This window comes from Rathayibacter sp. VKM Ac-2762 (assembly GCF_009866585.1).
Classification (GTDB): Bacteria; Actinomycetota; Actinomycetes; order Actinomycetales; family Microbacteriaceae; genus Rathayibacter.
Genome location: NZ_CP047419.1, coordinates 843,403 through 899,952, shown reverse-complemented (window position 1 = coordinate 899,952; position 56,550 = coordinate 843,403). Strand labels below are relative to the sequence as shown.

Here is a 56,550-nt window from a genome sequence, read left to right as displayed (position 1 = left end):
TGCCGAGCACCGCCGAGATCCTCGCGGGGGTCGACCACCCGGTCGGCAGCTTCTGGGCCACGCAGCGCCCCTTCGACGTGCGGCACGTCGAGCAGCCGGTGTACCTCCGGGCCGACCCCGAGCGGGTCGCGCACCAGAGCGTGTGGATGCGCTCGCTCGGACCGCTGCCGGACGATCCGATGCTGCACCGCGCCGCCCTCGCCTACGCGAGCGACTACACGATCCTCGAGTCCACGCTCCGCCGGCACGGTGCAGCGTGGACGACGCCGGGCCTGCGGATCGCGAGCCTCGACCACGCGATGTGGTGGCACCGCCCCGCGCGCGTGGACCAGTGGCTCCTCTACGTGCAGGAGGCGCCGAGCGCGTCCGGCGGACGCGGGCTCTCGCTCGGGCGCATCTACACGCAGGAGGGCGTGCTCGTGGCGAGCGTCGCCCAGGAGGGCATGGTCCGCGTCCCCCTGGGCTGAGCTCAGCCCCGCTTCGAGAAGGTGATGGGCTCCTCGACGTAGGGGCCCCACGCCTCGCGGAGCTCCTCCGGGATGCGCTGGGGCCTGCCCGTCGCGGCGGTGACCAGCACCAGAGTGGTGGCCGCCTTCGTGAAGAGCACCCGCGGGACGACGCCGGCGGGCGAGTAGAGCTCGTAGCAGACCTCGAGGCTCGCCCCGCCGATCCGCCCGATCCACAGCTCCACGTCGATCGGCGCGCGCATGTACGGGATCGGCGCGAGGTACTCGATCTCCTGCCGGGCGATGAGGCTGATCGACTCGGCGCCCGGCCGTGCGTCGAGCACCGCCGTCGCCATCCCGCCGGGCTGCGGCGAGTCCGGCTTCCAGAACGCCTGGATGCGCGCCTCCTCGAGCAGGCGCAGCATCTCGGCGTTGTTCACGTGCGCGTAGGCGTCGAAGTCCGACCAGCGCAGCGGGATGGCGACGTGCAGGCGCATCAGTCGCGGGTGAGCTTGCGGTACGCGGAGCGGTGCGGCTTCGCCGCGTCCGGGCCGAGGCGCTCGATCTTGTTCTCCTCGTACGCCTCGAAGTTGCCCTCGAACCAGTACCAGTTGGCCGGATCCTCCTCGGTGCCCTCGTAGGCGAGGATGTGGGTCGCGATGCGGTCGAGGAACCACCGGTCGTGCGTGATCACCACGGCGCAGCCCGGGAACTCGAGGAGCGCGTTCTCGAGGCTGCCCAGGGTCTCGACGTCCAGGTCGTTGGTGGGCTCGTCGAGCAGGAGCAGGTTGCCGCCCTGCTTGAGCGTCAGCGCGAGGTTGAGGCGGTTCCGCTCGCCGCCGGAGAGGACGCCGGCCTTCTTCTGCTGGTCCGGGCCCTTGAAGCCGAACTGCGAGACGTAGGCGCGGGAGGGGATCTCGGTCTTCCCGACGGTGATGTAGTCGTGCCCGTCGGAGACGACCTCCCACAGGTTCTTCTGCGGGTCGATGCCGCCGCGGCTCTGGTCGACGTAGGAGATGTCGACCGTCTCGCCGATCTTCAGGTCGCCCGAGTCGAGCGGCTCGAAGCCGACGATCGTCTTGAAGAGCGTGGTCTTGCCGACGCCGTTCGGGCCGATGACGCCGACGATGCCGTTGCGGGGCAGCGTGAAGCTGAGGTCGTCGATGAGGACGCGCTCGCCGAACTGCTTGTGCAGCTTCTTCGCGTCGATGACCTGGGAGCCGAGACGTGGGCCCACCGGGATGACGATCTCCTCGAAGTCGAGCACGCGCGTCTTCTCGGCCTCGGCCGCCATCTCCTCGTAGCGCGCCAGGCGCGCCTTCGACTTGGCCTGACGGCCCTTGGCGTTGCTGCGCACCCAGTCGAGCTCGGTGGTGAGCCGCTTGGCGAGCTTGGCGTCCTTCTTGCCCTGGACCTCCAGGCGGGCGCTCTTCTTCTCGAGGTACGTCGAGTAGTTGCCCTCGTAGGGGTAGAGGTGGCCGCGGTCGACCTCGGCGATCCACTCCGCGACGTTGTCGAGGAAGTACCGGTCGTGGGTGACGGCGAGCACGGCGCCGGGGTACTTCGAGAGGAACTGCTCGAGCCAGAGCACGCTCTCGGCGTCGAGGTGGTTGGTGGGCTCGTCGAGCAGCAGCAGGTCGGGCTTCTGCAGGAGGAGCTTGGTGAGCGCCACGCGGCGCTTCTCGCCACCCGAGAGGTTGGTGACGAGGGAGTCCCCCGGCGGGGTGCGCAGCGCGTCCATCGCCTGCTCCAGCTGCGAGTCCAGGTCCCAGGCGTCGGCGGCGTCGATCGCCTCCTGCAGGGTCCCCATCTCGGCGAGGAGACTGTCGAAGTCGGCGTCCGGGTCGGCCATCGCGAGGGAGATCTCGTTGAAGCGGTCGATCTTGCCCTTGATCTCGCCCACGCCCTCCTGGACGTTCTCGAGCACCGTCTTGGTCTCGTCGAGCTCGGGCTCCTGCATCAGGATGCCGACGGTGTAGCCCGGGCTGAGCCGCGCCTCGCCGTTGCTCGGCGTGTCCAGCCCCGCCATGATCTTCAGGATCGTCGACTTGCCGGCGCCGTTGGGCCCGACCACGCCGATCTTCGCTCCCGGCAGGAACGACATGGTGACGTCGTCCAGGATCAGCTTGTCGCCGACCGCCTTCCGCGCGCGCACCATCGAGTAGATGTATTCAGCCATGCCCAGTCCTCAAGTCCGTCGGTCTGCGCGGAGTCGGGTCGCCCGCCGGTCCCCTGCTCCGCGCGGAGGCGCTGACGGAGGCTCGGACCGGGGCGGGACGCCGGGCCCCGGCCGACGCGGAGCGCAGGCCGCGGGACCGTCCGCACCAGTCGAGGATAACGGGAACTCGCCGGTCCGCGTCGGAGGGAGCGTCTGAACGCGGACCGCCCTCCGCTCCGGCCGGGCCGGTGGGGAGGGCGGATCGCGTCAGCGGACGACGGTGCGGATCAGCTGCAGGGCGTCAGGCGCTCCACCGCCTCGGACAGCGTGTCCGTGCTGCCGAGCAGGATCACCTGCGTCGCCTTGGACGCGGAGATGTCGGCGAGGACCGCCCGGGGCACGCAGGTGGGCTGGACCGCGAAGAGCGGGCTCCCGGTGTAGCCCGCCGCCGTGGCTCCGGCCAGGGCGTCGGGGAACTTCTCACCGGTCGCGAGGTAGACGGTCTTCGCCGAGGTGAAGGCCGCCTTGTTCAGCTTCTCCGAGGTGTCGTACCGGTCGGTCCCGCCGATGCGGGTGATCACCGGGCCCGTGATCGAGCGCTCGATGCCGGTGCTGACCGAGAGCGAGGAGCCCGCGATGGTCAGCGTCCTGATCTTGAGGCCGCTGATGATCTGCTGGGTGAGGGGGTCCACCGTGGAGCCGGTGCCGTTGGTCAGCACCACCGGAGCGTCCTTCGCGCCGGCCGCGGCGCTGGCGCTCAGAGCGTCGGGGAACTTCTCGCCCGTCGCCAGCCAAGCCCTCGAGGAGCCGGTGGGGAAGGCGTACTGCAGGATCTTCTTCGACGTGTCGTAGCGGTCGACTCCGCCGAGGCGCGTGATGTTCCTGTTCGTCGCGTACCCGGCCAGGTCGCTGTAGACCTGGCTGCCGACGCTGAGCTCGGAGCCGACGACGACGATCTTCGCGGGCTTGAGACGCGTCAGCTCGGTGCGGACGACCTGGCTCATCGAGTCGCGGTCGACCAGGAGCAGCGGCCCGCCCGCCTTGGCCGCGGCGGGTCCGGCGCTGAGCGCGTCCGGGAAGTTCTGCCCGGTGGCGACGTAGACGACGGGGACGTTCGCCGGGAAGGTGCGCTTGGACACCTCGACCGCGGTGCCCTGACGGTCGGTGCCCGAGATGCGCGAGACGACCGGCGAGCCGGCGGGCGGGGCCGTCGGAGTGGTGGTCGGCGCGGGCGTGACCGGAGGAGTGGTCGGGGTCGGCGTGACCGGCGGGGTGGTCGCGGTGGCCGTCGGGGACGGCGTGACCGGCGGGGTGGTGGCTCCGCTTCCCGTCACACGGACCGCGGCGTCCGACGTGATGGTCGCTCCGCGGGGCTGCTCCACCCTGCCGTTGCTGATGCCGGTGACCTGGAGCAGGCTGCTCACGCGGTCCTTGTAGGCGTCGTAGGCGCTGGACGGGATCGTCACGGTGACCTTGGACTGATCGTTGTCCGCGACGACCTGGGCGGGGATCCGCTCGGTCCTGCTGGGACCGACGTAGGCGGTGAGCCCCTGGAGGTCGTAGAAGCCGGGCTGGTTGGACTCGAGGACGACGGTGTCGCCGCCCTTCACGTCCGGCACCTCAGCGGCGTTGCTGTAGGCGAAGTAGGCGGCGCTGCGCTGGAGCGTCTGCGCCGTCCCGCTGAGGTCGACCCCGCCGACGCCGCCGCTGCCGGAGGCTCCGGCGACGGAGAGGGTGGCCGACGTGGTCAGCTCGTAGCCGCTGTCGACCGGCTGGCCGATCGGCTCCCGGGGGTTCTTGATCGGCTGCTTCTGCGCCGTGATCTGGAGGGCGACGGTTCCACTGCCGAACGAGGCGAGGGGCTGCTTCAGGTCGATGCGGAAGCCGCGGCTCCCGGACGCGAGCTTCGCCGACCCGGCGAGGTCGTAGTCACCGATCGCCCAGTTGTAGGTCGTGAACGCCGGATAGGAACCCGTCGGCCGAGCGGAGTCGGAGAGCGTGACGTCGAGCGCGGTGACGTCGCCCGCGACGGGACTGATCTGGGCGGCCGAGAACGTCTCGGTGGTCGACCAGTTGTAGGGACTCGTCAGCGCGACCATCCGGCTCTCCGCGGCGGCGGCCGCTCCGGCTCCTGTCGTCACTCCGAGGACGACGGCTGCCGTGCTCGCGACCGCGATGGCGGTGCGCCTCCACCTCGCTCGCGTCGTCGTCTGCGGTCGGGATGTGGTCATGGCGAGTTCCCCCTCGTCGTGGTCCTCGTGCCGAGCACTCCCGTCGGCACGTCCGTCGCGGTGCCCGCGCTGGGGCACACGTGTCGGTCCGGGCAGCCTAACCGTGCGGAGCGGCGTCCCGGGGAGGGGAGGGCGCCGCCGACCACCGGGATCGTCGACCGGTCCGCCCGCACGAGGCTGTGCTCACGCTCGGATCCGCACCGGTCGGAGTGGTCCTGCAGGAGCGACGGGCGAACTCCGGGCTCTCTCGGGCTCGACGGGCGAGGGGCCTCGTCGAGGATCCTTTCGCCCTTTCCGACCCCGACCGGGGCGCATGGCGGGGCGGTTCGCGGTCGGGTCCGGCGCGTCAGCCCTGGATCGGGGCGGTTCGGCCGACCAGGCAGGCGCCGGTTGCGATCGGTGCCGCGATCACCGCCCGCACCCCGCCGCTCTTCGGGCCGTACTGGCCGATGAGGCACGACTCCCCGAGCTTGACGGAGACCTGCACCGAGTCCGCGTCGAGTCCGACCGAGGTCTCGTCCGCTGTCAGCTGCATCGACTCGCGGGAGAACCCCGCCGCGACGAGCGCGTCGACCACGCTGGAGCCGCTCACCTCCGGATCGGGCTCGGCCGCCGCGCGAAGGGTCTGCTCGAACACGGGGAGGTTCTGCTCCGTCGTCCCGCCCGGCACGAAGGCGACGGGTGCGGCGGACTCCGCCGGTGCCGGCGCCTCGGCCGCGGAGGAGGACACCACGGGGTCCGGCGCCGACGGCGACGTGCAGCCGGAGAGGCAGACGGCGAGACCGCCGAGCACGAGCGCGATGCGGGCCGCTCGGTTCCGTGTCACGCCCGGCTCCTCCCGACCGGGACGGCTCTCGCTCCGGTCCCCCGGATCAGAACGGGGTCTCCCCGGATCCTACCGAGAGACCGGGAGCGCCTCCGCCGACGCCCGCCGCCACCGGCGGCTCGGGCGCGGCATCACCGCGGTCATGGCCCGACGCGCCCCAGTCCCCCGCCGCGGCGCCCTCGCGCGGCGCCTCCTCGCTCCACGCGGGCTCGGCGGCAGGGGCGGGAGCAGAGGCGCGCCCGACGGTCTTCGTGAAGCTGCTGGTCCCCCAGGCGAGGTCGTGCCCGATGCCCTCGGCCGTGAGGACCACATCCGTACCGGCCTTGCCTCCCGCCTCCCAGGCCCTCACCCCGAGCCGCCCGGTGACGAGGATCCGGTCGCCGCGCGACAGGGAGGACAGCGCGTTGCCGGCCAGGCCGTTGAACGCGGTGACGGTGTACCAGTTGGTCGAGACGTCGACCCAGCGCTGCTCCGAGCGGTCGTAGCGCCGCTGCGTCGAGGCGAGCCGGAAGCTGGTCATCGCGGTGCCGCTGGAGGTGTCGATGCTCCGGGGCTCGGTGCCGATGGTCCCGATGACGGTCAGCGTGTCGGTCATGGTCGTGTCCTCTCTACTCCTGCCCCGCCACGGCTGCGACGGGCACGGCGCCCGGGCGGAGGGGGCTGGTACCGCTCGGGCGCCGCAGGGCCAGTGTCGCGACGAAGGGCCCGCCTCCGAGGTGGAGGCGGGCCCTTCTGGGGAGAGGACGAGCGGATCGTCCCCTGTGGAGGAGCGTTACGACGCGGTGATGTACCTCGAGTAGGACTTGCGGATCTTGTTCACCTTGGGCAGTGCGACCGCCATGCAGTAGCCCTGGCCCGGGTTCTTCGCGAAGAAGTCCTGGTGGTAGTCCTCGGCGGGGTAGTAGACGCCCAGCGGCGAGATCTCGGTGACGATCGGGCCGTCCCACCACTCGGACGCACGGTCGCGCGCGGTCTCGAACAGCTCCTTCTCCTCGTCGGAGGAGTAGAACATCGCCGAGCGGTACTGCGTGCCGACGTCGTTGCCCTGGCGGTTCAGCTGTCGCGGGTCGTGCAGGGTGAAGAAGACGTCGAGGACGACCTGCTCGGGGATGACCTCGGGGTCGAAGGTGACGGCGACGGCCTCGGCGTGGCCGGTGCGCCCGGAGCAGACGTCCTCGTAGTCGGGCTCGGTCGTGCGGCCGCCGGTGTAGCCGGAGACGACGTCGGTCACGCCGTCGAGGACGCGGTAGACGGCGTCCAGACACCAGAAGCATCCTCCGGCGAGTACGAATGTGCGCATTGCGTGTGACTCACTTCCTGTCGCGTCGACGCGTCCGGGGTGCCGGAGGCGTCAGTCGGTCCAACACGCTCACCGCCCCCTGCATTCCGCGGATCCGCCCCCTGCAATAGAGTCGCGGCGTGAGCTACGACGCCGCCCCCGCCCGCTACGACCGCATGGACTACCGACGCACCGGACGGAGCGGCCTGCTGCTGCCCGCCCTGTCGCTGGGCCTCTGGCACAACTTCGGATCCGACCGCTCCCTCGACACGCAGCGCGCGATCCTCCGCCGCGCGTTCGACCTGGGCGTCACCCACTTCGACCTCGCGAACAACTACGGACCGCCCTACGGCGCCGCCGAGACGGCCTTCGGCCGCATCCTCGCGGAGGACCTCCGCCCGTACCGCGACGAGATCGTCATCTCGTCCAAGGCCGGATACGACATGTGGCCCGGCCCGTACGGGGACGGCGGCTCGCGCAAGTACCTGCTCTCCTCGCTCGACCAGAGCCTGCAGCGGATCGGCGTCGACTACGTGGACGTCTTCTACTCGCACCGGCCGGACCCGGAGACTCCGATCGAGGAGACCATGGGCGCTCTCGTCTCGGCGGTGGAGTCGGGCAAGGCGCTCTACGCCGGCATCTCGAACTACTCGCCCGAGCAGACCCGGGCCGCGCAGGCGGCACTGGCGGGCAGCGGAGTGCCGCTCCTCCTGCACCAGCCCCGCTACTCGCTCTTCGACCGCGGACCCGAGGACGGCCTCTTCCCCGTGCTCGACGAGCTCGGCACCGGCTGCATCGTCTTCTCGCCGCTGGCGCAGGGGCTCCTGACGGACCGCTACCTCGACGGCACCGTGCCGGAGGGGTCCCGTGCGGCGACGTCGCGCTTCCTCTCCTCCGACCGGATCGACGAGGCGTACCTGACGCGCGCCCGCGGCCTGAACGCGATCGCGCAGCAGCGCGGCCAGTCGCTGGCCCAGCTCGCCCTGAGCTGGGTGCTCCGGGTGCCCACCGTCACGAGCGCCATCATCGGCGCGTCGAGCGTCGCGCAGCTCGAGCAGAACGTCGCCGCGCTGGACGCCGGCCCCCTCTCGCAGGAGGAGATCGACGCGATCGAGGAGTTCGCGGTGCACGGCACGACCCTGCGCTGACGCCCCGGCGGGGATGTCGGTGGTCGGCCGTAGTCTGCGACAGCACTCGGCCGGTGGGTGCTCCGAGACTCGAGCAGGAGGAACCGATGTCCCTGTCCACGCTGCACGCCACCCGCACCCCGCCGACGCTCACCCGGGTCAACGCCCGGCTGTGGCGCGTGAGCACCGGCTCGGGCGCCGTGGTCGGTCACATCGAGCTGGTCGAGGATCCGCTCGGCGAGCGGTACCGCGCCCGGCTGCTGCGGGCGGGCATGCCCGCCGGCGCCGAGCTCGGCGAGTTCTGGAGCGTCGACGACGCGATCGAGGTCTTCCGCGTCGCCTGACGCGCCGATCCGCCCGGTCGGCGGCGTGCCGACCGGGCCGCGGCGACCGCCCCGGATAGCGTTCGCCCCATGCAGTGGTGGAACGAGTTCATGTCCTGGATCCGCACGAGCGACGGGCACCAGGCGGTCTTCACGGCCGCTGTGGTCCTGCTGGCCGTGGTGGTCGGAGCGATCGTGATCGCCTCCGTCTTCCGAGCGTCCATCGCGCGCCTCATCCGTCAGCAGGATCACGAGCGGAAGAACGCGGTCATCGCGACGCTCGTCGACGCCGCGGTCGACGCCTCGGCCTGGAACGTCCTCAGCAGCCCGGAGCGCGTCCTCAGCGACCGCGCGTCCGCGCAGGCCGAGACGCACCTGCGCCTCCTGCCCGTCAAGGGCTCCGGAGTCGCGGCCAACTGGGCCGCTCACGAGCTCGCCGAGCTGAAGCACACGTCGAGCACCGGCGGCTACCAGACGCAGGCGAGCGTGGGCGAGTTCCGCGACCGCCTCGTGCAGTGGCGGGACAAGCCCGGGCGCGCCCGGAAGGCCTTCCTCGCCGACCTCGAGCGCTGGCGCTTCTCGGAGACGGGTCGAGACCGCTCCGCCGAGTCCGCTCCGTCGTCCGACCGGGCCGCGAGCACCGCCGAGGCCGCTCCCCAGCGCACCGCTCCCCCGGCCGCCGCACCGACCGCCGTCGCACCGGTCGTCGTCGGCGCGGGCTCCGCCTCCGGCTCTGCAGCCCCGCAGACGCCCACGATCGTCCTCCCCGCGTCGGCCGGGGACGCCTCGCAGGAGGAGACCCGCCGCCTGCTCGCCGACGTCGACCGCCTGGAGGTGCCATCGCGCGAGCGTCCCGTGGAGGAGCTGCCGCCCGTCGACCCGCAGCGCTCGGCTCCTGCCGCCCAGCCGCAGCCGGACGCGGAGCACGACGCGACGCCGTCGGCTCCGGCCGACGGAGACCGCGACGGCGTGCCGGCCGACGACGAGGCGGTCGTCCGGGCGGACGAGGCCCGGTTCGAGCGGTCCGCCTCGGACGACGACCGAGGCCAGGAGCGCAGCTCGGTCTGAGTGCTCCCGACCACGAGAAGAAGGCCCCGATCGCGAGTGCGATCGGGGCCTTCTCCGTGGTGCGGGCGGTGCGTGTACTGACTAGCTGTGTGCATCACGTGCACGGGCGACTCGGCCGACCAGTACGGCGAGGGGCGCCGCGACGATCGTCCACGCGACGGCGATTCCACCGAGGATGGCGAGGAGCAGCATGGTCGTACCTCCGTTCGTTACGTCGTTGTAATTCCGGACACCCCAAGACTAGGTGCCTGAATGACACTCAAACGACTTCGGGTGGGAAACACGCCGGTGTTGCCTCCGATTTGCCGGTGTGTTACTGGTGGAGCGACCGCGAGTCCTCGTCCGAGGGTCACCGGAGCGGAGGAAAACCCCGTGGGTGCCGGGCGTCACTCCTCGGAGGAGCGCAGCGCCGCTCGAGAAGAGGCCGCGACGCGGTCGAAGGACGGGCGCGAGGCGTCGACGCTGATCCGCACGCCACCGGGACAAGACTAGGGACGGCGACCGGCGCGCTCCCGATCCGATGGTGCCCCCGGCAGGAATCGAACCTGCGACCAAGAGATTAGAAGGCTCCTGCTCTATCCGCTGAGCTACGGGGGCGGACTGCGACCACGATACCGAAGCGCAGGGGCCGCGCCCGCCGGGGCCTAGGCGCCCCGGACGAGTCCCAGCACTCCCACGACCAGGGAGACCACGGCGAGGGCGAGCGACACGCCGATGAGCACCGTGTGCACGCGGAGGAAGGTCGTCGCGCGGCCGTCCGCGTCGCGCGCCCGCGGGTCCTTGCGGACGCGGCGGAGGAAGGGCGGCCAGACGATCGCGTTCCACACGGCGTTGACGATCAGGAGGCAGCAGGCGAGCGTGATCACGAGGGTCCAGTGTAGGAGGAGCGGGACGGCCGGACCGGGTGTCGGCGGCCGCCGATAGACTGCCCCGCATGAGTAGCGCCCCCGACCGTCTTGTCTGGATCGACTGCGAGATGACGGGGCTCGACCTCTCCGTCGACGAGCTCGTCGAGATCGCCGTCGTCGTCACCGACTTCGAGCTGAACCCGCTCGACGAGGGGCTCTCCCTCGTCATCCGGCCCGACGCGACCGCGCTCGAGAACATGGGCGACTTCGTCCGGTCGATGCACGAGACCTCCGGGCTGCTGGTCGAGATCCCCTCCGGCGTCAGCGTCGCGGAGGCCGAGTACGAGGTGCTGGAGTACGTGCTGAAGCACGTCCCGGCGGAGCAGCAGGCCCCCCTCGCCGGCAACTCGATCGGCACCGACCGCGCCTTCCTCGCGAAGTTCATGCCGCGCCTCGACGGCCACCTGCACTACCGCAACGTCGACGTCAGCACGATCAAGGAGCTGGCACGGCGGTGGTTCCCGCGCATCTACTTCAACGCGCCCAAGAAGCACGGCGGACACCGCGCTCTCGCCGACATCCTCGAGAGCATCCGCGAGCTGCAGTACTACCGCCGTGCCGTGTTCGTGGAGCAGCCGGGGCCGAGCACCGCCGAGGTGCAGGCCGTGTCGGCCGCCGTCGTGGACGAGTTCGCCTCGCGGATGTAGTACTCTCGTACAGTTGCTTCGGCGGGTCACCCCGCCGGAACACGCTCCTGGTGGGTATAGCTCAGTTGGCAGAGCGCCTGGTTGTGGTCTAGGAGGTCGCGGGTTCGAGCCCCGTTACTCACCCCAGTGGCTGTGCATGCAGCGGAAGAGGCCCGGAGTTCCGACTCCGGGCCTCTTCGCACATCCGGCGACCGGCAGCGATCGCCGACGCAGAGAGGTCCCGGATGCTCGAGCTGGACGAGGACGCCTTCGAAGCCCTGGTGATCTCCGAGCTCGACGCGCTCCCGGACGACATGGTCGACGGGCTCGACAACGTCGTGTTCGTCGTGGAGGACCGGCCCGAGGACGGGACCCTGGATCTGCTCGGCTACTACGACGGCGTCGCCCTCACCGAGCGTGAGCGCTACGGCTTCGGCGAGATGCCCGACCGCATCGTGCTGTTCCGCGAGCCGCACCTCGCCGCGTGCGACGATCTGGACGCGCTGCGCGACGAGATCCACGTCACCCTCGTCCACGAGATCGCCCACTTCTACGGCATCGACGACGACCGGCTGCACGAGCTCGGCTGGGCCTGATCACCGCCGAGGGCGAGCCTCTCACCGGCATCCGCGCGTCGCCGCGCTCGGCGGGGACCCCTCAGCCGCGCACCGCTCCCCCGCCGCCCGTGTCCAGCACGAGGTCGGCGTTCTCCCGGGGCCGCTCCCGAGCGCGGTAGGAGCGGAAGTCGCGGTCCCAGGCGTCCCAGTGCGGAGCGAAGAGCTCGCCGTCGCGCTCGAGCGCACGCACGCGCCGCACCTCGTCGTCGGCCTCCAGCCAGACCACCAGATCGGCGTGGCGACGCGCGGCGGCGCCGGCCGACCCGCAGCCCTCCAGCACCAGAAGCGTCTCGCGGACGACGCGGCGCCCGGCCGTCGTCCCCGCGGCCCAGTTCCAGGGCCGCCAGTGCGCCGCGAGGCCGAGGCCGTGGGGGCGGACGAGCGTCCCGGCCGTCTCCCGCGACGCCCGGTCCAGGCCCGTCCAGCCGGGGTAGAGGTCGTCCATCCGCACGAGCGCGACCGACGGTGCCGCCGGCGCGAGACGGAGCTGCTCGACCAGCGCGCGCGCGAACGTCGACTTGCCGGAGCCGCTCGGTCCGTCCAGCAGCACCGTCCGACGACGCCGCGCGATCACGGAGCGGGCGAGGTCGCCCGCCGTGTGATCCGTCAGCGGCAGGATCCGCTCAGCCATGCAGGACGAAGCTCCAGGAGCCGGTGACGACGGCGGCGGTCACGGCGACGGCAGCGATCAGCACTCCGCCCGCGAGCAGCAGGAGGTCGCCGGCTCCGAGGCGCGACTGCCGCGCCCAGGTGCGCGGGACGCCGGAGCCGAAGCCCTTCGCCTCCATCGCCGTCGCGAGCCTGCTCCCCCGCCGGATGGCCAGCACGAGCAGCGAGAACGTGCGGGCCGCGAGGCTGCGGAGCGCCTCGACGGGCCCGCGGCCGTCGGCGACCCCACGGGCCCGGCGGGCCATCGACAGGGTGCGCCAGTCGTCGACGAGCAGACCGACGAGCCGCATGCCCGCGAGAGCGCCGAGCACGAAGCGCGAGGGCAGGCGCAGGATCTGCGCGAGGCCGTCCGCCAGGTCCGTCGGGTCGGTGGTGGCGATGAGGACCACGCTCGGCAGTCCGATCGCCAGGACGCGCAGCGCGATGGCCAGCCCGAGGGCGACGGATCCCTCTGTGACCGAGACGATGAGGAACTCCGCGTAGACGGCGCCGCTGTCACGCCCGTAGAGGACTGTCGAGAGGCCGGCGAGCGGAGCCGCGATCCAGACGGGAGCCGTCCGCCGCACGAGCTCACCCGCCCGGAGCCCCGCGAAGGGCAGAACCAGCAGCTCGAGCGCCAGCGCCGTCGCCGCGGAGACCGCATCGACCGTGAGGAGGAGCGCGAACGCGATGACCAGGCTGGCGAGGAGCTTGGCGACCGGGTTGGCCCGGGCGATCCGGCTGCGCGCGGGAACGGAGTCGAGGAGCGTCATCCCGACACCGCCTCGCGGGCGCCGAGGGTGACGACCGAGTCGGCGAGGGCGGCGACCAGCGCCTCGTCGTGGGTGACGGCGAGCACCGCCGTGCCCGCGTCGCGCTGCTCGGCGAGGAGGTCGACGAGCACCTCCCAGGTCAGGCGGTCCTGCCCGAACGTCGGCTCGTCGAGGACGAGCACGGACGGCGACCGGGTGAGGGCGGACGCGACGGCCAGGCGCCGCTTCTCGCCTCCGGAGAGGGTGAACGGATTGGCGTCGGCGAGGTGCGCGAGGCCGAGGCGCTCCAGGAGCTCCTCCGCCCGATGCCGCTCCGTCTCGTCGCGGGCGCCCAGCGCGAGCTCGGCGCGCACGCGAGCGGTGAGGAACTGGTGCTCCGGCTCCTGGAACACCATCGCGATCCGTCCGGCGAGCTGAGCCGAGGTCCAGCGGATCGGCTCGGGGCCCGCACCGGCGCGGAACGACTCGGAGGCGGTCACCCGCCCCGCGACCGGCGGCAGGAGACCGGCCAGCGTGAGCGCGAGGGTCGACTTCCCCGCGCCGTTGGGTCCCAGCACGGCCGTGGCCCGCGCGGAGTCGACGGCGAGCTCGAGCCCCGAGGCCACGATGGTCGAGCGGCGGCGCCCGAGGACGGGCCGGCCGATGGCGAGGTCGTGCGCGCTCAGGGCGGCGGGCGAGGGCAGCACGCTCGCCCCGCGCCGGGCGGGGGTGTCACCGGGCAGCCAGACGCCGGAGGCGCGGAGCACGTCGTGCGTTCGATCGAGGACCTCGACCGGAGCGCCGTCGGCGACGACCGCGCCGTCCCGCCCGAGCACCACGACCCGGTCGACGAGGCCGACCCACACGTCGACCCGGTGCTCGACGACGATCAGCGTCGCCCCCGTGCGGGCGGCCGTGCGCTCCACCGCCGCCCGCACCTCGCGTACACCGTCCGGATCGAGGTTGGCGGTGGGCTCGTCGAGGAGCAGGAGCCGCGGACGCATGGCGAGCACACCCGCCAGAGCGAGCCTCTGCTTCTGCCCGCCCGAGAGCGCCGAGGTGGAGTGGTCCAACGGCACGTCGAGCCCGACGTCGCCGAGTGCCTCCCGCACCCGCGCGGGGATCTCCTCGCGCGGCACGCCGAGGTTCTCGCAGGCGAACGCGACGTCGTCGCCGACCCGCGCCAGGACCGCCTGAGTGTCCGGATCCTGCAGCACGAGCCCCGCGACACCGCGCCGGGTGAGCGGCGCGGCTCCGTCGATCTCGAGCTCGCCCGCCGCGGAGCCGTCCTCCTCCCCGCCGAGGACGCCGGCCAGGGCGTGCAGCAGCGTGCTCTTTCCCGCGCCGGAGGGGCCGAGGAGCAGCACGCGCTCCCCCGGCTCCAGCGCGAGATCGAGGCCGGAGAGGGCGTCGCGGGAGCGTCCCGCGTGCCGCCAGCTCCAGCCCCGCGCCCGGACGGAGGCGCCGCTCATCGAGCGCCCGCGCCGGCTCCCTCGACCGTCCGGCCCTCGCGCCCGGAGGCGAAGCGGTCCAGCGCTCCCGAGGCCGCGAGCCCCCGCACCGCGAACCAGGACAGCAGCCCGGCCAGGAGCGCGCCCGAGACGATCGAGGAGGCGACGTAGACGGTCTTGAAGAGCACGTCGTTGACGGCGTAGTACGACAGCAGGTCGTTGATCGCGAGGGCCAGCCCGGCACCGGCACCGGCCAGCATCGCGACGAGCGGACGGCCGCTGCGGTAGAGGAAGAGCGCCAGGACGATCTCCGCGCCGAGTCCCTGCACGAGTCCGGAGATCAGCACGGTGAAGCCCCACTGGGTGCCGATCAGAGCCGACACGGCCGCGGCGACCAGCTCGGTGTAGAGCGCGGCTCCGGGCTTGCGGATGATCAGGCCGCCGAGGACGCCGGCGAAGAGCCAGCCGCCGCCGAGGAGCCCGCCGAGCCCGGGCAGGAACTCGAAGGCGAGGCCGAGGACGTTCGTCGCCAGGCCCCAGGCCCAGAAGACGATCCCGCTCGCGACGGCGACGACGCTCGCCACCACGATGTCGACGACCCGCCAGCGCAGATCGCGCCGGGCCGGGGCGGAGGAGGTGAGGTTCTGCGCGTTCGTGTTCTGCGCGTTCGTGTTCTGCGCGTTCGTGTTCTGCGCGTTCGTGTTCTGCACTGACGTGCCCTTTCGTGGAAGCGAATGGAGGGCACGGGTTGGTAAGAGGAGATCGAAACGTTCCTTCGCTGGCATGACCCAGATCAGGTTCGACGGTCGAAGGCTGCTGCCTTCCTCTCAGCCCGGTGCACCGGACTCCCGTGTTCGTCGGCAATCATAGACGTCATGTCGTGGTCGGTGGTCGTCGTCCTGGCCGTGCTGCTGATCGTCCTGCTGCAGGCCCTGCTCTGGCAGCGCCGTGCGCGGATCCGCCGCGAGCTGCTCAGCTACGGCACGCGGGTGCCGGCGCGCGTCGTCGGGCCGGATCCGGCACGCGGCGATCGCGATTCGGCACGGGATCTGGGCAGGCTCCTGGTCGTCTACCGGACCGCCGAGGGTGTGGAGAAGCGCGCGCAGAAGTACCCGCTGAAGCGGGGGGACGCGTGGATGGCCGGTGAGCCCGCCGCGGTGATCTACGACCCCCGCCGGCCGGACGACGCCGAGCGGCTGATCGTCGGCTTCGGCCGGACGAAGAAGAAGTGGTACCCCGCGCGCCAGCAGCGCGCCAGCTGACGCGGGGCCGCTCCGGCTACTTCTTGAGGGCGCGGATGATGCGCGCGAGGGCCTTGCCGGTCACCCACACGAAGGGGATGCCGACGGCGAGGACCGAGATAACGTTCGGCTGGAACCGCAGGCCGAGGTCGTCCTTGATGTACGCGCCGATCGGGATGACCGTGGCGCCGCCGCCTCCGCCGCCGCCCTCCTGGCCGTCCTCGGAGCCGCTGCCTCCGCCGAAGCCGAACCAGCGGAGGGCGACGGGGACGAGCGAGACGCCGTCGACGGTGACGGGCTCGCCGTAGATCGTCGCGGTACCCGCGGTGGTGACGGTGTCGGCCAGGGAGACTGCGATGTTGGGCATGGTGCGACGGTACTCCGCGGCTCTCCGCGGCGACAAGCGGCCCGCCGGGGCGCACAGGACTCGTCCATGGACCTCCGGGGACCTGCTGCCATGATCGACGGATGTCCGCCCGCACCCGCCGCCGCCGCCCCGTGCGCTCGGCCGCGGTGGCGGTCGCGAGCCTCGTGCTCGCCGCCTTCCTCGCCTTCCACCGCGCGCTGCCCGATCCGATCGGCTGGCTGTCGGTCCTCGAGGTCGGGATCCCGTGGACGGGGCTCCTCGTGTTGCTCCTCATCGCGGCCGCGGCGGCCCTCCGGTCGCGCCGGACGGCGGCCGCGGTCACCGTGCTGGCGATGGTCTACGGCGTGCTGGTGCTGCCGGTCGCGCTTCCGGCGCCGGCCGTGCGCTCCGGCTCGTTCACCGTCGTCAGCCAGAACATCGAGACGAGCGGCGACGCCGGTGGGCTGGCCGCCTCGCTCGCCGCCCGCGGCCCCGACGTGATCGCGCTGCAGGAGCTCGACGGAGACGCCGTGGACGCGGTCGACGCCGAGCTGGCCGACGAGTACCCGTACTCGTCCGTCTCGAGCACCGTCGGCGTCTGGAGCCGGACCGAGCTGACCGACGAGGAGCCGCTCGACCTCGGTCTCGGCTGGGAGCGCGCGCTCGCCGTCGACGTCGACACGCCGGTCGGCAGCGCGCGCCTGTTCGTGGTGCACCTGGCCTCGTTCCGGCCGGGCGACCACGAGGAGCGGGACACCATGCTCTCGAACCTCGCCACCGCTCTCCGAGACGACGAGTCGGAGCGGACGCTGGTCATCGGCGATTTCAACACGCCGACGGACGACCACCTGTTCGCTCCGGTGCTGGCGGAGGCGGGCCTCGTCCGCACGGGCGGTGTCGGCTTCCCGGCGACCTGGCCGTCCCTGCTGCCGCTCGTCTCGCTCGACCACGCGCTCGCCGACGGCGTCACCGCCGCGACCGTCGCGGTCCTGCCGCCGAACGGCTCCGACCACCGCCCGATCAGTCTGACGATCGGTTCCGCGTAGCGAGCGTGTCGCTGAGGTCGATCCCCTTGGCCGACTCGGGAGCCGACCGGGACAGGAGCGAGGCGGGACGCACGGCCCCGGAGCCGAAGCGGGCGGCCACGCCGTCGACCGCGAGCTCCGCGTCGCGCCAGTCGTCGGAGTCGCTCCACAGGGAGAACGCGACGTCGTCGCCCTCGACCAGCTGCTCGCCGCGCACGCCGATCAGCCGCACGGGCCGCCGCATCGGGTTGGCCGCCTCGAGGAGCGCGGAGGAGGCCTCGTAGAGGACCCGGGCCACGTCCGTCGCCTCGACGAGCGTGCGGGAGCGGGTGAGGGTGCTGAAGTCGCCGAAGCGCACCTTCACCGCGACGGTGCGGCAGCGCACTCCCGAGCGGCGCATCCGCACGGCGACCTTGTCGCAGAGCCGCAGCAGCTCACGACGGACGAGCTCGGGGTCGGCCACGTCGTCGGCGAACGTGATCTCGTGTCCGGCGCTCTTCTCGATCTGGCGGGTGTCGACCGGCCGCGGATCCACCCCGTTCGCCAGGGCGTGCAGGCGCCTCCCGGTCGCCTCGCCGAGGGCGGACACCAGCGACGGCAGCGGGGTGGTCGCGACGTCGGCGACGGTGCGCAGACCGCGGCGCAGAAGCGCCTCCTCCGTGCTCGCGCCGACTCCCCACAGCGCGCTCACGGGCAGCGGATCGAGGAACTCGCGGACGCCGTCGGCGGGGACGACCAGCAGACCGTCGGGCTTGGAGCGGCCGGAGGCGAGTTTGGCGACGAACTTGGTGCTGGCGATCCCGACCGAGCAGGTCAGTCCGAGCTCGGCGTGCACCCGGCGGCGGATCTCGGTGCCGATCGCGAACGGTGAGCCCGAGATGCGGCGGGCACCCGCGACGTCGAGGAACGCCTCGTCGATGCTCAGACGCTCGACCAGCGGCGTGAAGGAGTCGAAGATCGCCATGACGCGGCGAGAGGCCTCGCGGTAGCGCTCCATGTGCGGCTCGAGGACCACGGCCTGCGGGCAGCGGCGGAGGGCGACCGCCATGGGCATCGCCGAGTTGACGCCGTAGCGGCGCGCCTCGTACGTCGCCGCTGTGACGACGGAGCGCGCTCCGTGGTGGCCCACGATGACCGGCCTCCCGCGCAGATCCGGCCGGTCGAGCAGCTCGACGGAGGCGAAGAACGCGTCCATGTCGATGTGCATGATGCTCGCGCGCGGGTCGTCGAAGGGCTCGGTCGTGGCCTGCCGCCCCGTGCCGTCCTGCTTGCTCATGCGGTGCCGTCCTGCTCACTCACGCCGCGCCGTCCTGCCTGCTCACGCCGCTCCGTCCTTCTCGCCCACGCCTCGGGACATGCTCGCACGCACCACCGACATCGGCCGCTCGACCGCTGCGCCCGGGCCGGCCGGGAATGAGCGCCGACCACTCGCGGTTGACCCGAGCACCACGACGCTCCGGAGAGACCATGACGCACGAGCAGCCCGACTCCCCCACCGCCACCGAGACCGGCCCCGGCGCCGAGATGAGCCGCTGGCTCGATCTGCAGGACCGCGCCCACCGCGCCTTCGAGCTCCGGCTGAGCGCCGTCGAGGACTGGTCGGCCCCCACGCCCGACACCGAGTGGGACACGCGCGCTCTGGTGCTGCACGTCGTCCGCGAGCAGCAGCGCGCGCACACGCTCCTCTCGGGGGGCGACGAGTCGGCGCTGCGCCTCGAGTCCGTCGCCACCGATCTGAGGAGCGAGTGGCGTCGCGTGACCGACCGCCTGCGCGACGCTGTCCGCACCGTCGACCCGGCGGCGACCGTACAGCTGGGGCGCGACACCGTCAGCGCCGTCGAGCTGCTGCAGGAGCAGACGGCAGACGTGACCGTCCACGCCTGGGACCTCGCCCGCGCGACCGGCAGCGACGAGCGGCTGGACGAGGAGCTCGTCGCAGCGGTCTGGGAGCTCTTCGCACCCCAGGAGGAGACCCTGCGCGCGAGCGGCCTCTACGCCGCGCCCGTGCCGGTCGACGACGCCGCCTCCCTCCAGAGCCGCCTGCTCGCCATCACCGGACGCGACGACCGCCTCGCCGCCTGACGGCCCGGCGCCCGAACGCCGTCAAGGCCTGGGGGCGTCCAGGGACGCCGCGGCAGGATGGAGGGGACCACGAACACGGGGCGACCCGCCCCGACGAGGAGAGGAACGTCCATGACACGCATCGCCGTCATCGGAGCCCACGGCAAGGTGGGGCAGCAGATCCTGCACCTGCTCTACGACGCCGGCCACGAGTCGGTCGGAGTGATCCGCAACCCCGATCACGCCGAGGACATCGTCCGGCTGGGCGGCGAGCCGCTCGTGCACGACCTCGAGGACACGACGCCCGAGGCCTTCGCCGAGGCGCTGGGCCACGTCGACGGCATGGTCTTCACCGCCGGAGCCGGACCCGACTCGGGCCCGGAGCGCAAGCGCACCGTCGACCTGGGGGCGTCCGTCCTCAGCCAGAAGGCCGCCGCGATCGTCGGGGTCCAGCACTTCGTGCAGGTCAGCGCGATCGGTGTGGACGAGCCGCTCCCCGAGGACACGGAGGAGGGCTGGAAGGCCTACGTCGAGGCCAAGCGCGACGCCGACGCGGCACTGCGCGACTCCGGCCTCGACTACACGATCCTCCGCCCGGGCGGGCTGACGGACGACGAGGGCACCGGCACGATCACGCTGGGCACCTCCGTCGAGAAGGGGAGCATCCCCCGAGCGGACGTCGCCGCCACGGTGATCGCCGCCCTGGCGCAGCCGACCTCCATCGCGAAGACGTGGGAGATCGTCTCCGGTCCCACCCCGATCGAGGACGCGGTGGCTCAGGGAGCCTGAGCCCCGGCACCTCCTCCTAGAGTGGGGCGGGTGAGCACCCACCCGCCCCGCCCCTGGATCCGCAGCTACGCGCCCGGCGTGCCGACGGAGCTCGAGCTCCCGACCGGCTCGCTCGTCGACATCGTCACCGAGTCGGCCGAGCGGTATCCCCACCAGGTCGCGCTCGAGTTCTTCGGCCGTTCGACCAGCTACTCCCAGCTCGCCGACGAGGTGGAGCGGGCCGCAGAGGGCCTCCGCCGCCTGGGCGTCCGCGCGGGCGATCCTGTCGCCCTCGTCCTCCCGAACTGCCCGCAGCACGTCGTCGCCTTCTACGCCGTCCTCCGGCTCGGCGCCGTGGTGGTCGAGCACAACCCGCTCTACACCCCGCGCGAGCTGCGCCACCAGTTCGAGGACCACGGCGCTCGTGTCGCGATCGCCTGGAACCGCGTCGTGCCGACGGTGCAGGACCTCCCGGCCGACCTCGGCGTCGAGACCGTCGTCGCCGTCGACCTCACCCGCGCGATGCCCGCCTCGATGCGCGCAGCCCTCCGCCTGCCGCTGAAGAAGGCCCGGGAGTCGCGCGCCGCGCTGACCGGGCCGGTCCGCGGCGCGATCGAGTGGGAGACGCTGCTGCGCCGGCGGATCGACCCGGCGCACCCGCGCCCGGTCGCGGAGGACCTCGCGGTCATCCAGTACACGAGCGGCACGACCGGCACGCCCAAGGGCGCCGAGCTGACCCACGCGAACCTGACGGCGAACGCCGCCCAGTCGCGCGCCTGGGTGCCGACGGTCCGCCGCGGCGACTGCGTGGTCTACGCGGTGCTCCCCATGTTCCACGCCTACGGGCTGACGCTCTGCCTCACCTTCGCGATGAGCATGGGCGCGCGCCTGGTGCTGTTCCCGAAGTTCGACCCGGAGCTGGTGCTGAAGGTCGTCAAGAAGCACCCCGCCACCTTCCTCCCGGCCGTTCCGCCGATCGCGGAGCGCCTGGCGCGCAGCGCGCAGCAGCGGGGTGTCTCCCTCCGCGGCATCGAGATCGCCATCTCCGGCGCGATGCCGCTCGACCCGGCGCTGGTCGAGTCGTTCGAGGCGCTGACCGGAGGAACGCTCGTCGAGGGCTACGGCCTCTCGGAGACCTCTCCGGTCCTGATGGCCAACCCGGTCGGTCCGACGCGACGCGCCGGGACGGTCGGGCTTCCGCTGCCCGGCACCGACGTGCGGATCGTCGACCCCGAGGATCCCGACACGGAGGTGGCGACCGGCGAGCATGGCGAGCTGGTCGTGCGCGGTCCGCAGGTGTTCCGGGGCTACCACCGCAAGCCCGACGAGACGGCGGCGACCTTCACCGGCGACGGCTGGTTCCGCACCGGCGACATCGCGACGATCGACGAGGACGGCTTCGTGCGCATCGTCGACCGGATCAAGGAGCTCGTGATCACGGGCGGCTTCAACGTCTCGCCGTCCGAGGTGGAGGAGGTGCTGCTCCGCCTGCCCGAGATCAAGGAGGTGGCGGTGGTCGGCCTGCCCGATCCGCGCAGCGGCGAGTCCGTGGCGGCGGCGGTCGTCCTGGAGCCGGGCGCGCAGCTCGACGTCGCAGCCGCCCGCAAGGCCGTCCGGGAGGCGCTGACCCCCTACAAGGTGCCCAAGCGGATCACCGTCGTCGACGAGCTGCCGCGGAGCATGATCGGCAAGGTCCTCCGCCGCCAGGTGAAGGCGATGCTGACCGACGAGGACTAGCCCGGAACGAGCGAGGGCCCCCGACCACTGTCCGTGATCGGGGGCCCTCTGCAACGAGGCTAGAAGCCGAAGTCGCCGCCTCCGAAGTCGCCGCCCCCGCCGAAGTCGCCTCCGCCACCGAAGTCGCCGCCGCCGGAGTCGCCCCAGCCGCCGCCGTCTCCGGCGTCCGCACCGGAGGCGTCCGCACCTCCCGCATCCGCCCCGCCGTCGGCCGAGGCGTCTCCCCCGCCGTCACCGCCGGCGTAGTCGCCTCCCGCATCGGGAAGGAACGCGCCAGCGATGGCCGAGCCGATCGCGAACCCGGCGATCGTGCCGAGCATCGAGGAGGCGAGGACGCCGCCGAAGCCCATGCCTCCGCCGCCGGAGAAGCGCCGCTCCATGAATCCGGGCTGGCGCAGCTCGCTCCGCGTGGCGGACTGGGCGAGCGTGCGGGGGTCGTCGTCCTTCGGCGCGTCGCCGACAGGGGCCCCCTCGCTGAGCTCTCGGAAGACCTGCTGGCGCTGCTCCGGGGTCAGCTGCTCGAAGGCCTCGCGGTGCACCTGCTCGATCGCCTCGGGCGGCGCGGTGCGGAGGAGGTAGCGGTAGCGCTCGATGGCACGCTCATCGTCGGTGCGCGGAGACGTCGCCGGAGGGGAGCCGTACTCGGGCCTGCGGTCCGCGGCCTGCGGCGGCGCGTACGTCGAGCGGCGTGCGCTCTCGGGCTGCTCGTCGCGGCCCAGCAGTCGGTCCAGGAATCCCATGATCTCCTCCTCGGCGCCCGACGGACGCACACCGCCACCGTAGGCCTCTCACCGCTCCGGGTGCTGAGCGTTCTCTCAGAGGCTGCTCGGAGCGGGGGCAACGGTCACTTCTGCTTCGGGATGACCACCCACATCACGAGGTAGGCGATGATCTGCGGCCCCGGGAGGAGGCACGAGAGCACGAACAGGAGACGCACCACGAAGGGGCTCCAGCCGAATCGGCGGGCGAGACCGGCACAGACGCCGGCGATGATCCTGCCCCGACGGGGGCGCACGAGAGTAGCCATGACTCCACTCTGGCGCAGGGCGCCTGAGCGGGGCATCCGGGAAACCCCCTACTCCTGCGCGGGAGTCCCGTCGAGCTCCTCGGGCCGGAACGCTCCGACCGAGCGGGCGAAGGCGGCGGCGCGCTCGGCGTCGGCCTCCGGCCAGACCACGTGGAAGCGCTCGAAGACCACGTCGCCGATGCCGCCCGGTGAGACGCGGGCGAAGTAGCGGCGGTGGCCGTCGAGCCAGGAGGCGCGCGTGCGGTCCCCCTCGCCCTCGGCCCAGGCGAACGCGTCGTCGACGGAGTCGAGCGGACCGGTCCGAACCTCGTCCGTCACGAGGACGACACGCGCCGCTCCCGCGCCGTCGCAGACGATCCAGTGGTCGCCCGCGACGGGTGCCCCCTCCTCGGCGAGAGACGCCGTGGCCGTCTTCACTCCGCGCCGCACGAGGCCCAGCAGCTCGTCCGCCATCGCCGTGCTGTCGCCGAACGCCTCGACCGGCGGGAGCGCTTCGTCGACTCCCGGATGCGTGGAGCGGTACTCCGCCCAGAGGAGCGCCGCCGAGGCGGCGTCGGCGTCGGGGAGGGCCGTGCGCTCCGGCGCGGCGGGCACGAGCGCCACGATGTTCGCCCCGGCAAGGGAGGCGGGATCGTCGGGGTGGTTGTCGGGCGTGGTGACCGTGGCGAAGGGCCAATGCTGCTGGAGCCAGCGGCGCGCGTAGGCGTCGAGCTCCTCCTCGAGCCGCGAGCCCCGGACGGCGGGGACGACCCACCAGGAGGCCTCGGCGGAGTCGCCGCCGCCGGGCCGGACGCTCAGAGCGCCCAGCGCCTCGGTGCGGTCCGGGCCGACGAGCAGGAACGCGTGCGCTCTGCCCGCACGCGACTCCTCCTCGAGGCGCAGGAGACCGCGCACGTCGTCGCCGAGAGACGCCGACGGCAGGGCGGCCGGATCGTCCCCGCGGAGGAGAGCCGCGAGCCACGGTCTCTGCTCGCCGATCACCGCGTGCAGGAGGTCCGCGTCGCTGGAGACGAGAGGACGCAGGAGGGCGCCCGCCGGCAGCTCGAGCCGCGCGGGAAGGGGCGCGTCGCCGGTTCCACCGCTCATGACCGCACCTCCCCGCGCACCGGCTCAGCCGGCCGCGCGCTCCAGGACGAGCTCGCGGACGCGGGCGGCGTCGGCCTGCCCCTTCATGGCCTTCATCACGGCACCGATCACGGCACCGGCGGCCTGCACCTTGCCGTCGCGGATCTTCGCGAGCACGTCGGGCTGCGAGGCCAGTGCCGCGTCGATCGCCTCGATGAGCGCTCCGTCGTCCGAGACGACCGCGAGTCCACGGGCGTCGACGACCTCCTGCGGGGTGCCCTCTCCGGCGATGACGCCCTGGAGGACCTCGCGGGCGAGGCGGTCGGTCAGCGTGCCGCTCTCGATCAGACCGGCGAGCTCGGCGACCTGGGCCGGGGTGACCAGGGAGGCCGGGTCCTCGCCCGCCGCGTTCGCGAGGCGCGCGATCTCCCCGGTCCACCACTTGCGGGCCGCCTGCGGAGCGGCTCCCGCGGAGACGGTCTCGGTGATCTCGACCAGCAGGCCGCTGTTGGCGACGTCCTGGAACTCGAGGTCGGTGAAGCCCCACTCCTGCTTGAGGCGGCGACGGCGGTCGGCGGGCTTCTCGGGGAGCGCGGCGCGCAGCTCCTCGATCAACTCCGGGCTCGGCACGACCGGGAGCAGGTCGGGCTCCGGGAAGTAGCGGTAGTCGTCGGCGTCGCTCTTGGGCCGGCCCGCGGAGGTGCGGCCGGTGTCCTCGTGCCAGTGGCGCGTCTCCTGCGTGATCGTGCCGCCCGCGGCGAGGATCGCCGCCTGGCGCTGGATCTCGTAGCGGACGGCGCGCTCGACCGAGCGGAGCGAGTTGACGTTCTTGGTCTCGGTGCGGGTGCCGAGCTTCTCCTGGCCGATCGGGCGGAGCGAGACGTTCGCGTCGCAGCGCAGGTTGCCGCGCTCCATCTTGGCGTCCGAGATGCCGAGCGCCAGCACGATGTCGCGGATCGTCGCGACGTAGGCCTTCGCGTACTCGGGCGCGCTCTTCCCCGCGCCGTAGATCGGCTTCGTGACGATCTCGACGAGCGGGACCCCCGCGCGGTTGTAGTCCACGAGCGAGTACTCGGCGCCCTGGATGCGGCCGGTGGCGCCGCCGACGTGCGTGAGCTTGCCGGCGTCCTCCTCCATGTGCGCGCGCTCGATCGGGATCTGCACGAGCGAGCCGTCGGCCAGCTCGATCTCGACCGAGCCCTCGAAGGCGATCGGCTCGTCGAACTGCGAGATCTGGTAGTTCTTCGCCAGGTCCGGGTAGAAGTAGTTCTTGCGCGCGAAGCGGCTGGACGGGGCGATCGAGCAGCCCAGGGCGAGGCCGAGGCTGATCGAGTAGCGGACGGCCTGCTCGTTCACGACCGGCAGCGAGCCCGGGAGGCCGAGGTCGACCGGGGTCACGTTCGTGTTGGGCTCGGACCCGAACTCGTTCGGCGCGTCCGAGAACATCTTGGTCTTCGTGTTGAGCTCGACGTGCACCTCGAAGCCGAGCACCGGCTCGAAGGTCTCGAAGACCTCGTCGTAGTCCATCAGCTCGGGAGCGGACGTGTGCGCGGAGGCCATCAGACGGCACCTTCCTCGGTCGCGGAGAGCACGGAGTGGGTCAGGTCGGGGGCCTGCGCGAGGAGCGGGCGGCCCCACTTCTCCTCGAGCAGCGCCTCGAGCGCGGCGCCCACGGTGTAGAGGCGCACGTCCTCCCGGGCGGGAGCGAGGAACTGGATGCCGACGGGCAGCCCGTCCTCGTCGGCGAGGCCGGCGGGGACGGAGATGCCGGGGATGCCGGCCAGGTTCGCCGGGATGGTCGCGACGTCGCCGCGGTACATCGCCAGCGGGTCGTCGAGCTTCTCGCCGAGGCGGTAGGCGGTCGTCGGCGCCGTCGGCGAGGCGATCACGTCGACGTTGGCGAAGGCCGCGTCGAAGTCCCGCTGCACCAGGGTCCGGACCTTCTGCGCGCTGCCGTAGTAGGCGTCGTAGTAGCCGGCCGAGAGCGCGTAGGTGCCGAGGATGATCCGGCGCTTGACCTCGGGGCCGAAGCCCTGCTCGCGGGTCGCGGACATGACCTGCTCGACCGTGCCGCCGCCCTCCGGCGTGACGCGGAGGCCGAACCGGACCGAGTCGAACTTGGCGAGGTTGCTGGAGGCCTCCGCGGGGAGGATCAGGTAGTAGGCGGCGACCGCGTGCTCGACGCTCGGGAGGCTCACCTCGACGACCTCGGCTCCGGCGCCCTGCAGGATCTCGAGCGCCTCGTGGAAGCGCGCCAGCACGCCGGGCTGGAAGCCCTCGCCGCCGTCGAGCTCCTTGACCACGCCGATCCGGAGGCCCGTCACGTCGGCGCGGCGCACCGCGTCGGCGAAGGAGGGCCAGGAGTCGCGCAGCGACGTCGAGTCGCGCGGGTCGTGGCCCGCGATGACGTCGTGCAGCAGGGCGGAGTCGAGGACCGTCCGGGAGACGGGGCCGATCTGGTCGAGGCTCGAGGCGAGCGCGATCGCTCCGTAGCGGGACACGCCGCCGTAGGTCGGCTTCACGCCGACGGTGCCGGTCACGTGCGCGGGCTGGCGGATCGATCCCCCGGTGTCCGAGCCGAGGGCCAGGGGCGCCTCGTAGCTCGCGACGGCCGCGGCGGATCCGCCGCCGGAGCCGCCGGGGATGCGGTCGAGGTCCCACGGGTTGTGGGTGGGGCCGTAGGCGCTGCGCTCGGTGGTCGAGCCCATCGCGAACTCGTCCATGTTGGTCTTGCCGATCGGGACCAGCCCGGCCTCGCGGACCTTGCGCATGACGGTCGCGTCGTAGGGCGGGCGCCAGCCCTCGAGGATGCGGGAGCCGCTCGTGGTCGGCATGTCGTTCGTGACGATGACGTCCTTGACGGCGAGAGGCACTCCGGCGAGGGGGTGCAGCGACTCGCCGTCGGCCCGCCGGCGGTCGATCGCCTCGGCGGACGCGACCGCGCCCTCGCGCGCGACGTGGAGGAAGGCGTGGACCGCTCCGTCGACCGCGTCGATGCGCTCGAGGTGGGCGCGGGTGGCCTCGACCGAGGAGACCGAGCCGTCGGCCAGCTTCTCGGAGAGGGCGGACGCGCTGAGGCGGACGAGCTCGTCGCCGTGCGCGCTCACTGCTCCTCCCCCAGGATCGCGGAGACCTGGAAGCGGCTGCCGTCGTGCTCGGGCGCGCCGGAGAGGGCCTGCTCGAGCGTGAGGGTCTCGCCGACCACGTCGGGCCGGAAGACGTTCTCGAGCGGGATCGGGTGGCTGGTCGCCGGCACGTCGGGCGTGGCGACGGCCTGGACCGCGCGCACGGAGTCGACGATCTGGCCGAGCTCCCTGGTGAGGCTCCCGATCTCGTCGGAAGTGAGGTCGATCCTGGCCAGCTGGGCCAGATGGGCGACCGTGTCGGCCGTGATCTCGGACATGCGTCTCCGTCTGGTGGTTCGGGGGGATTTCCGGCCGCCAGTCTACTCGGCGCGCCCGCACCGCCTCCGCCCGTGCCGCCCGCCCGTCAGGAGCCGCCGAAGAGGCTGGCGCCGTGCTTCAGGAGTGCGTTGTACGCCCCCTCGTAGGTGGTCGGCAGGTCCTCGCCGGGCTCGCCGTACCGGGCCAGCAGCAGGCCCATCAGGCCGACGGCGGGCGGGCTTAGCGGCTTGTCGCGGTTCACGTGCGCTGGATGCGCCGGTGCCGACTCGGGGTTCGGGGGCAGGTACTGCGGCACCGTGGTCGGCCAGTCGCCGATCTGCCGCGGCTCGTCGAGGGTCAGCACCCCGAAGAGGTCCGGGGCGGAGGCGTCGCGAGCGGTCAGCGGCTCGAGGCCGTGCAGGGCGCTGAGGGTCCGGATCACGGCGCCGTGGTGCAGCTCGTCGTGCACGATCGTGCCGGCCCTCGTGTACGCCGAGACCGCGATCGCCGGCACGCGGCAGCCGAGCCGGTCGAAGGCGAAGCCCATCTCGCCCTCGCGGCCGTCGCCCGGCGGAGTCGCCGACGGCGGGGGGACGTGGTCGTAGAGGCCGCCGTGCTCGTCGAAGGTCGCCAGCAGGAGCGTGTTCACCGCGTTCGAGCCGGTCGTGCTCGCGCTCTCCCGGATCGCCGAGTACACCTGGTGCAGCAGCAGCTCGCCGGCGCGGACGTCGGACAGCGCGCTGTCGTAGACGGGCGTGCCGTCGACCTCGTCCTCGTGCAGGACCCCGGTCGGCGGGTGCATGTCGTTGTGGTCGAAGATGAGCCGCGGCTCGAGGAAGGCGTAGTCGGGCAGCTCGCCGTTCTCCACGTCGGCGTAGAAGCGGTCCATCGTCGAGAAGTGGGTCTTCCAATACTTCTCGAGCACCGGCGCGTGCAGGAAGCCGGTGTAGGAGACCACCTGCAGTGCGTCGAAGTAGACGCGCCAGGTCCTCCCCGCCTCCTCGAGGCGGTTGAACACCGTCGGCGCGTCGGCCAGGTCGTCCGCGAGCCACTTCTCGTAGCCGCCGCTCTGCTTGTTGGTGACGAAGCCGTGCGAGGTCGACGCGTGCAGGAAGGACCGATTGCAGAAGGTCTGGGAGGGGACGGCGCAGAACCACTGGTCGAAGACGGCGAATTCGCGGGCGAGGGTGGAGAAGACGGGCAGCATCTCCGGCGAGAAGCCGCCCATGATCGTCCGCGCCTCCTCCGCCGTGGGCTCCTGCCCCTTCTTCATCACCCTCAGGTGCTGGACGTAGTCCTCGAGGAAGCCGCTCATCGTCGGGGCGGAGGCGTCGGCGGGCGCGTTGAAGGGCGCGGTCATGGCGCCTACGGTTCGGCCGGCGTTCTCGGGCGGATCCACCGTGCCGAAGAGCTGGGTGTTGACGTGTGGGTACTCCTCGCCCGGGTCCGGGTCGGGCTGGCGCATCACGGAGTCGGTGGCGCCCTCGTAGACGTGCGTGCCGACGGTCAGTCCCCCGGCGCTGGTGTTCGTCCGCTCGTCGGGGAGGAGGCCCTCGAAGCTCTCGCCCGCGGGCAGGTCGTCCGGTCCGTAGAGGCGGCCGAGGACGTTGTCGAAGGAGCGGTTCTCGAACATGATCACGACGACGTGGTCGAATCCCGGCTCCGTGCGGGCGGGCAGTCGCGGCTCCTCCTCGCGGCGGGGGCCGGAGGCGACGGCCGCGCCGATCGCGCCGCCGGCGAGGGCTCCGGCTCCGACTCCGGCGGCGGCGGTGCCGGCCAGGAAGCGGCGGCGCGAGCGGGAGCGCGGAGCTTCGTCGTCGTGCTCCGCGGGAGTCCGCTCGCTGGTCATCTCCGCCGCCTCTCCTGCGCCGCCTGCGCCTGCTCGGAGTGTAGCGACGCGCCCGGGACGGCGGCTCCGAACGCGGGCGAGCAGTCCGGCCTCCGGCTCGGGGTCGACGTGCGCGCGGCGGGCCGCGTCGCGGAGGCGCCGCCCGACCCGCGGGCGGCGCGAACGCCGGCGCCGTGCGGGGCCAGCGCGCGAGGGGCGGTCGGGACCGCTGAGGAGTGCGGCCAGCTCTCGGACCTGCGGATCGACGAGCGCCCGGCGCACGCCCGCCCGGGCGCGGACGAGCTGCGCGGGAGTCTCCGGACCGAGCGGCACGCCGATCCGTGCACCCGAGGGGACGGCCGAGGCGAGCACGAGCGCCGGCACCGTGCCGGGCCGCTCCGCGCTCCCCCGCGCGGTGACGAGGAGCAGCATCCGCCGCCCCGCCCGCTCCCCGTCGCGGACGGCGTCGAACACGACGTGCAGCAGCTGCTCCGCGAGGCGCGCATCGGCGGATCGATCGGTGCCGGCGGCTGCGGCGTCGGCGAAGTCGGCCGGATCGACGAGGGACCGCGGCTCGACCAGGACGAGCGGAGGCAGGGTGCCGGCTGCGGCCTCGGCGGCCAGCGCGTCGATGGGAAGGAGGCGCCCGCCGCGGGAGCCGGCGGCGCCCGGATCGCGGTGGGGCCACTCCGGATCGGCGAGGAGCGTGATCGAGACGCCCTGCCGCTCGTCGACCGCGAGAGCCCAGCCGGTGCCGGTCTCCCGGGCCGCGCGCAGGGCCGCCGGCAGCGGATCGCGGCCGTCGGCGCGCCAGTGGTCGGCCCGCGCGAAGGCCGTGGCGAGGAGCGCGTGCACCGGCAGCATCTCGGGGGCGAAGCGCGCGCCCGGAGGATCGTCCGGGCCGGGCGCGGTCATCACGGCGTCCGTATCACCGGTGAACACCGGGCCGTCCGGATCGTCGAGCGCGGCGAGGACCTGGTCGCGGCTGCGGCCGGCGAAGGAGAGCACGACCAGGTGGTCGATCCGGCCCAGCGCCTCGGCGGTCCGGCGCTCGGCGGCGGTGGGCCGAGCCGCGGCGTCGAGCGCGAGCGACGCTGCGTCGGCGAGGGAGCGGCGCAGGAACGCACGCCGCTCCCCGCCGCCCGCGTCAGGCATCGGGCCCGGTCGGCTCCTCCGTGCTCGGGGCGGCCGCGTCCGGGACGGCGTCGGTCTCCGGCACGGCGTCGTCCTCCGGCGAGGCGTCGGAGCGCGATGCGCCGGCGACGTCCCCGTCCGGGCCGGCGGCGGCCTCCTCCGGAGCGTCGGCGGACGCCTCCTCCGGAGCGTCGGCGGACGCCTCCTCCGGCAGCGCGATCGCGTCCGGTCCCTCCGTCACCAGGAGGTGGAACTCGGCCGCGGTGATGATCCGGAGCCCCAGGGCCTCGGCCTTGCCGAGCTTGCTGCCGGCGCCGGGACCGGCGGCGACGTAGTCGGTCTTCTTGGAGACGCTCGAGCCGGCCTTGCCGCCGGCCGCGAGGATGGCCTCCTGCGCCCCCTCGCGGGAGTACCCCTCCAGGCTGCCGGTCGCCACGACCGTGAGACCCGCGAGCACCCCGCCGGCGGAGTCCGCGGCACCGGGCCCGGGGTGGCCGGGCGTGGCGAAGCGCACTCCGGCCGCGGCCCAGCGGTCGACGATCTCGACGTGCCAGTCGACCTCGAACCAGGCGATCAGAGCGTCGGCGATGATCCCGCCCACCCCGTCGACCGCGGCGAGCTCGTCGCGGCTCGCCCCGCGGATCGCGTCGAGCGAGCCGAAGTAGCCCGCCAGCGCGCGCGCCGCGACCGGGCCGACGTGCCGGATGCTGAGCGAGACCAGCAGGCGCCACAGCTCCTTGGTCTTCGCCCGCTCGATGTTCTCGATCAGCCGGAGGGCGTTGGTGGAGGGCACGGAAGCGGCGTCCCCCGCGAAGGCTCCCGCCTCCGGGTCGAAGGCGCCGTCCTTGGCGAGCTGCCGCTTGCGCTTGAAGGGCGTGACGACCTTCGGATCGCCCTTCGCGTCGAGCTTCTGCAGACCCGTCTCGGAGTCGCGGACGACGACCTCGATCGGGAAGAGATCGGCTACCGTGAGCTCGAACAGGCCGGCCTCGGTCCGCAGCGGCGGCTCGGCGGGCACCAGGGGCTGGGTCAGGGCGGCGGCACTGACCTCGCCGAGCGCCTCGATGTCGAGCGCGCCGCGGCTGCCGATGTGCTCGACGCGCCCGCGGACCTGCGCGGGGCAGGACTCCGCGTTGGGGCAGCGCAGGTCGACGTCGCCCTCCTTGGCCGGAGCGAGCGTGGTGCCGCACTCGGGGCACTGCGTCGGCATCACGAACTCGCGCTCGGAGCCGTCGCGGAGCTCCACCACCGGGCCGAGCACCTCGGGGATGACGTCCCCGGCCTTCCGCAGCACGACCGTGTCGCCGATGAGCACGCCCTTGGCCTTGACCACGTCGGCGTTGTGCAGCGTGGCCTGGCGCACCTCGGACCCCGCGACCTTCACCTTGGTCATCTGGGCGAACGGCGTCGCGCGGCCGGTGCGCCCGACGCTCACGACGATGTCGAGGAGCTTCGTGTGGACCTCCTCGGGCGGGTACTTGTAGGCGATCGCCCAGCGCGGCGCCCGGCTGGTGGCGCCGAGCTCGTCGTGCAGCTCGAGCTCGTCCACCTTCACGACCACGCCGTCGATCTCGTGCTCGACCGAGTGCCGCTCGCGGCCGTAGCGCTCGACGAAGGCGAGCACCTCCTCCACCGAGGCCGAGACGCGGTTGTGGCCGCTGACCGGCAGTCCCCAGGAGGAGAGGAGCCCATAGACCTCGGACTGGGTCGCGACAGGCGGGTCCGGCCAGGCGCCGATGCCGTGCACGTAGAGCGCGAGGGAGCCGACGCGCGCCTCGCCGGCGCGCAGGTCGAGACCCGACTTCTTGTCGAGCTGCTGGCGGAGGCCGCCGCTCGCCGCGTTCCGCGGGTTGGCGAAGGTCGGGAAGCGCCGCAGCGCGCTCGTGCGCGCCTTCTCCTCCTCGAAGACGCCTCGGGTGGCGGGCGGGCGGGACGACCAGCGGGTCCGCGCCTCCTCGACCGCCTCGTCGCGCAGCGTCTCCTGGAGGGCGTTCAGCTCGGCGAAGGCGGCCACGGGGATGAAGACCTCGCCGCGGACCTCGACGAGTGCCGGGTGGCCCTCGCCGGAGAGGCGCTCCGGGATGCCCGCGACGCGGAGGGCGTTGACGGTGACGTCCTCGCCGGTGCGGCCGTCGCCCCGGGTCGCCGCCGTGACGAGGCGGCCGTTCTCGTAGTGGAGGGAGATCGCGAGCCCGTCGATCTTGAGCTCCGTGAGCCAGGCGACGGGGCGGTCGGCCGAGGCCACCGTCTTCTCGCACCACTCGCGCAGCTCCTCGGCCGAGAACACGTTGTCGAGGGAGAGCATCCGCTCGGCGTGGTCGATCGGGGCGAGGCCCGCTCCGACGATCCCGCCGACGGTCCGCGTCGGCGAGTCCTCGGCGGCGAGCTCGGGGTGCTCGGCCTCGAGCGCGGCGAGCTCGCGCACCAAGGCGTCGTACTCGGCGTCGGACAGCGGCGAGGAGTCGGCCGCGTAGTAGTCGTCGCTCGCCGACCGGATCCGCGCCCGCAGCTCCTCGACGCGGGCGGCGGGCTCGACGGCGCTCATCGGAGCACCGCGGCGTCGGCAGCGACCGTGCGGTCGATCGTGCACTGGCCCAGCACGCGGGTGCCGAGGTAGACGACGGCCGTCTGGCCGGGGGCGACGCCGTCGAGCGGCGAGTCCGGAGTGATCACGAGCTCCACCCTGCCATCGACGTGCGACACAACCGCGGAGGCGGGGACCGGGTCGGCGTGCGCGCGGATCTGGACGTCGCAGCGGAAGGGCGCGTCCGCGTCCTCGGGAGCGGCGCCCGCCCAGGTGAACCGCTCGCCGGCGATCTCGCCGATGCGCAGAGCCTCGCGCGGACCGACCACGACCTCGTTGCTCACCGGCCGCACCTCCAGGACGAAGCGGGGCCGTCCATCGGGCGCGGGGACGCCGAGGTGCAGGCCCCGGCGCTGGCCCACCGTGTACCCGTGGGCGCCCTCGTGGGAGCCGACCACCGCGCCGTCCCGATCGACGACCGCTCCGGTCTCGGGGGCGACGCGCTCGGCGAGCCAGCCGCGGGTGTCGCCGTCGGGGATGAAGCAGATGTCGTAGCTGTCGGGCTTGCTCGCGACGCTGAGGCCCCGCTCCGCCGCCTCCGCGCGCACGATCGCCTTGGACGGCGTGGAGCCGAGCGGGAACATCGAGTGCCGCAGCTGCTGCTCCGTCAGCACGCCGAGGACGTAGGACTGGTCCTTCGCCTCGTCGCTCGCGCGGTGGAGCTCCGGGGAGCCGTCGGCGGCGGTGCGGAGGGAGGCGTAGTGGCCGGTGCAGACCGCGTCGAAGCCGAGGTCGAGAGCCTTCTCGAGCAGGGCGGCGAACTTGATCCGCTCGTTGCAGCGCATGCAGGGGTTCGGGGTGCGGCCCGCCGAGTACTCGGCGACGAAGTCGTCGACGACGTCCAGCTTGAACCGCTCGGAGAAGTCCCACACGTAGTACGGGATGCCGAGGACGTTCGCGGCGCGCTGCGCGTCCATCGAGTCCTCGATCGTGCAGCACCCCCGGCTGCCGGTGCGCAGCGTGCCGGGCATCCTGCTCAGGGCGAGGTGCACGCCCACCACGTCGTGCCCCGCCTCCACCGCGCGGGCCGCGGCCACCGCCGAGTCCACTCCACCGCTCATCGCCGCCAGAACCTTCACCGTGCGAGTCTACGTTTCCCGCGGGCGCGGCCGGCAGGGGTTCAGGCGGGCAGCACCGCGCGGTTCGAGAGTCCGGCTCGGGCGGCGCGGGCGTAGGCGCTGGGCAGCGCGGCCAGGAGGGCGTCGACGTCCGCGTCGGTCGAGGTGTGGCCGAGCGTCATCCGGAGCACCCCGCGGGCCTCGTCCTCGCTGCGGCCGAGCGCGAGGACCACGTGCGAGGGCTCCGGGATCCCCGCCGTGCAGGCGGACCCGGTCGAGACGGAGACGCCCGCGGTGTCGAGGAGGAAGAGGAGGGAGTCGCCCTGCGCACCGGGGAAGGCGAGGTGCGCGTTGTTGGCGACCCGGCGTCCGGAGTCGAGGGCGGGCCCGGTCAGGGTCGCCCCCGGCACGGCGGCGAGGACGCCCGCGACGAGCCGGTCGCGCAGGGCGGCCAGGCGCTGCGCCTCCGCCGACAGCTCGGCGTCCGCCTCGACCGCGGCGGCGGCGAAGGCCGCGGCGCCGGGCACGTCCTGGGTGCCGGAGCGGACGCCCCGCTGCTGTCCGCCTCCGTGCAGCACCGGGACCACGCGGGCGTCGCGGGCGAGCACGAGCGCACCGGTCGCGATCGGCCCGCCGACCTTGTGACCCGAGACGCTGACGGCGGCCAGTCCCGCGCCGCGCCCGGAGCCGGAGGCGCGGCGGATCTCGGCGATCCGCAGCGGCACGTGTCCGAGGGCGGCGACCGCGTCGACGTGGAGGGGGACGCCGGCGCGGGCGCACACCGCCGCCAGCTCGGCGATCGGGTTGATCGTCCCGATCTCGTTGTTGACCCAGAGCACCGTGACCAGGGCGACCGATCCGGGGTCCTCCTCCAGCGCCGCGGCGAGCGCCTCCGGCCGCAGGGTGCCCTCGTCGTCGAGAGGCAGCCACTCGAGGACGGCGCCCTCGTGCTCGGCGAGCCAGGCGGCGGAGTCGAGCGTCGCGTGGTGCTCCCCCTCGGCGACCAGGACCCGGACGCGGGCCGGGTCCTCGCTCCGGCGCTGCCAGTAGAGGCCCTTGATCCCGAGGTTGACCGCCTCGGTGCCGCCGGCGGTGAGGATCACCTCGATCGGCTCGCAGCCGAGCACCCCGGCGAGCGCCGACCTGGCGTCCTCCAGCCGGCGGCGCGCCTCCTGGCCGGAGCCGTGGACGGAGGAGGGGTTGCCGCCGTGGGCGGACGCCTCCGCGAACGCGGCGAGCGCCGAGGCGCGCAGCGGGGTGGTCGCGGCGTGGTCGAGGTAGATCACAGCAGCCCTTCGTCCCGCGTCGGGGGCACGGAGGGAGCCGGTGCCCGTCACTACTGTAAGTCGCATGACCTCTCACGATCCCCTGGCCCGGCTCGGCGTGACCGTGGACGATCAGGGCGGTGAGCTGCGGGTCTGGTCCGAGAGCGCGAGCGCTGTCGATCTGCTGCTGTACGACGAGAAGGATCCGACCTGGGTGACCCGCACGGTCCCGCTGGCGCGCGAGGATGCCGCGGTCTGGTCCGCGCGCTCCGATCTGCTGGCCCCCGGCCGCCGCTACGCCCTGCGCGTCGACGGGCCGACGGGCCCCCGGCACCGCTTCGACCCCCGCCGGGCCCTGCTGGAGCCGTACTCCCGTGGCCTGCACCGGGTGGCGGAGAACGAGTGGCGCTCGGTCGTCGTGGACGACGCGTTCGACTGGGGCTCCTCCTCCCGGCCCGGCACCCCGATGGACCGCACCGTGATCTACGAGGCGCATGTGAAGGGGCTGACCCGGCTGAACCCGGCGCTCCCCGTGGAGCTGCGCGGCACCTACGCCGGCCTGGCGCACGAGTCGACGGTCTCGGCGCTGCTCGAGCTGGGCGTGACGGCGGTCGAGCTGCTGCCCGTGCACGCGTTCGTGTCGGAGCAGCGCCTGCTGCGGCAGGGGCTGACCAACTACTGGGGCTACAACACGCTGAACTTCTTCGCCCCGCACGCCGCGTACGCCTCCTCCACCGCGCAGCGCGGCGGACCGACCGCGGTGCTCCGCGAGTTCAAGGGGATGGTGAAGCTCCTGCACGAGGCCGGCCTCGAGGTGATCCTGGACGTGGTCTACAACCACACCGCCGAGGAGGGGCCGGGCGGGCCGATGTCGAGCCTGCGCGGGATCGACGACGCCGGCTGGTACCGCCAGACGCCCGAGGGCCACTACGTGGACGTCACCGGCTGCGGGAACACGATCGACTTCGGCCGGCCCGCGGCGCAGCGCCTCGCGCTGGACTCGATGCGCTACTGGTCGGGCGAGGTCGGGATCGACGGCTTCCGGCTCGACCTGGCCGCGACCCTCGGCCGGGACGAGATCGCGCACTTCCGGAGCGACCACCCGCTGCTGCGGGCCGCGGTCGAGGATCCGGCGCTGGCCGGCGTGAAGATGATCGCCGAGCCCTGGGACGTGGGAATGGGCGGCTGGCAGACGGGGAACTTCCCGGCCGGGTGGTCGGAGTGGAACGACCGCTACCGCGACCGCGCCCGCAACTTCTGGCTCTCGGACATCGACTACGCCCGCCGCGCCGGCACGGCCCCCGTCGGCATCGGCGGCTTCGCGACCCGGCTCTCGGGCTCCTCCAACACCTTCTCGGCGGAGCGGGGACCCCTCGCTTCGGTCAACTTCGTCACCGCGCACGACGGCTTCACGCTGGCGGACCTCGTCTCGTACAACGTCAAGCACAACATCGGCAACGGCGAGTCGAACCGCGACGGAGCCGACACCAACCGCTCCTTCAACCACGGCTTCGAGGGCCCCACCACCGACGAGCGGATCACGCTGGCGCGGCGCAAGGCGATGCGGAACCTCCTCGGCACCCTGCTGCTGTCGGCCGGCGTGCCGATGATCACGGCGGGTGACGAGACCGGGCGCAGCCAGCGCGGCAACAACAACGCCTACTGCCAGGACTCGGACCTGACCTGGGTGCGCTGGGAGGGCCTGGCCGACTGGCAGCTCGCGCTCCGCGCGCACACGCGCACCCTGCTGCGCCTGCGGCGTGAGCACCCGGCGCTGCGTCCCTCCCGCTACGGCAGCGGCGACGCGAGCGAGCCGGGCGCCACGACCATGACGTGGTTCGACGCCCACGGGCGCGGGATGAGCGAGCACGACTGGACCTCCGCCGCCAACCGGACGCTGCAGTACCTCGCGGCCTCGACGCCGGTCGAGGGCGAGCCGGACCGCGTCCTGCTGGTGGTGCACGGCGTCGAGCAGGACACCACGGTCGTGCTCGCCGACGGCGAGGGGGTCACCGGCTACACGCGCCTGTGGAACAGCGAGGAGCCGGAGCCGCTGGAGCACGGCGAGTCCTTCGAGCCGGGGCAGGTCATCCGCGTGGCCGGCACCTCGATGCAGCTCTTCGCCGCGCACGGGCCGGCGGCCGAGCAGGACGCCTGATGGCGCGGAGTGGGCCGGGGACCCCGGCGACCGTCGCGCTGACGGCGGCGGGCGTCCCCTTCACTCCCCGCCAGTACCGGCACGACCCGGCCACGTCGCGCTACGGGCTCGAGGCGGCCGAGGCGCTCGGCGTCGAGCCGGAGCGCGTGTTCAAGACCCTGATGGTCGATGTGGACGGCGAGCTCGTGGTGGGCGTCGTGCCCGTCACCGGCTCGCTCGGGCTGAAGGAGCTCGCGGCCGCGGTCGGAGGCAGGCGGGCGGCGATGGCCGACCCCGTGCTGGCCCAGCGCCGGACCGGCTACGTGCTCGGCGGCATCTCGCCGCTCGGGCAGAGGACGCGGCACCGCACCGTGATTGACGAGACCGTGGAGCTCCACGACACGGTGCTCGTCTCGGGCGGGCGCCGGGGCTTCGACATCGAGCTCGCCCCCGCCGACCTCGTCGCCGCGACGGCCGCCCTCCTCGCTGACATCGCGCGCTGACCCCTGCTCCCCCGCCGTCCTCCTCCGGGCGCCGTTTCGCTCCATGCGCCGTCCTCCTCCCGCGAGATCCCACTCCGGTCCGCGAGACGCCGAGGAAGGCGCACCGGAGCGGCATCTCGCGGAGAGGGACCGGGCGGGGTCAGCCGGCGGCGGAGGCCAGGCCCAGCTCGGCGGAGCGGGCCAGGAGGGGATGCCGCGGCACGACGCGGACGGTGTAGCCGAAGGAGCCGCTGCGGTCGAGGGTGACCACTCCGGCGTAGGGCACGCGCCCGACCGCGTCGGCCGGCACTACGGCACCCGACTCCTCGACCACCTCGAGCTCGTGGTGGCGGACCTCGGTGAGCGAGCCGTCAGCGGACGTCGTCCCGTACACGACCTCGACCGAGACGTCCGCCGGCGAGAGCTCGCCCAGGCGCACGCCCGCCCGCACGGCGAGCCGGTCCCCGCGCTGGGGCACCGCGTCGATCCCGCCGGATTCGACGGACGCGACCGCGACTCCGGGCCAGCCGGCGCGGACCCGCCGCTTCCAGCTCGCCAGCTCCTTGGCCGGCTCGAAGTGGTCGGCGGCGACGGCGCGCCCGGCCTCGGCGGCCGGCGAGTAGAGCGCCTCGACGTACTGGCGCACCATCCGCTCGGCGGAGAGCTCGGGCGAGAGGGTCGCGAGGGTGTGCCGGATCGACCGCACCCACCGCCGGGGCACGCCGTCGTGGTCACGCTCGTAGTAGCGCGGGACGACCTCGGTCTCGAGCAGCTCGTAGAGCGCCTCGGCCTCGAGCGTGTCGCGGGCCTCCGGGTCGAGCGCGCGGTCGGAGGAGGGGATCGCCCAGCCGTTCTCGCCGTCGAAGTACTCGTTCCACCAGCCGTCGAGGATCGAGAGGTTGAGCGAGCCGTTGAGCGCCGCCTTCATTCCCGAGGTGCCGCACGCCTCGAGCGGGCGCAGCGGATTGTTGAGCCAGACGTCGGTGCCCGGGTAGAGCAGCTGCGCCATCGCGATGTCGTAGTCCGGCAGGAAGACGATCCGGCGGCGCACGTCCGGCTCCTGCGCGAAGCGGACGAGCCGCTGGATCAGGCGCTTCCCCTCCTCGTCGGCGGGGTGGGACTTGCCCGCGATGACGATCTGGATCGGATGCTGCGGGTGGGTGAGCAGCGCCCGCAGACGCTCGGGGTCGTGGAGCATCAGGGTCAGCCGCTTGTAGGTCGGCACCCGCCGCGCGAAGCCGATGGTGAGCACGTCCGGGTCCAGCAGCTCGTCGAGCCAGGCCGGCGGGAGGCCGCCCGGGTTCTGCTCGCGCCAGGAGCGGGCGGCCCGGCGGCGGGCGTCCCGCACCAGCTGCTCCCGCATCGCCCGGCGCGCGGCCCACAGCTCGGCGTCGCCGAGCGCGCCCGAGGCCCAGTCGGCCCGCGTCGTGTCGTCGGTGCCGAGCCGCTCCTCCGCGAGCCTCCGGAGGATCGGATCGGTCCAGGTGGCCGCGTGGACGCCGTTCGTCACCGAGCCGATCGGCACCTCCGCCGTCTCGAAGCCGGGCCAGAGGCTCGAGAACATCGAGCGGCTGACCTCGCCGTGCAGCGTCGAGACGCCGTTGGAGCGTTGCGCGAGCCGCAGGCCCATGTACGCCATGTTGAACGCCGTCCCGGAGTCCCCCGGCTCGGCGCCCAGCGCGAGCACGTCCTCGACCTGCACGCCCGGGAGCAGCTCCGTGGAGAAGTACTCCTCGATCATCCCGCGGTCGAAGCGGTCGATGCCCGCCGGCACCGGAGTGTGCGTGGTGAAGACCGTGCTCGCCCGCACCACCTGGAGAGCCTGGTCGAAGTCCAGGCCCGCGCCGATCAGGCCGGAGATGCGCTCGAGCCCCTGGAAGCCGGCGTGCCCCTCGTTGGTGTGGAACACCTCCGGGAGGACGCCGCCCGAGACCTCGGCCCAGAGCTCGAGCGCGCGGACCCCGCCGATGCCCAGCAGCAGCTCCTGCAGGAGGCGGTGCTCGCCCCCGCCGCCGTAGAGGCGGTCGGTGACGGAGCGGAGCGAGTCCTCGTTCTCGGGGATGTCGGTGTCGAGCAGGAGGAGGGTCACCCGGCCGACCTCCGCGCGCCAGACCCGGGCGTAGAGCGCGCGTCCCTCGGGGAGCGCCAGCACGATGCGGGCGGGCGAGCCGTCGGCGAGACGGACGACGCGCAGCGGCAGCCCGTCGGGATCGAGCGAGGGGTAGGACTCGAGCTGCCAGCCGTCGGCGGAGAGCTTCTGCGAGAAGTAGCCCGACCGGTAGAAGAGGCCCACGCCGGTGAGCGGCACGCCCAGGTCCGAGGAGGCCTTCAGGTGGTCGCCGGCGAGGATGCCGAGTCCGCCGGAGTACTGGGGCAGCGCCGCCGCGATGCCGAACTCCGGCGAGAAGTAGGCGATCGAGCGCGGGGCGGACTCCGGCAGCGACTGGTACCACCGCGGCTCGGTGCGGTAGCGCTCCAGCTCGTCGCGGAGGCGCCACGCCTCGTCGACGAAGCCCTGGTCCCCCGCCAGCTCGGCGAGGCGCTCGGGGCTCACCGCTCCGAGCAGGGCGGTGGGGTCCGCTCCCCCGCTCCGCCACAGCTCCGGATCGACCCGCTCGAACAAGCGCCGGGCGGGCTCGTGCCAGGCCCAGCGGAGATTGCCCGCCAGATCGCCCAGAGCCGAGAGCTCGGGCGGGAGGACGGAGCGGACGATGAAGCGGCGGATCGCCTTCACGGCACCCCTCGACTCTCTGCGGACCCCGGAGCGCCCGGTCGCGGAGCACCGGGGCGGTCGCGCTCGGTCACCCTAGCGGACCCCGGCCACGGCGGATCGGCGGGACGCGGACCCGCCTCGACGCGCCGGCGCGCGCTCCCCGGGCTCGTTTGCACAGGCCCGAGCGCGGGCGCAAGCGTCGTGTGCGAGCCGCCGCCGGTCGCTACTGTCGTGACGTGGCTCAGATACCTTTCGGCAAGGCTCAGAACGGCAAGGACGCACGGCGAGCGGGTCGCGGACGCGCACCCCAGGAGGCGTCGGCGCCTCCCGAGACGGCCGCTCCGGCGCCCGCCGCCGCCCCCGAGGCGACTCCTGCTCCCCCCGCGGCCGACAGTGCTCCTGCCGCCCCGGTGACCGCGGGCGCACCCGACGCGTCGCCGGCGCCCGCGACGACCGGGAGCGGCTACCGCGTCCGCGCCGAGCGCCTGCCGATCATCGACCCGCAGCCCCGGCTCGAGGACGACCGCTGGCCCGCGAAGGCGTTCGTCGGCGAGGTCGTCCCCTTCGCCGCCACGGCCTTCCGCGAGGGGCACGACCTCATCGGCGTCGACCTCCTGCTGCGCTCGCCGTCCGGGGCCGAGTCGGAGCACCGCATGTCGCTCCTCGCGACCGGCACCGACCGCTACGGCCGTCTCGTGGCCCTCGACGAGGAGGGCGACTGGAGCTACCGCATCCGCGCCTACGCCGACGACTGGGCGACCTGGCTCCACACGGCCGAGGTCAAGATCCCGGCCGGCCTGGACATCGACGTCACCTTCGCCATCGGCGAGGGCCTGCTGCGCAGCGGCGCCGACGACTCCGCGCGGCCCGAGGGCGAGCGCAGCCTGCTCTCCGACACCGCCGCCCGCGTCGGCGACACCACGCTGAGCGCCGAGGAGCGCCTCGCCGCGGCGACCGGTCCCGCCGTCCACGGCGCGCTCGACGCCCGCCCGGTGATGAGCCTCACGAGCGTCTCGGAGCCGCGCACCGTCCACGTCGAGCGCACCCGCGCCGGCGTCGGCGCCTGGTACGAGTTCTTCCCCCGCTCCGAGGGCGCCGTGCGCCACGAGGACGGGACCGTGACCAGCGGATCCTTCCGCACCGCGATCGACCGCCTCCCCGCTGTGGCCGCGATGGGCTTCGACGTGCTCTACCTGCCGCCGATCCACCCCATCGGCCGCTCCTTCCGCAAGGGCCCGAACAACACGCTCGACGCCGGCGAGCACGACCCCGGCTCGCCGTGGGCGATCGGGTCGGCCGAGGGCGGCCACGACGCGATCCACCCGGACCTCGGCACCGAGGACGACTTCCGCGCCTTCCACGCCGCGGTCGAGGCCGCGGGCCTCGAGCTCGCCCTCGACTTCGCCCTGCAGGCCTCGCCCGACCATCCCTGGGTCACCAGCCACCCCGAGTGGTTCACGACGCTCCCCGACGGCTCGATCGCCTACGCCGAGAACCCGCCGAAGAAGTACCAGGACATCTACCCGATCAACTTCGACAACGACCCCGAGGGCATCCGTCAGGAGTCGCTGCGGGTCCTGCGGCACTGGATCGACCTGGGCGTACGGATCTTCCGCGTCGACAATCCCCACACGAAGCCGCTCGACTTCTGGGAGTGGATCATCCACGAGGTCAACGCCGAGCACCCCGAGGTCGTCTTCCTCGCGGAGGCGTTCACCCGCCCCGCGATCATGCGCGCACTCGGCAAGGTCGGCTTCCAGCAGTCGTACTCGTACTTCACCTGGCGCAACACCAAGGAGGAGCTCGGCGAGTTCTTCACGAGCATCTCCCACGAGACGGCCGACTACATGCGGCCGAACCTCTTCGTGAACACTCCGGACATCCTCACCGAGTACCTCCAGTACGGCGGCCGCTCGGCGTACAAGGTGCGGGCGGCCCTCGCCGCGACCGCGTCGCCGCTGTGGGGGGTCTACGCCGGCTACGAGCTGGTCGAGAACGTCGCTCGCCCCGGCGCCGAGGAGAACATCGACAACGAGAAGTACGAGTACAAGACGCGCGACTGGGCCGGCGCCGAGGAGTCGGGCCGCTCGCTGGCGCCGTACATCACGCGCCTCAACGAGATCCGGCGCTCGCACCCCGCACTCGGGCAGCTGCGGAACCTGCACGTGCACGGCAGCGACGACGACGCGATCCTCGTCTACTCCAAGCACCTTCAGGCCGCGTTCACGGGCACCGGGACCGACGACACGATCATCGTCGTCGTCAACACCGACCCGCACTCGGCCCGCGAGACCACGGTCCACCTCGACCTGCCCGCGATCGGGCTCGACTGGAGCGCGACCTTCGAGGTCGAGGACCTGATCACCGGCGCCGTCTGGACCTGGGGCAGCGACGACTACGTGCGGCTCGACTCGTTCGTCGAGCCCGTGCACATCCTGAGCGTGAAGGCGGACGAGCGATGAGCGGAACCACCCCCGAGGGCACGAGCCCGGCCGAGGAGGCGGGCCTCAGCGCGCACGCCGAGACGGTCCCCACGACGGGCACCAGCTCGGCGACCACCTCCGGCCACGGCGCGCACGTCGCCGACGCGGCACCCGACGCACGACAGCACCCCGGAGCGGACGGCGAGAACGCGCGCAGCTACGCGGTCGAGACGGTCCCGGAGGCGCCTCAGCCGGTCGCGGGCGACGACGCCGTGACCGTCGAGCGCGACGCCGACGACGCGGAGTCCGCTCCGGTCGGCAGCGGGGCCGAGGGCGACCTGCCCAACGACGCGGACGCCGCCGATTCCGTCGCAGCCGACAGCGCCGCTCCCGTCGAGACGACCGCCGGCCCCGCCGAGACGACCGCGGACCCCGCGTCCGCTTCGGGCCCCGTCGACGGCACCGCGGCGATCGCGCTGCCCGACATCCCGGAGTGGGTGCTGCAGCAGCTCGCCACCGGCAGCAACGCGCTCCCCCACGACGTCCTGGGCCAGCACCTCGTCGCGGCCCCCGGCGTCTCCGACCCGGTGACGGTCGTCCGCGTGCGCCGCCCGCTCGCCGAGAAGGTCGCCGTGGTGCTCGCCACCGGCGCCCGCGTCGAGCTCAGCCACCTCAGCGACGGGATCTGGCAGGGCTTCCACGTCCTCGGTCCGCAGGCGTACACCGTCGAGGCCCGCTACGGCGGCGGCGGCGAGTGGACCGCGGAGGACCCCTACCGCTTCTCGAAGACGGTCGGCGACTTCGACCTCTACCTCATCGGCGAGGGCCGCCACGAGCGCCTCTGGGAGGCGCTCGGCGCCCGTCACCGCGAGCACGAGGGGGTCTGGGGCACGAGCTTCGCCGTCTGGGCCCCGCACGCCCAGGCCGCTCGGGTCGTCGGCGACTTCAATGACTGGAACGGCGAGGGCCACTCCCTCCGCAACCTCGGAACGACCGGGGTCTGGGAGATCTTCGTCCCGGGCGTCGAGCCCGGAGCCTCCTACAAGTTCGACCTGCTCTCGCGCGACGGCCACTGGGTCCGCAAGGCCGACCCGATGGCCCGCGCCACGGAGGTGCCGCCCGCGACGGCGTCCAAGGTCCCCGTCTCGCACCACCAGTGGGGCGACTCCGGCTGGATGGAGAAGCGAGCCTCGGTCGATCCGCACACGCAGCCGCTCAGCGTCTACGAGATGCACCTCGGCTCCTGGCGTCCGGGACTGGGCTACCGCGACCTCGCGGACCCGCTGATCGAGTACGTCACCGAGCTCGGCTTCACGCACGTGGAGTTCATGCCGCTCGCCGAGCACCCGTTCGGCGGCTCCTGGGGCTACCAGGTCACCGGCTACTACGCCGCCTCGAGCCGCTTCGGCACGGCCGACGACCTCAAGTACCTGATCGACCGTCTGCACCAGGCCGGCATCGGCGTCATCGTCGACTGGGTGCCGGGGCACTTCCCCAAGGACGACTTCGCCCTCGCCCGCTTCGACGGCGAGCCGCTCTACGAGCACCCGGACTGGCGCCGCGGCGAGCAGATGGACTGGGGCACCTACGTCTTCGACTTCGGGCACACCCAGGTGCGCAACTTCCTCGTCGCGAACGCCCTGTTCTGGCTCGAGGAGTTCCACGTCGACGCCCTGCGGGTGGACGCCGTCGCCTCGATGCTCTACCTCGACTACTCCCGCAAGGAGGGCGAGTGGCTGCCGAACCAGTACGGCGGACGCGAGCACCTCGAGGCGATCAGCTTCCTCCAGGAGGTCAACGCCACGGCCTACAAGCTGCACCCCGGCATCATGATGATCGCCGAGGAGTCGACGAGCTGGCCCGGCGTCACCCAGCCCACCAGCTCCGGCGGCCTCGGCTTCGGGCTCAAGTGGAACATGGGCTGGATGCACGACTCGCTCGACTACATGGCGAACGATCCGCTGTGGCGCCAGTACCACCTGGGCGAGATCACCTTCTCGTTCGTCTACGCCTTCAGCGAGAAGTTCGTCCTGCCGATCAGCCACGACGAGGTCGTGCACGGCAAGGGCTCGCTGATCCAGAAGATGCCGGGCGACCACTGGCAGCAGCTCGCGAATGTGCGCGCCTACCTCGCCTTCATGTGGGCCCATCCCGGCAAGCAGCTGCTCTTCATGGGCCAGGAGTTCGGCCAGTACTCCGAGTGGAGCGAGGAGCGGGGCCTGGACTGGTGGATCCTCGATCAGCCGAGCCACCGCGGTCTCTGGAGCCTCGTCGGTCAGCTGAACCGCGTGTACCGCGACTCGCCGTCGCTCTGGGAGCTCGACCACGAGCAGTCGGGCTTCGAGTGGATCGACGGCGGCGCGGCGGCGGCCAACGTCGTCTCGTTCCTGCGCAAGGACAGCGAGGGTCGCCCGATCGCCGTCATCGCCAACTTCTCGGGTTCGCCCGTGCACGGCTACCGCGTGAGCCTGCCCACGGCCGGCCGCTGGGAGGAGCTCGTCAACACGGACGCCGAGATCTACGGCGGCAGCGGAGTCGGGAACTTCGGAGCGGTCGAGGCTCGCGAGGAGCCGTGGGCCGGCCGCCCGGCTTCCGCCGAGCTGGTCCTGCCCCCGCTGGCCGTGCTCTACCTGCGACCCGCCGACTGATCGGTCCCCGCACGGAAGAGGCCGCCCGCCGCGACGATCGTCGCGAGCGGGCGGCCTCTCGGCGTTCCGGCCGGCGTCAGTAGAGCAGGCCGGTGAGCCGGGCCCGAGCCTTGTTGACGCGCGGGTCGGTCTGACCGACGATCTCGAAGAGCTCCAGGAGGCGCGCGCGGACGGCGGCCTTCCCCTCGGCGTCGAGCCGCGGGAACATCGAGAGCAGCCGGTCGAAGGCGTCCTCGACGTGGCCGCCCGAGACGTCCAGGTCGGCGACGGCGAGCTGCGCGTCGAGGTTCGACGGCTCGGCCGCGGCGGTCGAGCGGATGTCGTCGAGCGTGCGGCCCTGGAGGCGGGCCAGCAGCCGCACCTGGGCGAGACCGGCGACGGCGAGGTCGTCGCGCGGGTTCTGCGCGATGGCGGTCTCGTACTCGGTGATCGCCGCAGCGTAGTCGCCCCGGTCGATCGCGTCGTAGGCCTCCTGGTGGTGCGGCGGCAGCGGCTCCGGCTCGGGCTCCGCGCCTTCGGCGGGAGCGGCTCCCTCCACCGGCACCGTGCCCGTCACACCGTTCTGAGCCGCGAGCTGGAGGACCTGCTCGAGCAGGTCGCGCAGCTGCTCCTCGGCGACGAGGCCGCTGAACAGGGGCACCGGGCGGCCGCCGATGATCGCGGCGACCGTCGGCACGGACTGCACCTGGAACGCCTGCGCCAGCTGCGGGCTGGACTCCACATCGACCCCGACGAGCACGAACGCGCCGGCGTACGAGACGACGACCTTCTCGAGCAGCGCGGTCATGCTCTGGCTCTGGTCCGACCAGGAGCCGCGCAGGTCGACGATCACCGGCACGCGCGACGAGAGCTGGACCACCTGGTCGAACTCGGCGTCGCCGGCGGTCAGCAGCAGCGGATTCGCGCCGGGCGCGCCTCCGGGAGCGGCGGGCGCGGCCGGGGCGCCGGCGGAGGCGGCGGGCGGGGTGCGGCGGTTCACCAGCGACGAGAGGTCGACGGCGCCGCGGAGGTTTCCGGGCAGGGGCGGGACGGTGCTCACGGCAGCTGCACCACCGAGACGAGTCCCTGGCTCCATCCGAGCATCACGATCTTCTCCTCCGATCCGACGGGCGGTACGTAGAACAGCAGTTGGTATCCGTAGGTGGTCTCGATGCCGGTCGTCGACTTGTCCGTGCCCAGCAGGGTCTGCGAGGCGCCGGAGGTCGAGACGGTCGAGCCCTCGGCAGTGGGGCGGACGGTCGACGTCTCGGCGATGCTCGCCGCGACGAGGGCCCCCGAGTCGTTCGTCGCGAGCGCGATCGTCGGCGACGTGCCGGCGGCGTTCGAGAACTCGATCGAGGCGGTGTCCGGCAGCGCCTCGCGGTCGGCGTTCTTCTTGTCGACGCCGACCTGCCCCCGGAGGGTGTCGCCGTCGGCCGCGAAGAGCTCGGCGTACTGGCTCGAGTCGCCGTTGGCGAGCACGTCCGCGTACGCGGAGCCGACGGTCTGCGGGGCGAGCTTCATCAGGCGCGAGTCGGGCGCCACGATCGACGTGCCGACGGTGACGGGCGCGACATCGGGGATGCGCGCGTTGGCCTCGAGCGAGATGGCGTAGTCGACCTTGTAGTCGACGCGCGGGCTCGCCTGGCTCATCATCAGCGCGATCGGGGCCTGGGTGGAGTCCGTCGAGTTCTGCACGACGGCGGTCACCAGGCGCGGCCACGACTCCGTGTCCTGCGGGAGCACCAGGCTCACCGGGGAGGCCGGGATCGTCTGCGGCGGGTCGATCGTCCCGCCCTTGGCGACGACGTCGTAGTTGGTGGTGCGCTCGGTGAGCGCCTCGCCCTGGAAGCGCTCGGCGAGGATCCCGGCGTCCCGGGCGGCGTCGGCGCGCGACGCGACATCGGCGACCTCGGCGACGACGGCCTCCGCCTGCTGCGTGGTGACCACGGGGGTCGGCTCGGCCGAGACCGGCTCTGCCCCCGCGGTCGCCGTGGCGGACGCGGTCGGCGCCTCGCTCGCGCCCGCGGCGAGATCAGGCCAGTAGTCGGAGCTGCAGCCGGAGAGGAGGACGGTCGTCCCGAGGACGACGGGCAGCACCAGGGCCGCCCGGCGGCGCGAGGGCGCCGGCGACGCCGTGGAGGCCTGGATCCCGGCACGCGGCCGGGGACGGCGGGCACCGCGGGGGATCCGGCCCTGCGGTCCCTTCCGGCGCGGGCCGTGCTGGCGGCGCAGGTGGACGAAGGCCCAGATGTAGAGGACGAGGCCGAGGAGGAGGAACACGGCTCCTCCGAGCAGCAGCGGGCCGGCGAGGGGCGTCGCGGTGTCCACGGGCCAGCTGACGCGCACGGAGTCGGCTGCCGGCGCGGTGCCGTCGCTCGCGATGAGGATGGAGACGTCCTCCGGCACGTCGAGCGCCAGGGTCACGCTGCCGCTCCCCTCGAACTCCTCGAGCCAGAGGTCGGAGCCGCGCGGATCGACGACCGCCGCGTCGGCGGTCTCGACGTCGGAGGAGAGCTGGACGCGCTCGCCCGTCTCCTCCGCGGAGGTGAGGGTGTCGTCGGCGCGCTCGTAGCCGATGGCGTCGTAGCTCGAGCCGCCCACCCAGCCCAGCACGTCGGAGGTCCGGGCGTAGGCGACGACGAGGTCGCCGCTGCCCTCGACCGTGATCGTCTGGCGGCCCGGGTTGGCGCCCAGGGTGCTGCCGTCGATCACCGCGTAAGGAGCGGAGGAGTCGAGCGCGGTCTCGGCGGTGAGGGACTCCGGAGGAGCCCAGACCGTCCGCTGACCGATGCCGAGCACGATCATCGCGGCAGCGATGACGGTGGCGATGATGGCGAAGACGAACCGCACGAAAGAACTCCTCCTGCGTTGCCGGATCGGGGTGACGGCCGGGGCCGGCTCGGGGTACGCAGCCGGACCGGGGCGCGACGGCAACAGACAAAGACAGTCCACGATAGCCGATGCCCTCGCTCCGATGCCCGGGAGAAGCCGAGAGTGCGGCCCGAGCGGCGCGCGGTGCGGGTGTCGCCCCGGCCGCGGCCTCCCTGCTGAATACACTTTCCCAGTGCCGCGAGCCCCACCGCGGTCCTGCTCTGAAGGAGACGACGTGGCGAACGACGAGGCCGAATTCACCCAGGTGTTCCGTGGCTACGACCGGGACGAGGTCGACAAGGCCGTCCAGGGCCTGCGCCGCGAGCTCATCCACTCGAACACCCAGGCGGCCGAGAGCGGCCGCGAGGTGAAGCGCCTGTCCTCCCGGATCGAGGGCCTCGAGAAGGAGCTGCAGCAGGTCGGCACTCCCACCTACGCCGGCCTGGGCGCCAAGCTCGAGCACACCCTGCGCGTGGCCGAGGAGCAGTCCGAGCGGATCATCGCCCAGGCCGAGAACGACGCCTCCGCCCTCCGCCGCTCCACCCGCGACGACGGCGACCGCATCCTCCAGGAGGCGCGCGACGAGGCCGAGCGCCTGGTGACCGAGGCGCGCCGCCGTGCGGACCGGACCCGCGACGAGTCCGAGGCGCAGGCCGCGGCGACGCTCGGCAAGGCCGCCGACGACCGCGACGTGATGACCCAGGACGCCGTCCGCGAGGCCGCCGCGATCCGCGGCACCGTGGCGACCGAGGCCGCCGAGACCCGCGCCACCGCGAAGCGCGAGGCCGCCGCGATCCGCTCCGAGGCCGAGCGCGAGGCCGCGGAGATGCGCGCAGTCGCCGCCCGCGAGATCGAGGTCGCCCGCGCCGAGGCCGCCCGCCTCGCCCAGGCCAACGAGCTCCTGCGGGCCGAGGTCGCCTCCGAGGTGGACCGGCTCCGGGCGGCCGTCGAGGCCGAGGTCGCCCAGGCGCGCGCGGCAGTCGAGGCCGAGGTGCTCTCGACCCGCGCCGCGCTCGACGCCGAGGTCGCCGCAGTCCGCGCCGAGGGCGCGCGCGAGATCGCCGACCAGCGCACCCGGCTCACCCAGGAGCGCGCCGAGGCCGTCGCCGTGCTCGACGCCGAGCTGGCGGGCCTGCGCGCCGCGTCCGCCGACGAGGCCGCTGCGCTCTCGCGCGAGGTCGAGCAGGCCCGGATCGACCTGGTGGTCGAGCTCGCCGCGCGCCGCGAGGAGGCCGACCGCGACGACCTGCTTCGCCACCAGGAGGCCGTCGCGCAGACCCAGCGCTACCTCGACGAGTCGAACCTGCAGCTCGCCGACGCCATCCGACGCGCGAACGACAAGCGCCTCGAGGCGGACGCCCTCCGCAGCGACGCCCTCGACGACACGACGCGACTGCGCCGGAAGGCCCAGGACGACTCCGACGCCCTCCTCGACGACGCGCGCGACCAGGCGCAGAAGCTCGTCGCGGACGCGGAGCGCCGCAGCCGCGAGTTGATGGACACCGCCGAGCGGCGCCTCGACGAGATCCGCACCGAGCGCGACGCGATCGCCGGCTACGTGTCGGGACTGCGCGGGCTCATCGGCCACATCGACGGACTCGCGGACGACAGCGACGGCGACGGCTCCGACGGCAGCGGCCCTGACGGCAGCGGCTCCGACGGCGGCTCGTCCGGCCGCTAGGCGGCCGCCGCGCGGGCGGGCTCAGCCGAGCTCGCCCGCCCACTCCGTCGGCAGCGGGGACGAGGCGGGCGCGACCACCCGCACGATCTCGTCGAGGACGCGCCGGGTCTGCGCCTCGCCGACCCAGAGGTGCTTCCCGCCCTCCACGGCCACGAGGTCCAGCTGCGGCACGCTCGCGAAGCGCTCGGCGGCCGCCTCCGGCCGCAGGTAGTCGTCGAACTCCGGGACGAGCGCCACGAGCGGTCGGCCGTCCTCGCCCCAGGCGGCGACCTCCTCCGCGCTCGTGCGGTGCAGCGGCGGCGAGAGCAGGATCGCTCCCTCGACGGGGTGCTCCCTCCCCCACTTCAGCGCGAGCTCGGTGCCGAAGGACCAGCCGACCAGCCAGGGGTGCGGCAGTCCGCGGTCCGCGACGAGGGCCAGGGCTGCGGCGATGTCGGCGCGCTCCTCGGTGCCGTGTCCGAACGCGCCCTCGCTCGTGCCGCGCGGCGACGCGGTGCCGCGGGTGTTGAAGCGGAGGACCGCCAGGTCGGCGAGCGCGGGCAGCCGGGCGGCCGCCTTCCGCAGGATGTGCGAGTCCATGAAGCCGCCGTGGGTGGGCAGCGGATGCAGGGTGACCAGGGTCGCGACCGGCTCGTGCTCCAGGGGCAGCGCGAGCTCCCCCACCAGGGTCAGGCCGTCGGAGGTGTGCAGCTCGACGTCCTCGCGGCGGGCGGGGAGGACGACGCCTCCGCGGATCTCGTGGGTCATCGTGCTCCTCGGATTCTCCAGCAGTGCGTGTGCCAGTGGCGGCGGCCGGCCAGGTCGGCCGCGTCGCCGAGCGCGCCGTCGGCCCGCCAGGTGACCAGGTGCGGCTGGCCGATGTCGATGGTGAGCCCGCAGCCCGGGCAGAGGTAGTTCTTCACGGCCCGCGCTGCGGAGACGGGCTGGACGTTCCACTCCCGGCCGGCGTGGGACTCGGTGCGCCGGAAGCCGGCGAGCATCTGCGAGAGGTCGCGCTGCTCGTCGTCGTCGTCACGGCGGCCGCCCCGGGGTCTGTTGCTGCGCGGCATCTCCCCAGTCTAGGAGGCCGCCGCCGGGCCCCTCCCGTCAGTGGGAGCTGTCGTCCATCTCGAGCCGGGTCTCCTCGGCGTCGAGCATCAGCTGCGCCCGCCGCAGCGTCCGCGAGGAGTAGACCCCGCGCCCCCGGGCGTCCAGCAGCGCCTCCCGCTCGGCGAGCAGGACCGCTCGGCGCAGCCGCAGGTACTGCGCGTGCGGGCCGAGGGGCGCATCCTCCGCGCGGCCGACCTGCTCCCACGCCACCTGCGAGCGGGTCAGAGTGTCGCGGCGCACGCGCTCGAGGACGCGCTCGCCCGCCTCGCCGTCGGGCAGCTCCGCCACCGCCTCGGGGAGGGCCTGGATGCCCGTGGCCGCGACCTCGTCGAGCAGCGTCGCGAGCTCGCGGCGGTCGGCCTCTCCGTCGGTGCCCTGGATGCCGGTGAGCCGGATCAGCGCGGGGAGCGTCGCACCCTGCAGGAGCAGCGTCACGACGGCGACGGTGAAGGCGATCAGGATCAGCTGGGAGCGGTAGGGAGTCTCGTCCGGCAGCGACTGGGCCGCGGCGAGCGTGACCACGCCGCGCATCCCGGACCAGGACAGGACGACTCCTCCGCGCCAGCCGAACGCCTCGCTCGTGGTCGCGGCCAGATCGGTCTCGCGCCGGAGGTAGAGCCGCTCCGCTCTCACCTGCCGCCGCCGGAAGCGCTCGTCGCTGGTGGCGCTGTTGCGCAGTCGCATCAGGCCCACCGCCAGCCGCCGGTTGATCCGCTCCGCCCGCCGACCGGAGCTGCGCAGCCACAGGAGCAGCGGCCACACGAAGAGGGCCCGCAGCACGATCAGGATGACCACGGTGGCCAGACCCAGCAGCACCGCGGTGCCCACTCCGAACTCGCCCGGGTCCACGACCCCGGAGACGATCGCCTTGATCTCGGCGCCCATGAGCAGGAAGACGCCGTTCTCGAGCAGGAACTGCGCCGTCCGCCAGTTCACCCGCTCGCTGATCCGCGACTGCGGCGAGAGGAAGCGCGCGCTGTTGTGCCCCGTGTAGATCCCGGTGACCACGACGGCGAGCACCCCGGACGCGCCCAGCTCCTCGGCCGGGATGTAGGCCAGGAACGGCACGGCGAAGGACACGGCGGTGTCGAGCACCGGGTCCCGCAGCTTCGAGCGAACGAAGACGGTGAGCACGCCCATCACCAGTCCGAGGACGATCGCCATCAGAACGGAGTAGACGAAGAGGACCCCCACCTCGCCCACGTCGATCGCGTCGGTCGTGACGGAGGCGCCGACCACGGCCGCCGCAGCCGTCGCGGCGCGCAGCAGCACCAGCGCCGACGCGTCGTTCACGAGGCTCTCGCCCTCGAGCACCGTCACCAGGCGGGGCGGGAGTCCGAGCTTCTTGCCGATCGAGGTCGCGGCCACCGCGTCGGTCGGGCTCACGACGGCGCCCAGAGCGATCGCTGCGGGCAGGCTCAGATCGGGGAACACGAGGTAGAGGAAGCCGCCGACCACGAGGGCGGTCACGACGACCAGCAGCACCGAGAGCCCGAAGATCGAGCGCAGGTTCCGCCGGAAGTCGGTGAGGGGCACCTGGATCGCGGCCGAGTACAGCAGCGGCGGCAGCACGCCCGCGAGGATCAGCTCAGGCTCGACCTCGATGTCCGGGACCCCGGGGAGGTAGGACGCGCCGATCCCGATGACGACCAGGAGCAGCGGTGCGGCGATCCCGAGGCGGCTCGAGAACCGCGCGACGGTGACGACCGTGATGATCCCGACGACCCCGAGCAGCGCGTAATCCACGGCACCAGGGTAGCGAGAGCCTCAGCCCGCCGGACGCGGTGCCGAGCGGAGGGGAACGATCAGTACCAGCCGACCGATTCGGAGTGGGCCCAGGCACCGCAGGGCGAGCCGTAGCGGCCGGAGATGTAGCCGAGGCCCCAGGTGATCTGGGTGCTCGCGTTGGTCGCCCAGTCGGAGCCGGCCGACGCCATCTTGCTGCCGGGGAGTGCCTGCGGGATGCCGTAGGCACCGCTGGACTTGTTCTCGGCGTAGACGTTCCAGCCGGACTCGCGGTTCCAGAGGAGGACGAGGCAGTCGTACTCGCTGTCGGCCCAGCCGCGCTGCACGATCATGTCGTACGCGATCGCCTTCGCGGATCCGGGATCCGGAGCGGCGGCGCGCTGGACGGGAGCGGCGGTCTCCGCCTCGGCGGAGCCCGACTCCTCCTCGTCGACGGTCGCGGAAGCGGTCTGAGTCTCGGTCGGAGTGGGCGTCGGGGTCGGAGTGGGCGTCGGCTTCGCCTCGGCGCCGAACGAGTCGCGCTGGACGGTCCGCTCGACGGCGTCCGCGACGACGAGCCGCTGCGCGGAGTCGCCGTTGAAGCGCGCCGGGGCCTGGTAGTAGGGGGAGGCGACCGCGCCGCTGGACGGATCGACGACGTTCACCATGGCGAACGCGATCGAGGCCGTGAAGGCCAGCACCGTCACCGGGATCCGAGCCCAGGAGCGCCGCACCGGGGTCTGGTGCGGGACCGCCGGGCGACCGCTGGTGCGGTTCGCGGGCGTGTGGGCGACGGAGGTCTGAGGATGCTGAGCCACGATTACGAAAGCATAACGGACGATGACCTGATCGGCCAGCAGATCCGGCTCCGGTCAGCGGACCGCCAGCATCACGTCGACGACCGTGTCGAGCAGCAGGTCGACCTGGGCCTCGGCGTACCCGCCGCGCTGCGGGGCGAAGGAGACGGTCCGCACGTCGTCCACGGTCAGCACCGATCCGTCGCGGAAGTAGCCGGAGATCCTGTCGGCGAAGGCGTCGACCTGGCGGATGTTGTAGCCCGTCGTGAGAGCGCCGGCCCGGGTGAACCGCTCGCGGGGAGCGCGGGCCAGCCGGTTCACGATCTCCTGGGCGGTCGACCGCGCGTCCGCGAGCCACGCCTCCTCGCCCCGAGCCGCGATCGCGTACTGGCGCTCCCGCAGGGCGAAGGCGTCCTCGAGGCGCTCGAGCGCCGCATCGACGTGGGGCGCGGAGTAGCCGCCCTTGCGCAGGGTGAACGCGGTGTGGCGCAGGTCGGCGGCGCGGAGGTCCGCCGGTCCCCCGGAGAGCTGCGAGTAGGCCTCGCGCGCCGACGCGAGGAAGGAGTCGACCTCGGCCGTGTCGTAGCCGGGACGGGACTCGCGGGCTCGGGGGAAGGGAGCGGTCATCCCGACATCATGCCAAGCCGCGCGCCGGGAGCGGAATCGGCACGCCCCGGTGAGGCGCGCGCTCAGTGGGCGAAGAGGAAGTACAGCACGTAGGCAGCTGCGGCCGACGGCAGGATCGAGTCCAGCCGGTCGAGGACTCCCCCGTGGCCGGGCAGCCAGGAGCTCATGTCCTTGATGCCGATGTCGCGCTTGATCAGCGACTCGGCGAGGTCGCCGAGCGTCGCGGTGAGGAGCACCACGGCCCCGAACACCGCGCCGACCCACCAGGGCTGGCCGAGCATCAGCAGGGCGAGCAGTATGCCGACGACGATCCCCGCGACGGCCGCACCGGCGAACCCCTCCCAGGTCTTCTTCGGGCTGATCCGCGGTGCCATCGGGTGCTTGCCCCAGGTGAGTCCGCTCACGTAGGCGCCGGTGTCGACGACGATCACGAGCACCAGGAACGCGAACGCCCAGAGCTGGCCGCCGGGCTCGGCGACGAGACGGATCGCGAAGGCACCGAGGAAGGTCGTGTAGCCCTGGACGAACGCGCCGAGGCCGATGTCGAGGGCGAGGTCCCTCCGGCTGGAGGCGGTGCGCCGGAAGAGCTGCTCCCCCAGCCGCCAGAGGCCGACGAGGACGGATCCGCCGAGGACCGTGGCCCACGCGGTGCCGAGGCCGCCGTAGTAGGCGGCCGGCACGGCGACGACCGCCACGATCCCGGTCGGGATGCGCGGGATGTCCCGACCGGCGTGGCGCAGAGCGTTCGAGAGCTCCAGCGCCGCGAGCAGCACCACCACCCCCGCGAGCACCATGAAGAGCTCCTTGACCAGGAGGAGGCTGACGACCATCGCGCCACCACCGAGGAGTCCGATCGCGGTCGCCGACACGAGGTTCCGGCCCGAGCGCGCAGTAAGGCGGTCGTTCGTCGCCTCGAGCTGGGCGCGGGTCGCCTCGAGCTGGCGCTCGACGTCGGCCCGGCCCTGCTGGGCGCGCGCACGCAGCGCGTCGCGGGTGACCATCCGGGATCCCCGGGCACCCGGGACGTGCGGAGACGGTCTCTTCTCGCCGCCCTCGGGTCCTTCGGGGATCTCGGGCACCGCTACACCTCGAGCAGTTCGGATTCCTTGCGCTTGAGCGCCTCGTCGATCGCGTCGACGTGCTGCTTCGTGAGCGCCTCGAGCTCCTTCTCGCCGCGGGCGAGCTCGTCGTCGCCGATGTCGCCCTTCAGCGCGTCGAGGTCGTCCTTGCCCTTGCGGCGGATGTTGCGCACCGCGATCTTGGCGTCCTCGGCCTTGGTGCGGACGATCTTGACGAACTCCTTGCGGCGCTCGGCGGTGAGCTCCGGCAGGGTCACGCGGATGATCGTGCCGTCGTTGGTCGGGTTCGCGCCGAGGTTCGGCATGTCCCGGATGGCCTGCTCGATGTCGCGCAGCGAGCCCTTGTCGTAGGGCGTCAAGACGAGCGTGCGGGCCTCCTGGTTCTGCATCGAGGCGAGCTGCGACAGCGGCGTCGGGGTGCCGTAGTAGCTCACCAGCACCTTCTGGAACATGCCGGGGTTCGCGCGTCCGGTGCGGACCGTGGAGAAGTCCTCCTTGGCGACCTCGACGGCCTTGCCCATCTTGGTCTTCGCATCGGCCAGTACATCCGAGATCACAGGGAGCTCCTTAAGAGAGGGAAGTGGTCAGTCTAGTTCGAGACGAGCGTGCCGAGCTCGGCGCCGCGGATGGCCTTCGCGACGTTGCCCGAGGGCTCCATGCCGAAGACCTGCATCGGCATGCCGTTGTCCATGCAGAGGCTGAACGCGGTGGAGTCGACCACCTTGAGGCCCCGCTGGAGCGCCTCCTGGTAGGTCAGCGCATCGAGCTTCTTCGCGTCGGGGTTCGTCCGCGGGTCGGCGTCGTACACGCCGTCCACGCCGTTCTTGGCGACGAGGACCACGTCGGCGTGCGTCTCGAGCGCGCGCTGCGCGGCGACCGTGTCGGTCGAGAAGTACGGGAGTCCGGCGCCGGCGCCGAAGATGACGACGCGGCCCTTCTCCATGTGCCGGATCGCCCGGCGGGGGATGTAGGGCTCCGCGACCTGCGTCATCGCGATCGCGGACTGCACGCGCGTCTCGGCGCCCGCCTGCTCGAGGAAGTCCTGGAGGGCGAGGGCGTTCATCACCGTGCCCAGCATCCCCATGTAGTCGGCCCGGCCGCGGTCCATGCCGCGCTGCGAGAGCTCGGCTCCGCGGAAGAAGTTGCCGCCGCCGACGACCACCGAGATCTCCACCTCGGTCGCGGCATCGGCGATCTCGCGCGCCAGGGCGCTGATCACGTCCGGGTTCACGCCGAGCGTACCGGCTCCGAACGCCTCCCCCGACAGCTTCAGAAGCACCCTGCGGCGCTTGCCCGTCGTCATCGCATCCGTCT

Annotated in this window: 50 protein-coding genes, 2 tRNA genes and 1 riboswitch (2 of these 53 cut by a window edge); of the genes, 17 read left to right on the top strand and 35 right to left on the bottom strand. The window is 73.0% G+C overall.

Features of this window, described 5'->3' with window-relative positions:
- Positions 1-467, top strand: partial view of an acyl-CoA thioesterase II gene (locus GTU71_RS04310; RefSeq protein WP_244230637.1) — the 3' portion only. The gene continues 400 nt to the left of window position 1, outside the view; 467 of the gene's 867 nt are visible here — the last part of the coding sequence; the start codon falls outside the window, past its left edge; its stop codon occupies positions 465-467.
- 2 nt (positions 468-469) lie between these two features.
- Here the strand turns inward: GTU71_RS04310 and GTU71_RS04305 are convergent, their stop codons facing one another.
- The 6 genes from GTU71_RS04305 to msrA all read right to left on the bottom strand — a co-directional run bounded on the left by GTU71_RS04305 (position 470) and on the right by msrA (position 6,961).
- On the bottom strand, positions 470-943 hold the full coding sequence (locus tag GTU71_RS04305) for a thioesterase family protein (protein ID WP_104223707.1): 474 nt from the start codon (positions 941-943) through the stop codon (positions 470-472).
- On the bottom strand, positions 943-2,625 hold the full coding sequence (gene ettA, locus GTU71_RS04300) for an energy-dependent translational throttle protein EttA (protein ID WP_104223708.1): 1,683 nt from the start codon (positions 2,623-2,625) through the stop codon (positions 943-945). The genes GTU71_RS04305 and ettA overlap by 1 nt, the downstream gene beginning before the upstream one ends.
- Before the next feature lie 266 nt (positions 2,626-2,891).
- Positions 2,892-4,835, bottom strand: a complete 1,944-nt coding sequence (locus tag GTU71_RS04295) for a cell wall-binding repeat-containing protein (protein WP_159939368.1) — start codon at positions 4,833-4,835, stop codon at positions 2,892-2,894.
- Between the two features lie 346 nt (positions 4,836-5,181).
- Positions 5,182-5,661: a hypothetical protein gene (locus GTU71_RS04290; protein ID WP_104283591.1), complete on the bottom strand. Its 480-nt coding sequence runs from the start codon at positions 5,659-5,661 to the stop codon at positions 5,182-5,184.
- 46 nt (positions 5,662-5,707) lie between these two features.
- A complete protein-coding gene (locus GTU71_RS04285; protein ID WP_104232526.1) occupies positions 5,708-6,256 on the bottom strand; it encodes a single-stranded DNA-binding protein in 549 nt (182 codons plus the stop codon).
- 177 nt (positions 6,257-6,433) lie between these two features.
- Entirely contained in the window at positions 6,434-6,961 is a 528-nt protein-coding gene (gene msrA, locus GTU71_RS04280; protein ID WP_104223713.1) for a peptide-methionine (S)-S-oxide reductase MsrA, read from the bottom strand.
- Positions 6,962-7,080: 119 nt separating this feature from the next.
- On the opposite strand from msrA, the gene GTU71_RS04275 reads away from it, so the two are divergent.
- The 3 genes from GTU71_RS04275 (at position 7,081) to GTU71_RS04265 (ending at position 9,458) form a co-directional block, all read left to right on the top strand.
- A complete protein-coding gene (locus tag GTU71_RS04275; protein ID WP_104223714.1) occupies positions 7,081-8,088 on the top strand; it encodes an aldo/keto reductase in 1,008 nt (335 codons plus the stop codon).
- A gap of 86 nt (positions 8,089-8,174) precedes the next feature.
- Complete coding sequence (locus GTU71_RS04270; protein WP_104223715.1) at positions 8,175-8,411, top strand: hypothetical protein; 237 nt, start codon at positions 8,175-8,177, stop codon at positions 8,409-8,411.
- A gap of 69 nt (positions 8,412-8,480) precedes the next feature.
- Positions 8,481-9,458: a hypothetical protein gene (locus GTU71_RS04265; protein WP_159939367.1), complete on the top strand. Its 978-nt coding sequence runs from the start codon at positions 8,481-8,483 to the stop codon at positions 9,456-9,458.
- Between the two features lie 521 nt (positions 9,459-9,979).
- On the opposite strand, the gene GTU71_RS04260 is transcribed toward GTU71_RS04265, so the two are convergent.
- Together GTU71_RS04260 and GTU71_RS04255 are read right to left on the bottom strand one after the other, a co-directional pair.
- Positions 9,980-10,055: transfer RNA gene (locus GTU71_RS04260), tRNA-Arg, on the bottom strand.
- A gap of 47 nt (positions 10,056-10,102) precedes the next feature.
- Positions 10,103-10,324: a hypothetical protein gene (locus GTU71_RS04255; protein ID WP_104223717.1), complete on the bottom strand. Its 222-nt coding sequence runs from the start codon at positions 10,322-10,324 to the stop codon at positions 10,103-10,105.
- A gap of 68 nt (positions 10,325-10,392) precedes the next feature.
- Here GTU71_RS04255 and orn point away from each other — a divergent pair, with 68 nt between their 5' ends.
- The 3 genes from orn to GTU71_RS04240 all read left to right on the top strand — a co-directional run bounded on the left by orn (position 10,393) and on the right by GTU71_RS04240 (position 11,588).
- On the top strand, positions 10,393-11,013 hold the full coding sequence (gene orn / locus GTU71_RS04250) for an oligoribonuclease (protein WP_104223718.1): 621 nt from the start codon (positions 10,393-10,395) through the stop codon (positions 11,011-11,013).
- A gap of 50 nt (positions 11,014-11,063) precedes the next feature.
- Positions 11,064-11,139 (top strand) — tRNA-His (locus GTU71_RS04245).
- A 98-nt stretch (positions 11,140-11,237) separates the two neighbouring features.
- A complete protein-coding gene (locus GTU71_RS04240) occupies positions 11,238-11,588 on the top strand; it encodes a metallopeptidase family protein (RefSeq protein WP_104223719.1) in 351 nt (116 codons plus the stop codon).
- A 61-nt stretch (positions 11,589-11,649) separates the two neighbouring features.
- Here GTU71_RS04240 and GTU71_RS04235 read toward each other — a convergent pair whose 3' ends face one another.
- The 4 genes from GTU71_RS04235 to GTU71_RS04220 are packed head-to-tail and all read right to left on the bottom strand — an operon-like array spanning position 11,650 to position 15,071.
- Positions 11,650-12,240, bottom strand: a complete 591-nt coding sequence (locus tag GTU71_RS04235; protein ID WP_159939366.1) for a hypothetical protein — start codon at positions 12,238-12,240, stop codon at positions 11,650-11,652.
- A complete protein-coding gene (locus tag GTU71_RS04230) occupies positions 12,233-13,030 on the bottom strand; it encodes an energy-coupling factor transporter transmembrane component T (protein WP_104223720.1) in 798 nt (265 codons plus the stop codon). The genes GTU71_RS04235 and GTU71_RS04230 overlap by 8 nt, the downstream gene beginning before the upstream one ends.
- The gene (locus GTU71_RS04225) at positions 13,027-14,481 is read right to left on the bottom strand and encodes an ATP-binding cassette domain-containing protein (RefSeq protein ID WP_159939365.1); all 1,455 of its coding nucleotides are present in this window, start codon (positions 14,479-14,481) and stop codon (positions 13,027-13,029) included. The genes GTU71_RS04230 and GTU71_RS04225 overlap by 4 nt, the downstream gene beginning before the upstream one ends.
- On the bottom strand, positions 14,478-15,071 hold the full coding sequence (locus GTU71_RS04220) for an ECF transporter S component (RefSeq protein ID WP_244230671.1): 594 nt from the start codon (positions 15,069-15,071) through the stop codon (positions 14,478-14,480). The genes GTU71_RS04225 and GTU71_RS04220 overlap by 4 nt, the downstream gene beginning before the upstream one ends.
- A gap of 142 nt (positions 15,072-15,213) precedes the next feature.
- Positions 15,214-15,321: riboswitch (TPP riboswitch) on the bottom strand.
- A gap of 14 nt (positions 15,322-15,335) precedes the next feature.
- On the opposite strand from GTU71_RS04220, the gene GTU71_RS04215 reads away from it, so the two are divergent.
- Positions 15,336-15,722: a DUF3592 domain-containing protein gene (locus GTU71_RS04215; protein ID WP_104223723.1), complete on the top strand. Its 387-nt coding sequence runs from the start codon at positions 15,336-15,338 to the stop codon at positions 15,720-15,722.
- A gap of 16 nt (positions 15,723-15,738) precedes the next feature.
- On the opposite strand, the gene GTU71_RS04210 is transcribed toward GTU71_RS04215, so the two are convergent.
- Positions 15,739-16,068 (bottom strand): hypothetical protein, encoded by a 330-nt coding sequence (locus GTU71_RS04210; protein ID WP_104223724.1) that lies wholly within the window; start codon positions 16,066-16,068, stop codon positions 15,739-15,741.
- Between the two features lie 101 nt (positions 16,069-16,169).
- Here GTU71_RS04210 and GTU71_RS04205 point away from each other — a divergent pair, with 101 nt between their 5' ends.
- Positions 16,170-17,093 carry an endonuclease/exonuclease/phosphatase family protein gene (locus GTU71_RS04205; RefSeq protein ID WP_104250548.1) on the top strand — a complete coding sequence of 308 codons (924 nt, stop codon included), beginning with the start codon at positions 16,170-16,172 and terminating at the stop codon, positions 17,091-17,093.
- Here GTU71_RS04205 and dinB read toward each other — a convergent pair.
- On the bottom strand, positions 17,068-18,348 hold the full coding sequence (gene dinB, locus GTU71_RS04200) for a DNA polymerase IV (protein WP_159939363.1): 1,281 nt from the start codon (positions 18,346-18,348) through the stop codon (positions 17,068-17,070). The two genes, GTU71_RS04205 and dinB, sit on opposite strands and share 26 nt — an antisense overlap.
- 191 nt (positions 18,349-18,539) lie before the next feature.
- Here dinB and GTU71_RS04195 point away from each other — a divergent pair, with 191 nt between their 5' ends.
- From GTU71_RS04195 to GTU71_RS04185, 3 genes are all read left to right on the top strand, one after another.
- Positions 18,540-19,154 carry a TIGR03086 family metal-binding protein gene (locus tag GTU71_RS04195; protein ID WP_244229430.1) on the top strand — a complete coding sequence of 205 codons (615 nt, stop codon included), beginning with the start codon at positions 18,540-18,542 and terminating at the stop codon, positions 19,152-19,154.
- Positions 19,155-19,265: 111 nt separating this feature from the next.
- Positions 19,266-19,922, top strand: coding sequence for an SDR family oxidoreductase (locus GTU71_RS04190; protein WP_104223727.1), 657 nt, complete (start codon positions 19,266-19,268; stop codon positions 19,920-19,922).
- A gap of 30 nt (positions 19,923-19,952) precedes the next feature.
- Complete coding sequence (locus tag GTU71_RS04185; protein ID WP_159939362.1) at positions 19,953-21,638, top strand: long-chain-fatty-acid--CoA ligase; 1,686 nt, start codon at positions 19,953-19,955, stop codon at positions 21,636-21,638.
- A gap of 59 nt (positions 21,639-21,697) precedes the next feature.
- Here GTU71_RS04185 and GTU71_RS04180 read toward each other — a convergent pair whose 3' ends face one another.
- The 10 genes from GTU71_RS04180 to GTU71_RS04135 form a co-directional block, all read right to left on the bottom strand.
- Entirely contained in the window at positions 21,698-22,378 is a 681-nt protein-coding gene (locus GTU71_RS04180; RefSeq protein ID WP_104232676.1) for a hypothetical protein, read from the bottom strand.
- Positions 22,379-22,482: 104 nt separating this feature from the next.
- A complete protein-coding gene (locus GTU71_RS04175; RefSeq protein WP_104223873.1) occupies positions 22,483-22,665 on the bottom strand; it encodes a PspC domain-containing protein in 183 nt (60 codons plus the stop codon).
- A 48-nt stretch (positions 22,666-22,713) separates the two neighbouring features.
- Positions 22,714-23,751 (bottom strand): ASCH domain-containing protein, encoded by a 1,038-nt coding sequence (locus GTU71_RS04170; protein WP_159939361.1) that lies wholly within the window; start codon positions 23,749-23,751, stop codon positions 22,714-22,716.
- 24 nt (positions 23,752-23,775) lie between these two features.
- Positions 23,776-25,290 carry an Asp-tRNA(Asn)/Glu-tRNA(Gln) amidotransferase subunit GatB gene (gene gatB, locus GTU71_RS04165; protein WP_104269086.1) on the bottom strand — a complete coding sequence of 505 codons (1,515 nt, stop codon included), beginning with the start codon at positions 25,288-25,290 and terminating at the stop codon, positions 23,776-23,778.
- Positions 25,290-26,837: an Asp-tRNA(Asn)/Glu-tRNA(Gln) amidotransferase subunit GatA gene (gene gatA / locus GTU71_RS04160; protein WP_104239402.1), complete on the bottom strand. Its 1,548-nt coding sequence runs from the start codon at positions 26,835-26,837 to the stop codon at positions 25,290-25,292. The genes gatB and gatA overlap by 1 nt, the downstream gene beginning before the upstream one ends.
- Positions 26,834-27,133 (bottom strand): Asp-tRNA(Asn)/Glu-tRNA(Gln) amidotransferase subunit GatC, encoded by a 300-nt coding sequence (gene gatC, locus GTU71_RS04155; RefSeq protein ID WP_104223877.1) that lies wholly within the window; start codon positions 27,131-27,133, stop codon positions 26,834-26,836. Before gatC ends, gatA begins: the two co-directional genes overlap by 4 nt.
- 86 nt (positions 27,134-27,219) lie before the next feature.
- Complete coding sequence (locus tag GTU71_RS16390; protein ID WP_244230636.1) at positions 27,220-30,096, bottom strand: alkaline phosphatase family protein; 2,877 nt, start codon at positions 30,094-30,096, stop codon at positions 27,220-27,222.
- The gene (gene ligA / locus GTU71_RS04145) at positions 30,089-32,620 is read right to left on the bottom strand and encodes an NAD-dependent DNA ligase LigA (protein ID WP_159939360.1); all 2,532 of its coding nucleotides are present in this window, start codon (positions 32,618-32,620) and stop codon (positions 30,089-30,091) included. Before ligA ends, GTU71_RS16390 begins: the two co-directional genes overlap by 8 nt.
- Positions 32,617-33,738: a tRNA 2-thiouridine(34) synthase MnmA gene (gene mnmA / locus GTU71_RS04140; RefSeq protein WP_181028759.1), complete on the bottom strand. Its 1,122-nt coding sequence runs from the start codon at positions 33,736-33,738 to the stop codon at positions 32,617-32,619. The genes ligA and mnmA overlap by 4 nt, the downstream gene beginning before the upstream one ends.
- Before the next feature lie 41 nt (positions 33,739-33,779).
- Positions 33,780-35,003: a cysteine desulfurase family protein gene (locus tag GTU71_RS04135; RefSeq protein ID WP_347877602.1), complete on the bottom strand. Its 1,224-nt coding sequence runs from the start codon at positions 35,001-35,003 to the stop codon at positions 33,780-33,782.
- A 64-nt stretch (positions 35,004-35,067) separates the two neighbouring features.
- On the opposite strand from GTU71_RS04135, the gene glgX reads away from it, so the two are divergent.
- Together glgX and ybaK are read left to right on the top strand one after the other, a co-directional pair.
- Positions 35,068-37,140, top strand: a complete 2,073-nt coding sequence (gene glgX, locus GTU71_RS04130; RefSeq protein ID WP_159939358.1) for a glycogen debranching protein GlgX — start codon at positions 35,068-35,070, stop codon at positions 37,138-37,140.
- On the top strand, positions 37,140-37,622 hold the full coding sequence (gene ybaK, locus GTU71_RS04125; protein WP_159939357.1) for a Cys-tRNA(Pro) deacylase: 483 nt from the start codon (positions 37,140-37,142) through the stop codon (positions 37,620-37,622). Before glgX ends, ybaK begins: the two co-directional genes overlap by 1 nt.
- Before the next feature lie 139 nt (positions 37,623-37,761).
- On the opposite strand, the gene glgP is transcribed toward ybaK, so the two are convergent.
- Complete coding sequence (glgP, locus tag GTU71_RS04120; RefSeq protein WP_159939356.1) at positions 37,762-40,335, bottom strand: alpha-glucan family phosphorylase; 2,574 nt, start codon at positions 40,333-40,335, stop codon at positions 37,762-37,764.
- A 470-nt stretch (positions 40,336-40,805) separates the two neighbouring features.
- Here glgP and GTU71_RS04115 point away from each other — a divergent pair, with 470 nt between their 5' ends.
- Both GTU71_RS04115 and glgB read left to right on the top strand, forming a co-directional pair.
- Entirely contained in the window at positions 40,806-42,776 is a 1,971-nt protein-coding gene (locus GTU71_RS04115; protein ID WP_279631245.1) for an alpha-1,4-glucan--maltose-1-phosphate maltosyltransferase, read from the top strand.
- On the top strand, positions 42,773-45,385 hold the full coding sequence (gene glgB / locus GTU71_RS04110; RefSeq protein WP_159939355.1) for a 1,4-alpha-glucan branching protein GlgB: 2,613 nt from the start codon (positions 42,773-42,775) through the stop codon (positions 45,383-45,385). Before GTU71_RS04115 ends, glgB begins: the two co-directional genes overlap by 4 nt.
- 76 nt (positions 45,386-45,461) lie before the next feature.
- Here the strand turns inward: glgB and GTU71_RS04105 are convergent, their stop codons facing one another.
- On the bottom strand, positions 45,462-46,424 hold the full coding sequence (locus GTU71_RS04105; RefSeq protein ID WP_104232504.1) for a tetratricopeptide repeat protein: 963 nt from the start codon (positions 46,422-46,424) through the stop codon (positions 45,462-45,464).
- Positions 46,421-48,217 carry a hypothetical protein gene (locus tag GTU71_RS04100; RefSeq protein ID WP_104338633.1) on the bottom strand — a complete coding sequence of 599 codons (1,797 nt, stop codon included), beginning with the start codon at positions 48,215-48,217 and terminating at the stop codon, positions 46,421-46,423. Before GTU71_RS04100 ends, GTU71_RS04105 begins: the two co-directional genes overlap by 4 nt.
- A 256-nt stretch (positions 48,218-48,473) precedes the next feature.
- On the opposite strand from GTU71_RS04100, the gene GTU71_RS04095 reads away from it, so the two are divergent.
- On the top strand, positions 48,474-49,919 hold the full coding sequence (locus tag GTU71_RS04095; RefSeq protein WP_104262833.1) for a DivIVA domain-containing protein: 1,446 nt from the start codon (positions 48,474-48,476) through the stop codon (positions 49,917-49,919).
- Between the two features lie 21 nt (positions 49,920-49,940).
- On the opposite strand, the gene GTU71_RS04090 is transcribed toward GTU71_RS04095, so the two are convergent.
- From GTU71_RS04090 to pyrH, 8 genes are all read right to left on the bottom strand, one after another.
- Positions 49,941-50,666: an alpha/beta fold hydrolase gene (locus GTU71_RS04090; protein WP_159939354.1), complete on the bottom strand. Its 726-nt coding sequence runs from the start codon at positions 50,664-50,666 to the stop codon at positions 49,941-49,943.
- The gene (locus GTU71_RS04085) at positions 50,663-50,968 is read right to left on the bottom strand and encodes a hypothetical protein (RefSeq protein ID WP_181027199.1); all 306 of its coding nucleotides are present in this window, start codon (positions 50,966-50,968) and stop codon (positions 50,663-50,665) included. Before GTU71_RS04085 ends, GTU71_RS04090 begins: the two co-directional genes overlap by 4 nt.
- Before the next feature lie 37 nt (positions 50,969-51,005).
- Positions 51,006-52,754 carry a sodium:proton antiporter gene (locus GTU71_RS04080; RefSeq protein ID WP_104226863.1) on the bottom strand — a complete coding sequence of 583 codons (1,749 nt, stop codon included), beginning with the start codon at positions 52,752-52,754 and terminating at the stop codon, positions 51,006-51,008.
- 59 nt (positions 52,755-52,813) lie between these two features.
- Positions 52,814-53,551 carry a lytic transglycosylase domain-containing protein gene (locus tag GTU71_RS04075; protein WP_244229431.1) on the bottom strand — a complete coding sequence of 246 codons (738 nt, stop codon included), beginning with the start codon at positions 53,549-53,551 and terminating at the stop codon, positions 52,814-52,816.
- 54 nt (positions 53,552-53,605) lie between these two features.
- Complete coding sequence (locus tag GTU71_RS04070) at positions 53,606-54,157, bottom strand: DivIVA domain-containing protein (RefSeq protein WP_104226865.1); 552 nt, start codon at positions 54,155-54,157, stop codon at positions 53,606-53,608.
- A gap of 62 nt (positions 54,158-54,219) precedes the next feature.
- Positions 54,220-55,158: a phosphatidate cytidylyltransferase gene (locus GTU71_RS04065; RefSeq protein ID WP_159939353.1), complete on the bottom strand. Its 939-nt coding sequence runs from the start codon at positions 55,156-55,158 to the stop codon at positions 54,220-54,222.
- An 80-nt stretch (positions 55,159-55,238) separates the two neighbouring features.
- Positions 55,239-55,793 carry a ribosome recycling factor gene (frr, locus tag GTU71_RS04060; protein WP_104232499.1) on the bottom strand — a complete coding sequence of 185 codons (555 nt, stop codon included), beginning with the start codon at positions 55,791-55,793 and terminating at the stop codon, positions 55,239-55,241.
- Positions 55,794-55,825: 32 nt separating this feature from the next.
- Positions 55,826-56,550, bottom strand: partial view of a UMP kinase gene (gene pyrH, locus GTU71_RS04055; RefSeq protein ID WP_104223894.1) — the 3' portion only. 7 nt of this gene lie beyond the right edge of the window; only the last 725 of its 732 coding nucleotides appear in the window; its start codon lies beyond the right edge, outside the window; it ends in the stop codon at positions 55,826-55,828.

Coding starts and splice junctions, on each gene's coding strand:
- glgB (WP_159939355.1), top strand. CDS start 42,773: ATGAGCGGAACCACCCCCGAGGGCACGAGCCCGGCCGAGGAGGCGGGC.
- GTU71_RS16390 (WP_244230636.1), bottom strand. CDS start 30,096: ATGCCTGACGCGGGCGGCGGGGAGCGGCGTGCGTTCCTGCGCCGCTCC.
- GTU71_RS04305 (WP_104223707.1), bottom strand. CDS start 943: ATGCGCCTGCACGTCGCCATCCCGCTGCGCTGGTCGGACTTCGACGCC.
- GTU71_RS04190 (WP_104223727.1), top strand. CDS start 19,266: ATGACACGCATCGCCGTCATCGGAGCCCACGGCAAGGTGGGGCAGCAG.
- GTU71_RS04285 (WP_104232526.1), bottom strand. CDS start 6,256: ATGACCGACACGCTGACCGTCATCGGGACCATCGGCACCGAGCCCCGG.
- dinB (WP_159939363.1), bottom strand. CDS start 18,348: ATGAGCAAGCAGGACGGCACGGGGCGGCAGGCCACGACCGAGCCCTTC.
- GTU71_RS04090 (WP_159939354.1), bottom strand. CDS start 50,666: ATGACCCACGAGATCCGCGGAGGCGTCGTCCTCCCCGCCCGCCGCGAG.
- gatB (WP_104269086.1), bottom strand. CDS start 25,290: ATGGCCTCCGCGCACACGTCCGCTCCCGAGCTGATGGACTACGACGAG.
- GTU71_RS04240 (WP_104223719.1), top strand. CDS start 11,238: ATGCTCGAGCTGGACGAGGACGCCTTCGAAGCCCTGGTGATCTCCGAG.
- GTU71_RS04265 (WP_159939367.1), top strand. CDS start 8,481: ATGCAGTGGTGGAACGAGTTCATGTCCTGGATCCGCACGAGCGACGGG.
- GTU71_RS04085 (WP_181027199.1), bottom strand. CDS start 50,968: ATGCCGCGCAGCAACAGACCCCGGGGCGGCCGCCGTGACGACGACGAC.
- GTU71_RS04195 (WP_244229430.1), top strand. CDS start 18,540: ATGACGCACGAGCAGCCCGACTCCCCCACCGCCACCGAGACCGGCCCC.
- GTU71_RS04180 (WP_104232676.1), bottom strand. CDS start 22,378: ATGGGATTCCTGGACCGACTGCTGGGCCGCGACGAGCAGCCCGAGAGC.
- orn (WP_104223718.1), top strand. CDS start 10,393: ATGAGTAGCGCCCCCGACCGTCTTGTCTGGATCGACTGCGAGATGACG.
- GTU71_RS04175 (WP_104223873.1), bottom strand. CDS start 22,665: ATGGCTACTCTCGTGCGCCCCCGTCGGGGCAGGATCATCGCCGGCGTC.
- GTU71_RS04215 (WP_104223723.1), top strand. CDS start 15,336: ATGTCGTGGTCGGTGGTCGTCGTCCTGGCCGTGCTGCTGATCGTCCTG.
- GTU71_RS04170 (WP_159939361.1), bottom strand. CDS start 23,751: ATGAGCGGTGGAACCGGCGACGCGCCCCTTCCCGCGCGGCTCGAGCTG.
- GTU71_RS04230 (WP_104223720.1), bottom strand. CDS start 13,030: ATGACGCTCCTCGACTCCGTTCCCGCGCGCAGCCGGATCGCCCGGGCC.
- GTU71_RS04210 (WP_104223724.1), bottom strand. CDS start 16,068: ATGCCCAACATCGCAGTCTCCCTGGCCGACACCGTCACCACCGCGGGT.
- GTU71_RS04065 (WP_159939353.1), bottom strand. CDS start 55,158: ATGGTCACCCGCGACGCGCTGCGTGCGCGCGCCCAGCAGGGCCGGGCC.
- GTU71_RS04225 (WP_159939365.1), bottom strand. CDS start 14,481: ATGAGCGGCGCCTCCGTCCGGGCGCGGGGCTGGAGCTGGCGGCACGCG.
- GTU71_RS04270 (WP_104223715.1), top strand. CDS start 8,175: ATGTCCCTGTCCACGCTGCACGCCACCCGCACCCCGCCGACGCTCACC.
- glgX (WP_159939358.1), top strand. CDS start 35,068: ATGACCTCTCACGATCCCCTGGCCCGGCTCGGCGTGACCGTGGACGAT.
- GTU71_RS04070 (WP_104226865.1), bottom strand. CDS start 54,157: ATGACCGCTCCCTTCCCCCGAGCCCGCGAGTCCCGTCCCGGCTACGAC.
- ybaK (WP_159939357.1), top strand. CDS start 37,140: ATGGCGCGGAGTGGGCCGGGGACCCCGGCGACCGTCGCGCTGACGGCG.
- GTU71_RS04295 (WP_159939368.1), bottom strand. CDS start 4,835: ATGACCACATCCCGACCGCAGACGACGACGCGAGCGAGGTGGAGGCGC.
- msrA (WP_104223713.1), bottom strand. CDS start 6,961: ATGCGCACATTCGTACTCGCCGGAGGATGCTTCTGGTGTCTGGACGCC.
- GTU71_RS04205 (WP_104250548.1), top strand. CDS start 16,170: ATGTCCGCCCGCACCCGCCGCCGCCGCCCCGTGCGCTCGGCCGCGGTG.
- GTU71_RS04235 (WP_159939366.1), bottom strand. CDS start 12,240: ATGGCTGAGCGGATCCTGCCGCTGACGGATCACACGGCGGGCGACCTC.
- ligA (WP_159939360.1), bottom strand. CDS start 32,620: ATGAGCGCCGTCGAGCCCGCCGCCCGCGTCGAGGAGCTGCGGGCGCGG.
- gatC (WP_104223877.1), bottom strand. CDS start 27,133: ATGTCCGAGATCACGGCCGACACGGTCGCCCATCTGGCCCAGCTGGCC.
- ettA (WP_104223708.1), bottom strand. CDS start 2,625: ATGGCTGAATACATCTACTCGATGGTGCGCGCGCGGAAGGCGGTCGGC.